This is a genomic window from Klebsiella sp. AqSCr (assembly GCF_008452795.1).
Taxonomy (GTDB): Bacteria; Pseudomonadota; Gammaproteobacteria; order Enterobacterales; family Enterobacteriaceae; genus Klebsiella; species Klebsiella pneumoniae.
The window spans coordinates 2,646,292-2,703,962 of the sequence record NZ_MJDM01000005.1 but is presented as its reverse complement, the minus strand read 5'-3'; the positions used below and the strand labels follow the sequence as shown (position 1 = coordinate 2,703,962).

Genomic DNA, 57,671 nt, shown 5'->3' with positions numbered 1-57,671 from the left:
AGGGCCCACCGTCTCCCTGCGCGGAATCGACAACCGTAGCTATTATTGGGTAAGGGAGGATGGCGATTATCACAACTGGACCGGGTGCGGTAATACGCTCAATCTTAGCCACCCCGGCGTGGTGGAGTGGGCGCGCCAGTGTTTGCGCTTTTGGGTGGATGAGTGCCATGTCGACGGCTTTCGCTTCGACCTCGCCTCAGTGATGGGGCGGACGCCGGAATTCCGCCAGGATGCGCCGCTGTTCGAGGCTATCCGCCGCGACAGCGTGCTGTCGCAGGTGAAACTGATTGCGGAACCTTGGGATATCGGCCCGGGCGGCTATCAGGTGGGTAATTTCCCACCGCTGTTCGCTGAATGGAATGACCATTTTCGCGATAGCGCCCGACGCTTCTGGCTACAGCAAAATGTCTCCCTGGGGGATTTTGCCCAACGTTTCGCGGCCTCCAGCGATCTCTTTGCCCGCGATGGCAAGCCGCCATCGGCGACGGTCAACCTGGTGACGGCCCACGATGGCTTCACGCTGCGCGACTGCGTTTGTTTCAATCAGAAACACAATGAGGCAAACGGGGAGGAGAATCGCGATGGGACTAACAATAACTACAGCAACAATCATGGTATAGAAGGATTAGAAGCGAATTTTGCGGTGATTGAACGGCGGCGCGCCAGCGCGCATGCGCTGCTGACGACGCTGCTGCTGGCTCAGGGGACGCCAATGCTGCTGGCGGGCGATGAACAGGGCCACAGCCAGCACGGTAACAATAATGCTTACTGCCAGGACAACGCCCTGACGTGGCTGGACTGGCGCCAGGCGAACCCGGGATTAACCGCCTTTACCGCGGCGCTGATCCACCTGCGGCGTCGTATTCCGGCGCTCACCCGCAACCGCTGGTGGCAGGAGGGGGATGGCAACGTCCGCTGGCTTAATCGCAACGCCCAGCCCCTGACTGCCGCGGAGTGGCAGCAGGGGGCCGCGTGTATGCAGATCCAGTTGTCGGATCGCTGGCTGCTCACGCTGAACGCCACCGCAGAGGTGGTCGATATGGTTTTACCCGAGGGGGAATGGCGCGCCGTTCCTCCATTCGCCGGAGAGGATAATCCGGTCATCATGGCTGTCTGGCATGGGCCCGCGCACGGAGTGTGCGTATTTCAAAGGTCGTAAGCCCTGAAGCTTTCGGTTGGACCCGTGGCGGCGGCGCGGCGGGATGAGCTGGAAAGCGGGGGTGTAAAAAGGAGTTAATCATGGTTAGGCTTGAAAAAAACGATCCGCTGATGCTGGCGCGTCAATTACCCATCAAATCCGTGGCGTTGATCCTCGCGGGCGGGCGTGGCACCCGGCTGAAGGATCTCACCATTAAGCGTGCGAAACCTGCCGTTCACTTTGGCGGCAAGTTCCGTATTATCGATTTCGCATTATCTAACTGCATTAACTCAGGGATCCGCCGCATCGGCGTTATTACCCAGTATCAGTCGCACACGCTGGTGCAGCACATCCAGCGCGGCTGGTCGTTCTTCAGCGAAGAGATGAACGAGTTTGTCGATCTGCTGCCGGCTCAGCAGCGCGTGCATGGCGAAAATTGGTATCGCGGCACGGCGGATGCGGTGACGCAGAACCTGGATATCATCAGCCGCTACAAGGCCGAGTACGTGGTGATCCTCGCGGGCGACCATATTTATAAGCAGGACTACTCGCGCATGCTGATCGACCATGTCGAAAAAGGGGCGCGTTGCACCGTGGCCTGCATGCCGGTGCCCATTGAAGAGGCATCCGCCTTCGGCGTCATGGCGGTCGACGAAAACGAAAAAATCATTGAGTTTGTCGAGAAACCCGCCAACCCGCCGGCGATGCCGACCGACCCGACCAAATCGCTGGCCAGCATGGGCATTTATGTCTTTGACGCCGCCTATCTTTATGAGCTGCTGGAAGAAGACGATCGCAACGAGAACTCCAGCCACGATTTCGGTAAAGACATCATTCCGAAGATCACCGAAGCTGGCATGGCTTATGCACATCCTTTCCCGCTCTCCTGCGTGCAGTCCGACCCGAACGCCGAACCTTACTGGCGCGACGTGGGGACGCTGGAAGCCTACTGGAAGGCTAACCTCGATCTGGCGTCAGTCACGCCGGAGCTGGATATGTACGACCAGAACTGGCCGATCCGCACCCATATGGAATCGCTGCCGCCGGCGAAGTTCGTGCAGGACCGCTCCGGTAGCCACGGCATGACCCTGAACTCGCTGGTTTCCGGGGGGTGCATTATCTCCGGGTCGGTGGTGGTGCAGTCGGTGCTGTTCCCGCGCGTGCGGGTGAATTCGTTCTGTAACATTGATTCGGCAGTCTTGTTGCCAGATGTCTGGGTGGGGCGCTCATGCCGCCTGCGTCGCTGCGTGATTGACCGCGCCTGTGTTATCCCGGAAGGAATGGTGATTGGTGAGAATGCGGAAGAGGATGCACGCCGCTTCTATCGCTCAGAGGAAGGTATCGTGCTGGTGACCCGCGACATGCTGCGGAAATTAGGGCACAAACAGGAGCGCTAATGCAGGTCTTACATGTATGTTCTGAGATGTTCCCGCTGTTAAAGACGGGCGGTCTGGCGGACGTCATCGGCGCACTGCCGGCGGCGCAAATCGCGGAGGGTATCGATACGCGCGTGCTGTTGCCGGCGTTTCCCGATATCCGTCGCGGCGTGGTGGATGCCCAGGTGGTGACCCGCCGGGATACCTTCGCCGGGCGGATCACGCTGCTGTACGGCCACTTTAACGGCGTGGGGATCTACCTGATAGACGCCCCGCATCTCTATGACCGTCCGGGGAGCCCTTACCACGATACCAACCAGCACGCTTATCCCGACAACGTCCTGCGCTTTGCGCTGCTGGGCTGGGTGGGAAGTGAAATGGCCAGCGGACTGGATCCGTTCTGGCGCCCGGATGTGGTGCATGCCCATGACTGGCACGCCGGCCTGACGCCGGCCTACCTGGCGGCGCGCGGACGCCCGGCTAAATCGGTGTTTACCGTGCACAACCTGGCGTACCAGGGGATGTTTTACTCCTGGCATATGAATGACATTGAGCTGCCGTGGTCGTTCTATAACATGCATGGCCTCGAGTTTAACGGGCAGATCTCGTTTCTCAAGGCCGGCCTCTACTACGCCGACCATATTACGGCGGTGAGCCCGACCTACGCGCGCGAGATCACCGAGCCGCAGTACGCCTACGGCATGGAGGGGCTGCTGCGCCAGCGCCATCATGAAGGTCGGCTGTCGGGAATTCTCAACGGCGTTGACGACGGTATCTGGAGCCCGCAAAACGATCTGCTGCTGCCGATGCGCTACGATCGCGACACGCTGGAGGAGAAGGCGGAGAACAAGCGTCAGCTGCAGATTGCCATGGGCCTGAAGGTCGATGATAAAGCGCCGTTGTTTGCCGTCGTCAGCCGTCTTACCAGCCAGAAAGGGCTGGACCTGGTGCTTGAAGCGCTGCCGGGTCTGCTTGAGCAGGGCGGCCAGCTGGCGCTACTGGGCGCCGGCGATCCGGTGCTGCAGGAAGGTTTCCTCGCCGCCGCCGCCGAACACCCGGGCAAAGTGGGTGTGCAGATTGGCTACCATGAGGCCTTCTCCCACCGCATTATGGGCGGCGCCGACGTCATTCTGGTCCCGAGCCGCTTTGAACCCTGCGGCCTGACCCAGCTGTATGGTCTGAAGTACGGGACGCTGCCGCTGGTGCGCCGCACCGGCGGTCTGGCGGACACCGTCGCTGACAGTTCGCTGGAGAATCTGGCCGATGGTCTGGCGACAGGGTTTGTCTTTGAGGACAGCAATGCGCTGTCATTGCTGCGCGCTATCCGTCGCGCCTTTGTCCTCTGGTCGCGCCCGTCGCTCTGGCGCTACGTGCAGCGTCAGGCGATGAATATGGATTTTAGCTGGCAGGTTGCCGCGAACTCCTATCGCGAACTTTATCAACGCTTGATGTAACCACTGGAGTCATTGTTATGAATGTACCCTTTAGCTATGCATCACCGACGCTGAGCGTTGAGGCGTTAAAGCATTCTATTGCCTATAAACTGATGTTTATCATCGGTAAAGATCCGGCCATCGCCAACAAGCATGAATGGCTTAACGCCACGCTGTTTGCCGTTCGCGATCGCATGGTGGAGCGCTGGCTGCGCTCCAACCGCGCGCAGCTCTCCCAGGAAGTGCGCCAGGTGTACTATCTGTCGATGGAGTTTCTGATCGGCCGCACCCTCTCGAATGCGCTGCTGTCGCTGGGCATTTATGACGATGTGAGCAGCGCGCTGGCGGAGATGGGGCTCGATCTCGAAGAGCTGATCGATGAAGAGAATGACCCCGGGCTTGGCAACGGCGGTCTGGGCCGCCTGGCGGCTTGCTTCCTTGACTCCCTGGCGGCGCTGGGTCTGCCGGGACGCGGTTACGGCATCCGCTACGACTACGGGATGTTTAAACAGAATATTGTCGATGGCCGGCAAAAAGAGTCTCCTGACTACTGGCTGGAGTACGGTAACCCGTGGGAGTTTGAGCGCCACAACACCCGCTATAAAGTGCGCTTCGGCGGCCGCATTCAGCAGGAAGGAAAGAAAACCCGCTGGATTGAGACGGAGGAGATCATTGCGGAAGCCTACGACCAGATCATCCCCGGCTTTGACACCGACGCCACCAACACGCTGCGTCTGTGGAGCGCGCAGGCCAGTAGCGAAATTAACCTCGGTAAATTCAACCAGGGCGACTACTTCGCCGCGGTAGAGGATAAAAACCACTCCGAAAACGTCTCCCGCGTGCTCTATCCGGACGACTCGACCTACTCCGGCCGCGAGCTGCGCCTGCGCCAGGAGTATTTCCTCGTGTCGGCCACGGTGCAGGATATCCTGAGTCGCCATTACATGTTGCATAAAACCTATGACAACCTGGCGGACAAGATTGCCATTCACCTGAATGACACCCACCCGGTGCTGTCGATACCGGAGCTGATGCGTCTGCTTATTGACGAACATAAGTTCAGCTGGGACGAGGCGTTCGAGGTGACCTGCCAGGTCTTCTCCTATACCAACCACACCCTGATGAGCGAAGCGCTCGAGACCTGGCCGGTGGATATGCTGGGTAAAATTCTGCCGCGCCATCTGCAGATTATCTTCGAGATTAACGACTATTTCCTCAAGACCTTGCAGGAGCAGTATCCGAACGATACCGACCTCCTCAGCCGCACCTCGATTATCGACGAGTCTAACGGCCGCCGTGTGCGGATGGCCTGGCTGGCGGTAGTGGTCAGCCACAAGGTCAACGGGGTGTCCGAGCTGCATTCCCGACTGATGGTGGAGTCACTGTTTGCCGAATTCGCCAAAATCTTCCCAATGCGCTTTATCAACGTGACCAACGGTGTGACGCCGCGCCGCTGGCTGGCGCTGGCCAACCCGCCGCTGTCGAAAGTGCTGGATGAGCATATCGGCCGCACCTGGCGGACCGATCTGAGTCAGCTTGATGAGCTGAAACAGCATATCGACTACCCGATGGTCAATCAGGCGGTGCGTCAGGCCAAGTTTGAGAACAAACAGCGGCTGGCCAGCTATATTGCTCAACAGCTCAATGTGGTGGTCAATCCGAAGGCGCTGTTTGATGTGCAGATCAAACGTATCCATGAATACAAACGCCAGCTAATGAATGTGCTGCACGTCATCACCCGCTATAACCGGATCAAGGCCGATCCGCAGGCCGAGTGGGTACCGCGGGTGAATATTTTCGCCGGTAAGGCGGCCTCGGCCTACTACATGGCCAAGCACATTATTCACCTGATCAACGATGTGGCGGCGGTGATTAATAACGATCCGCAGATTGGCGACAAGCTGAAGGTCGTCTTTATCCCCAACTACAGCGTTAGTCTGGCGCAGCTGATCATTCCGGCGGCAGACCTGTCGGAACAGATCTCCCTCGCAGGCACTGAAGCTTCCGGCACCAGTAATATGAAGTTTGCCCTTAACGGCGCGCTGACTATCGGCACCCTTGATGGGGCAAACGTGGAGATGCAGGAGCACGTGGGCGAAGAGAATATCTTTATCTTCGGCAACACCGCGGAAGAGGTGGAGGAGCTACGTCGCAGCGGCTATAAACCACGCGAATATTACGAGCAGGATGAAGAGCTCCACCAGGCGCTGACGCAGATCGGTACCGGCGTCTTCAGCCCGGCAGAACCGGGGCGCTACCGCGACCTGCTGGATTCGCTGATTAACTTTGGCGACCACTACCAGGTTCTGGCGGACTATCGTAGCTATGTGGACTGCCAGGATCGCGTCGACGAGCTGTATCAAAACCCGGAAGAGTGGGCCTATAAGGCGATGTTGAATATTGCCAACATGGGCTACTTCTCTTCTGACCGGACGATCCAGGAGTACGCGAAATATATCTGGCATATCGACCCGGTAAGGCTGTAAGCCAGTCAATGCAACACCACACAACACAACGGGGCCATTTGGCCCCGTTGTGTTGTGTGGCGAACGTTTTATTCGGAAAAGTGCCGGGGAGGATTCAGGCTATTGCGGGAATATACTATTGACGTGAATTCGCCAGCAGTACGATAAATGCTCAATAAGTTTACGTTCATAGCCTATGTGGGATGTAGAAACGACGGATACGTTTGATACCTGGTTCGAATTACAAAGTAGAGCTTTAAAAGAGGATATGTTGGCCACGATGCTCATCCTGTCTGAGTTTGCTCCGCAGCTTGGGCGCCCGTATGTTGATACGGTGAAAGATTCAACGTTTCAGAATATGAAAGAACTGCGGGTTCAGCATCATGGGCTCCCCATCCGCGCCTTTTTTGCTTTTGATCCTCTGCGGAAAGCTATCGTTTTATGTGCGGGCGATAAGGATGGCATGAATGAGAAACGTTTTTACAAAGAGATGATTACTCTGGCTGACAGAGAATTCAGCCAACACCTGACTAAGGAGCGATAATGGCCACGCTAAAAGAACTCATGGCGAAACAGAGTCCTGATAGCCAGCAGCGTATTGCAGCGAAAGCGGCAGAGATACGCCAGTCTGTCGCTTTAAACTTGCTTCGAGAAGAGTTGCAAATGTCGCAAACAGAGATGGCTGCGGCTATGGGGGTAAAGCAGCCAACGATCGCTAAAATGGAACAGGCAGATAACGACCCTCGGCTTTCGACCCTAAAACGCTACATTGCGGCATTGGGGGGAGAACTCAGTATAAATGTCACATTGCCGACTGGAAAAAAAGTCTCGTTTAATTTGTGAACAGGTATCCGGGCCAAGCGCAAGCCATAGCCCGGGTATTTCTCTCCTGGCGCCACGCGATGTCAGGACGCTAACGACAGTTCAGACTTTCCCGCATGCTGCGCCAGCCATTCGCTGATGCGCGCCTGCTGCTCGGCAGTCAGCCACATACCCTGTTTGGTTCGACGCCAGATGGCGTCATCCAGGCTGCGCACCCACTCGTGCTCAACCAGATATTTCAGCTCGGCTTCATAAAACTCGTGGCCGAAATCTTCCCCGAGATCGCTCAGGGCGCTGGCTTCCTTCAGGATCCACTCGCTGTTGCTCCCGTAGGTGCGGGCATAATGGCGGGCCAGTGATTCACTGATGAACGGGAAGCGACGGCGCAGTTTTGCCGCGTAGTCGTCGCGGTCGCCGCCGATATCGCCGCCGGGGAGCACCGCGGTTTTGGTCCATGCCGGGCCGATCCCTTTGTAATAGGGGGTCAGTTTTTCCAGTGCATGCTCGGCCAGTTTGCGATAGGTGGTCAGCTTGCCGCCGAAGACGGACAGCAGCGGCGCCTGACCGTTCTCATCGTGAATATCCAGGGTATAGTCGCGGGTAATGGCCTGCGGCGAATCCGACTCGTCGTCGCACAGCGGACGGACGCCGGAGTAGGTCCAGACGATATCGTCCCGGCTGAGGGTCTTTTTAAAGTGCGCGTTATAGACGTTCAGCAGATAGTTGATCTCTTTATCATCAATGGCCACCGCTTTCGGATCGCCCTTATACTCGACGTCCGTCGTGCCGATGATAGAGAACTCATCCATCCACGGAATAACAAACACTATGCGTTTATCTTCGTTCTGCAGAATATAAGCCTGTTTCCGGGTATGCACCCGCGGCACCACGATGTGGCTGCCCTTGATCAGACGGATGCCGTAAGGCGAGCGCAGATGCATCCCTTCGTCGAAGAACTGTTTGACCCATGGGCCGGTGGCATTGACCAGGCCGCGCGCCTTCCAGGTAAACTTCTCACCGCTATCAATATCTTCCGCTTCCACCACCCACAGGCCATTCTCACGTTTCGCCGAGATAGCGCGGGTGCGGGTACGCACTTCGCCGCCTTTGCGGACGACCATCTGCGCGTTGGCCAGCACCAGGCGGGCATCGTCGACCCAGCAGTCGGAATATTCGAAACCGCGCACAATTTCCGGTTTAAGTACCGATTCTGCGCCAAAACGCAACCCGGTGGATCCCGGGAGGCTGGTGCGTTTGCCCAGATGATCGTACATAAACAAGCCGATACGGATCATCCATGCCGGGCGCAGATGCGGGCGATGCGGTAGGCGAAAGCGCATCGGGAAGGCGATATGCGGGGCCATTTTTAACAGCACTTCACGCTCGGCCAGCGCTTCGCTGACCAGACGGAACTCATAGTGTTCGAGGTAGCGTAGCCCGCCGTGGATCAGTTTGGAACTGGCGCTGGAGGTGGCGCAGGCGAGATCGCGCGCTTCCAGCATCAGTACGGATAAACCACGCCCGGCGGCATCTGCCGCGATACCGGCACCGTTGATGCCTCCGCCTATCACAATCAGATCTTTGGTTTCCACGTTCTTACCCTCTCACACTTTCGTTTAAGCTCATAAATGCTCGATATCGCTCACTATAGCAAACAAACGCGCTTTTGGTAACATCAAAAAAACATTTTGAAGTGATGGGTGTAACATATTGGCGTTTCTTTACCGCCTGACGGTACACTACAGGGTAAAATTGGGTCGGCCATCGCCCGTCATGACGAGAAAGAGAAGAGAATCATGGAACAGTTTGAATGCATCAATGTTGAAGAAGCGCACCAGAAACTGCATCAGCAGACGGCGGTACTGGTCGATATCCGCGATCCGCAAAGCTATGCGATGGGTCATACGCCGGGCGCGTTTCATCTGACCAACGATACGCTGGGCGCGTTTATGCGTGACAACGACTTTGACACGGCGGTGATGGTGATGTGCTATCACGGCAACAGCAGCAAGGGCGCCGCGCAATATCTGCTGCAGCAGGGGTTTGATAAGGTCTATAGCGTTGACGGCGGGTTCGACGCCTGGCATCGCCATTTCCCGGCGGAAGTGGCGCGCGGGACGTTTTAACGACTGGCAGGTATACTATCCCCCTTTGTGTGGAATAAGCGATTCGCTGCATGTTAATGATTACCTCTTTTGCCAACCCGCGGGTGGCCCAGGCGTTTGTCGATTATATGGCGACGCAGGGGATTATCCTGACCATCCAGCAGCATACCCAGAGCGACGTCTGGCTGGCTGATGAGAGTCAGGCCGGGCGCGTCAGGGCTGAGCTGGCGCGTTTTCTCGAAAACCCGGCGGACCCGCGCTATCTGGCGGCGAGCTGGCAGTCCGGACAGACCAATAGCGGGTTGCGCTATCAGCGCTTTCCTTTCTTTGCCACGCTGCGGCATAACGCCGGTCCGTTCACCTGGGCGATTCTGCTGATCTGCATCGCGGTGTTCATCCTGCAAAATCTGCTGGGCGATCAGCCGGTGATGATTTGTCTGGCCTGGCCCTACGATCCTTCGCTGCAGTTCGAAGCCTGGCGCTATTTCAGCCATGCTTTCATGCATTTCTCGCTGATGCATATTCTCTTCAACCTGCTATGGTGGTGGTATCTTGGCGGCGCGGTGGAAAAGCGCATCGGCAGCGGCAAGCTGGTGGTGATCACCGTCATCAGCGCTCTGCTGAGCGGCTTCGTGCAGCACCAGTTTAGCGGCCCGTGGTTTGGTGGCTTGTCGGGCGTGGTCTACGCGCTGATGGGCTACGTCTGGCTGCGGGGCGAGCGCGATCCGCAGAGCGGTATTTATCTGCAGCGCGGGTTGATACTCTTCTCTTTAGTATGGTTAATTGCTGGCTGGTTTGATGTTTTCGGCATGGCGATCGCCAACGGCGCGCACGTGGCTGGTCTGGCGACCGGCCTGACGATGGCGTTTGTTGATACCTTACATGGGCGAAAACGCGCATAAAGACTTACCGACAGGGGTCGGGTAGGCGACATTTTTCCAGGGATATTTCATGAAACAAACACAACGTCATGACGCCATTATCGAGCTGGTAAAAAAACAGGGTTACGTCAGCACGGAAGAGCTGGTTGAGCAGTTCGCGGTAAGCCCGCAGACCATCCGCCGCGACCTGAACGATTTAGCCGAACAGAAAATGATCCTCCGCCATCACGGCGGCGCGGCGCTGCCCTCCAGCTCGGTCAACACCTCCTGGCACGATCGCAAAGCGACCCAGACTGCGGAGAAAGAGCGTATCGCCCGGCGGGTGGCCAGCGAGATCCCGGACGGGGCGACGCTGTTTATTGATATCGGCACCACGCCGGAAGCGGTGGCGCACGCCCTGCTCGATCACAACGATCTGCGGATTGTGACCAATAACCTTAACGTCGCCAACACGCTGATGGTGAAAGAGGACTTCCGCATTATTCTCGCCGGCGGCGAACTGCGTAGCCGGGACGGCGGGATCATCGGGGAAGCCACCCTCGACTTTATCTCGCAGTTCCGCCTCGACTTCGGCATTCTCGGCATCAGCGGCGTAGACAGCGATGGCTCGCTGCTGGAGTTTGATTATCATGAAGTGCGCACCAAGCGGGCGATCATTGAGAATTCACGCCACGTGATGCTGGTGGTGGACCATACCAAGTTTGGCCGTAACGCGATGGTCAACATGGGCAGCATAAGTATGGTCGATGCGGTCTATACCGACGTGCTGCCGCCGGCCGGCGTGCTGAAGGTGATCACTGATAACAACCTTCAGCTGGAGCTGTGCTAAACGGCAACGGCGTCGTCAGACGCCGTATCCCATCATCTTAAGTAACTGCTGGGCATGCTGTACCGCGTCCTGCCGGTGGGCGACGCCCAGTTTCTGATACAGGTTGCGAATGTGGGTCTTGATGGTGGTGGCCGCCACGTCAAGCTCGCCGGCAATCTGCTCGTTGCTGTAACCGGAATAGATTAAGCCAAGCACCTGCCACTCGCGCTGGGTCAGCGGGCTGGTGCGGATAAGCTCCGGCACCTCCGGATGATTCAGCAGTCGCTCGACGAACCCTTCGTCAAAGTGGGCGAATTTGTGGCGATGATGCTGGTTGATGTCGCGCAGAATACGCTGGGCGCGATGCTGCTCCAGCTCCGGCAACGTGTTCAACTGGATCAGCTGGCGCAGCTGCTGGGCCATCGCCTCGCCTTCAATCACAAAGTGGTTGATAAAACCGGTGCGGTTGGCGAGCGTCAGGGCTTCCAGCAGGGCTTTCTGCGCTTCGCTCTTGCGTCCTGACTGCCAGTACAGCTGGTTGAGCAGCAGCAGGTTGCGGTTGAGATCGCTCATCAAACGCAGCGAACGCGCATTTTCGTTCAGCTCTTCCAGCACCATTTCCGCCGGTTCGAAGTCGCCCAGCAGGATCTGCGCCCGGGCAATGTTGCGCCACTGGCTCTGCAGGAAGTGGTTGTTGGCGAACTCCGGCTTTGGCGTCTGGCGCAGCCAGTTGGCCGCCGCGGTTTTATCACCGGTCATCTGCCAGTAGATCACTCGCACCTTATCGGCGTTGGAGACCCAGTCGCTGTGATAGTGACCATTACCGAGCAGGTTTTCCAGCCGGTTCAGGTGGCTGCGGGCATTATCCAGATCGCCGCGCGCCAGTGAGCACTGGACCATCAGCGCCAGGCACTGCAGCTGCTGCTGCGGCTGATAGGTGGATAGCACGTCCATCCCCTGGCGGGCGCAAGCTTCAGCCTCGTCGAGGCGCGCCCATGCCCACAGCAGCTGAGAACGGATGCGCAGCAGGAACTCATGCATCGGCAACTGCTCAAGATGCTGTTCGCGTACCAGCTGGAAGGCTTTCTCCTGGCTCTCCCAGGCGGCCTGCAGGAAGCCCTGGGCGAAGAGGATTTCGCTTTGCTGAATGATGCTCCACAGGGCGTAATGCCATACGTCATGACGGCGGGCCATCTGTTCGGTCTGCTGCATCACGGCGAGGGATTTGGTCAGCTTTCCCTTACAATGGAGAACTTCGCCATGCACCGATGTGGCGACGATGCGGCTGTAATAGTTGGCCAGCGGCAGCTCTTCCAGGGCCACCATTGACAGACGTTCCGCCTCGTCCTGGTCGCCATCGTTAATCGCCACCTGCGCGCGCAGCGCGTTGAAGTCGCCATGCATCGCGGTGTCCATTTCCACACTCATCTCCTGCTCGGCGCGCGCCAGCAGAGTATTGACTTCGCTGTAGCGATGCTGGCTCTGCATCAGCCAGGCCTGGAGCAGGATCAGGCGCGGATTTTCCAGCAGATTGGACCATGGCAGCGCCGCCAGCGACTGCTCCAGTAGCCCCAGCTCGCTATGGTTAAACATGCCCCAGGCATGATTGAGCAAGATATCGCGCAGCATTTTGGCATCGCCGGCCGCCAGCGCATGGTGGATGGCCTCGCTGGGGAAACCTTGCGCCATCCAGCTTTCCGCGGCGGCGCGGTGGATCTCCGGTAGTTCAACCGCCAGCTCCCACTGACAGCGCTGGCGCAGGAAGCTGCCAAACAGCGGGTGATAGCGGAACCATTCGCCGGAATCATCCATCCGCTGCAGGAACAGCCCCTGGCGTTCGATCTCCTCCAGCTGCATCTGGCCATTCTCTTCGCCGGTGACGCGCACGATTAACGCGTCGTTCATTGAGCGCAGCAGAGAACTCTTCAGCAAAAAGTTGCGCGTGCGGGCGTCAACGTTATCCAGCACTTCATCCACCAGATAATCCGACAGATGGCTGGCGTTAATCCCGGCGAGGCGGCGGGCGGAGTGTTGGGCGGAGGAGTTATTCTGGCGGGCGGAGAGGGCGATGAGTTGTAGCGCGGTGGCCCACCCGGCGACATCGTCGCACAGCCGGCTACTGTCGTCGGCTTCGATAGGCGATGTCAGACGACAGTCGAAAAATTGTTTCGCCTCCTGGTGGGTAAAGGCCAGCTGCTGACTGCCAATCTCCAGAAGCTGATCGCGGACGCGCAGATTGGCAATGCCCAGCTGCGGCAGGTTACGCGACAGGACCACCAGGGTCATATTCTCCGGCTGATGGCGCAGGAAAAAGCGCATCGCGTCATGGATCACCGGATTATTGATCAGATGGTAATCATCAATGACGAGATACAGCGGGCGCTGCCAGTCGGCAAGTTCAATAAACAGCTGCGCAAAAAGAGAGGAGAGACTGGCGTACTGGCGTTTTTGCACCATCGCTTCACTGGCCGCGCAGTGGTTGCCGGTAGCCTGCTGAATCGCCGCGATCAGATAGCTGGCAAAACGCTCCTGCTGGTTGTCGCCTTCGTCCAGCGAAAACCACCCAAGATCGTTTTTACCCGGGGCCCACTGAGAAATGAGCGTTGTCTTACCGTACCCGGCAGGACTGGTGATCAGCACGAGACGATAATTGTTCGCGCCGGAAAGTTTCGCCAGTAAGCGCTCACGAACCACAGTGTGTTCAAGGCGGACCGGACGACTTAATTTGGACGGAATCAACATAGTTCTACATTTCGCTGTGCAAGAGAGAGGTTGCGATTTTTTTTGCGCTTCGTAATTAATATCTAATAAGGTCGGTGATTATGAAATTTATTGCAAGTTATGTCCGAAGTTTATGCTCTTGAATTTGCTCTATGTCACAAATTTTGACATTGGCTGAGAATGGGAAAAAATCGCAGGCAGGACTGGTCGGCCGCGGTTTTCAGGCGGTAGCTGGCGGAGTGTGGGTGGATTTATTTTACGCTAAGAGTAGTTGTTTGTTTTTATTAAATTATTGTCAGCGATTTCTTAGAAGTAATCTTTTTTGCGGGTCAATGCGATGAAAGGTGCTTATTTCTTCAGGGGCCTCTATTTATTTTGTTAATAACGTGGCGAGGAACTGGAAGATTTTTTACGCGTATTGGCCTGTAACAAATTTTTAGCTACCGGAGGTAACCTCTCAATTGTCATATCGCGGTGATTTTTACAGCATATTTTTGCCTTCTCGCCCACACTATAGTGTTCAGGATCACACTTTTCGCTCATCCCCGCCACTCCTCCCTGTCTAATCCCCGTCAGGATGAGGACGATGAATCGGGAGGTCGGCACACTAGCGCCATCGTTTTAGTAAAGGACCCGGATCTCATTATGTCACAGACTACATTTAACAAAGCTCAGTTTCAGGCTGCACTGACGCGTCAGTGGCAGCATTTTGGTTTACAGTCCGCTTCCGAGATGACACAGCGTCAATGGTGGCGCGCAGTCAGCGGAGCGTTGGCGGAACTCCTGGCGGCGCAGCCGGTAGCGAAACCGGCGCAAGGACAGCGTCACGTTAACTACATCTCAATGGAGTTTCTGATTGGTCGTCTGACCGGCAACAACCTGCTCAACCTGGGCTGGTACGAGGGCGTCAGCGACGCGCTGAAAGGCTACGATGTCAACCTCACCGATCTGCTGGAAGAAGAGACTGACCCGGCGCTGGGTAACGGTGGCCTGGGACGTCTGGCAGCCTGCTTCCTCGACTCCATGGCGACGGTGGGGCAGTCGGCGACCGGTTACGGTCTCAACTACCAGTATGGCCTGTTCCGCCAGTCATTTGACGATGGCCAGCAGATGGAAGCCCCTGACGACTGGGGGCGCAGCAGCTACCCGTGGTTCCGTCATAACGAAGCGCTGGATGTCCAGGTAGGTATCGGCGGGAAAGTCAGCAAAAACGGCGAATGGCAGCCGGCGTTCGTCATTACCGGCGAAGCCTGGGACCTGCCGGTGCTTGGCTATCGCAACAACGTCGCCCAGCCGCTGCGTCTGTGGCAGGCCAAACACGCTCATCCGTTCAACCTGACCAAATTCAACGATGGCGATTTCCTGCGCGCCGAGCAGCAGGGCATCGACGCGGAAAAACTGACCAAGGTGCTGTACCCGAACGACAACCATCAGGCCGGTAAAAAACTGCGCCTGATGCAGCAGTACTTCCAGTGCGCCTGCTCAGTGGCCGATATCCTGCGCCGTCATCATCTGGCAGGCCGCAAGCTGGCCGAACTGGCGGATTACGAAGTGATCCAGCTGAACGATACGCACCCGACCATCGCCATCCCGGAGCTGCTGCGCGTGCTGATCGACGAGCACCAGCTGAGCTGGGACGACGCCTGGGCGATCACCAGCAAAACCTTTGCTTACACCAACCACACCCTGATGCCGGAAGCGTTGGAATGCTGGGATGAGAAGCTGGTAAAAGCGCTGCTGCCGCGCCATATGCAGATCATTAAAGAGATCAACGACCGCTTTAAACAGCTGGTGGACAAAACCTGGCCGGGCGATAAGCAGGTCTGGGCGAAGCTGGCGGTGGTGCATGACAAACAGGTTCGGATGGCCAACATGTGCGTGGTGGGCGGCTTTGCTGTCAACGGCGTGGCGGCGCTGCACTCGGATCTGGTGGTAAAAGATCTGTTCCCGGAATATAACCAGCTGTGGCCGAACAAATTCCATAACGTGACCAACGGCATCACGCCGCGCCGCTGGATCAAGCAGTGCAACCCGGCGCTGGCCTCGCTGCTGGATGAGACGCTGAAAAAAGAGTGGGCCAATGACCTCGACCAGCTGATCAACCTGGAAAAATATGCTGACGATGCGGCGTTCCGTCAGACTTATCGCGATATCAAGCAGGCCAACAAAGTTCATCTGGCTGAGTTTGTGAAGCAGCGTACCGGGATTGAGATCAACCCGCAGGCGATCTTCGATATCCAGATCAAACGTCTGCACGAGTATAAGCGTCAGCACCTTAACCTGCTGCATATCCTTGCGCTGTACAAAGAGATCCGCGAAAACCCGCAGTCCGACCGCGTACCGCGCGTCTTCCTGTTCGGCGCGAAAGCGGCGCCGGGCTACTATCTGGCGAAAAACATTATTTTTGCCATCAATAAGGTAGCGGAAGCGATCAACAACGACCCGAAAGTCGGCGATAAGCTGAAGGTGGTCTTCCTGCCGGACTATTGTGTATCGGCAGCAGAAAAACTGATCCCGGCGGCGGATATCTCCGAGCAGATCTCCACCGCGGGTAAAGAAGCCTCTGGCACCGGCAACATGAAGCTGGCGCTGAACGGCGCGCTGACCGTCGGGACGCTGGATGGCGCTAACGTGGAAATCGCTGAGCAGGTGGGCGAGGAGAACATCTTTATCTTCGGCCACACGGTTGAAGAGGTGAAAGCCCTGAAAGCGAAAGGCTACGATCCGCTGAAATGGCGTAAAAAAGACAAGCTGCTCGATGCGGTGCTTAAGGAGCTGGAGAACGGCACCTACAGCAACGGCGACAAGCATGCCTTCGATCAGATGCTGCACAGCCTGCTGCAGGGCGGCGATCCGTACCTGGTGCTGGCCGATTTCGAAGCCTACGTAGCGGCGCAAAAACGGGTAGATGAGCTGTATCGCGACGAGGAGGCCTGGACCCGCGCGGCTATCCTCAACACCGCGCGCTGCGGCATGTTCAGCTCCGACCGCTCGATCCGCGATTATCAGCAACGTATCTGGCAGGCGAAACGCTAAAGGAAGGCCTATGGAGAGTAAACGCCTCGATAATGCCGCGCTGGCGGCGGGCATCAGCCCCAGCTATATCAACGCGCACGGCAAGCCGCAGTCTATCGCGGCTGTCACCAAACAGCGCCTGCTGGATGCGATGCATCGCTCTACCGCCGCCACGAAAGTGGCGGTTAACCCGCTGCCGAACGTGAAAATTTTCACTCACGGCAAAAAAATGTCGCTGCCGGTGGCAGGACGCGGTGAGTATCAGTGGATCCTGACTACTGAGGACGGTAAGCAGTATCAAGGGAAAACCCGCGGCGGCGAGACGCTGCCGCTGCCGGCCAAACTGCCGGAGGGGTACCACTCCCTGACCCTCACCCAGGAGGGGGAGCGCTGGCACTGCCGGACTATCGTCGCGCCAGCCCGCTGCTATGAGCCGCAGCCGCTGAAAGAGGGGAAAAAGCTGTGGGGCACCTGCGTGCAGCTGTATACCCTGCGCTCAGAGAAAAACTGGGGGATCGGCGATTTTGGCGATCTGCGGGCCATGCTGCCGGAAATCGCCCGCCGGGGCGGGTCGTTTATTGGCCTTAACCCGATTCATGCCCTCTATCCGGCGAACCCGGAGAGCGCCAGCCCCTATAGCCCGTCTTCACGTCGCTGGCTGAACGTTATTTATATCGACGTCAACGCGGTTGAAGATTTCCAGCGTAGCGAAGAGGCGCAGGCGTGGTGGCAGTCTCCGGCAACGCAGCAGGCACTGCAGGCGGCGCGGGAAACGGACGATGTGGATTATACCGCCGTCACTACGCTGAAAATGACCGCGCTGCGTATGGCGTGGAAACAATTCTCTCGTCGTGAAGATGAGCAGATGGCAGCGTTCCGCGAGTTTGTTCTGCGCGAAGGGGAAAGCCTCTACTGGCAGGCGGCTTTCGATGCGCTGCACGCCTGGCAGGTACAACAGGACCCGCTGCGCTGGGGCTGGCCGGCCTGGCCGAAGGCCTTTCAGGATATCGACAGCCCGGAGGTGAAAGCCTTCTGCGTCGAGCATGAGGATGACGTCAGTTTCTATCTCTGGCTGCAGTGGCTGGCCTGGAGTCAGTTTGCCGCCTGCTGGGAAACCAGCCAGCGTGACGGCATGCCGATCGGCCTCTACCGCGACCTGGCGGTGGGCGTCGCCGAGGGCGGGTCGGAAACCTGGTGCGATCGTGAACTGTACTGCCTGAAAGCATCCGTAGGCGCGCCGCCGGATATTCTGGGCCCGCTGGGACAGAACTGGGGCCTGCCGCCGATGGATCCGCATATCATTGCCGCCCGCGCCTATGAGCCGTTTATCGACCTGCTGCGCGCTAATATGCAGAACTGCGGCGCGCTGCGCATCGATCACGTGATGTCTGTGCTGCGTCTGTGGTGGATCCCGTATGGTGAAACCGCCGACCATGGCGCTTACGTTCAGTATCCGGTCGACGATCTGCTGTCGCTTCTGGCGCTGGAAAGCCAGCGTCATCGCTGCATGGTGATCGGTGAAGATCTGGGCACGGTACCGGTGGAGATCGTCAGCAAGTTACGCAACAGCGGCGTCTATTCTTATAAGGTGCTCTATTTTGAGAGTGATGCAGAGAAAACGTTCCGCGCGCCGGCGCTGTACCCGGAGCAATCAATGGCTGTGGCGACGACGCACGACCTGCCCACTCTCCGCGGCTACTGGGAAAGCGGCGATCTGACGTTAGGTAAAGCGCTGGGCCTCTATCCTGATGAGGTGGTGCTGCGCGGACTGTACCAGGACCGCGAGCTGGCGAAACAAGGGCTGCTGGACGCACTGCATAAGTACGGCTGTCTGCCCAAGCGCGCCGGCCATAAGGCCTCGCTGATGAGCATGACGGGGATCCTCAACCGGGGGATGCAGCGTTATATTGCCGACAGCAACAGCGCCCTGCTGGGCCTGCAGCCGGAAGACTGGCTGGAGATGGCGACGCCGGTTAACATTCCGGGCACCAGCACCGAGTACCCGAACTGGCGCCGGAAGCTGTCCGTCACCCTGGAGCAGATGTTTGCCGATGAACGGGTCAATAAGCTGATTAAGGATCTGGATAAACGGCGCAAGGCGGCGAGCAAGAAAGCCGCCTCCTGATAACTTCCTGCCGCGCGCTCCTCTGCGCGGCGAAGAGCATGTCCGATAAAAAAGGCCGGCCCGCTTCACGCGGACCGGCCTTTTTCTGTGGCGGGAGTGACCTTACACCACCATCCCCAGCAGCAGACAGCCCACCAGGCCGCAGACTGAGATAATGGTTTCCAGCACCGACCAGGACTTGATGGTCTCGCCGATGGTCAGGTTAAAGTACTCTTTGAACAGCCAGAAGCCCGGATCGTTGACGTGGGAGAAGATAACGCTGCCGGAGCCAACGGCGATAACCATCAGCTCCGGGCTGACGCCGGTGGTGGCGATCAGCGGCGCGGCAATCCCGCCCGCGGTGATGGCGGCTACGGTCGCCGAACCCAGCGCGATACGCAGCACCGCGGCGATAGACCACGCCATAAACAGCGGAGACATGTTCGATTCGTGCATGATAGAGGCGATGTATTTATCCATGCCGCTATCCACCAGCACCTGCTTGAAGGCGCCGCCGCCGCCGATGATCAACAGCATCATGGCGATGATTTTGATCGAAGAGGTCAGGGTATCGTTGATCTGCTCCATGGAGCGGCCGCGGTTCAAACCGAAGGTGAACAGGGCAATCAGTACCGCAATCAGGGTGGCCATCACCGGGTCGCCGAAGAACTCGGCAATTGGCAGGAAGGCGTGGCCTTTCGGCAGGATCATCTCAGCCACGGCGCGCATCGCCATCAGGATCACCGGAACCAGCGAGGTCCAGACGCTGACGCCAAAGCCTGGCATCTCTTCTTCAGTGAACACTTTCGGGTTATGCAGGCCTTCCGGGATCGGCTTATCTATCCCTTTCAGGAAGCGCGCAAACACCGGTCCCGCCAGGATAACCGTCGGGATAGCCAGAATGGTGCCGTAGAGCAGCGTTTTGCCCATATCGGCATGGAAGATGGTGGCGATCGCGGTCGGACCCGGATGCGGCGGCAGGAAGCCGTGGGTGACGGAGAGCGCGGCTGCCATCGGTACGCCGACGTACAGCAACGGAATACGGGCCGAGGCGGCGATGGTGAACACCAGCGGCAGCATCAGCACGAAGCCCACTTCATAGAACAGGGCGAAGCCAACGGTGAAGCCGGTCAGGACCACCGCCCACTGAATATGCTTCTTACCGAACTTATTGATAAGCGTGGTGGCGATACGCTGGGCGCCGCCGCAGTCTGCCAGCAGCTTACCGAGCATAGCGCCGAAGCCCATGATCAGCGCGAGGCTGCCAAGGGTGCCGCCAACGCCGTTTTTGATGGAGACGATCACTTTATCCAGTGGCATACCCTGCATTAATCCGACGGCGAGCGCCACCAGAACCAGCGCAATGAAGCCGTTCATTTTGAAACGGATCATTAACAGCAACAACAGGGCAACCCCGATAGCAACGATGACTAATGGCATGATTTACCTGGCCTTAATTTGTTATGGGTAACGTCAAAGTTCGAACCTGTAGAGCATCCGCTCCGTCAGGGAGCAAAATAGTCTGGCACCGTAAACGCTTGCATTATCCTTACCCAGAGAAAGGATAGCTGGCTATTTTTTTGCCGGTGGCGCCTGAAATGGATGATACGGGTAACATGTGAGGATTGAGAATCACCTGACGGGGGAAAATGTTAAATATGAGACTTAAGTCATACTCTTTCCCCGGTTTTTGCCGGTCGTTTAGCGAGAGATGTTGCGCGGTAACACAGAATGGATCACGGCGATCCGGCGGCAGGCTGCCGCCGGAGGAAGGGTTTAGTAGTAGGAGTGCTCGCCGCGCTGGTGCTCGGTCAGATCGCGAACCCCTTTCAGCTCCGGAAACTCGTTCAGCAGCTGTTTTTCAATACCTTCTTTCAGGGTCACGTCGACCATCGAGCAGCCGTTGCATCCGCCGCCGAACTGCAGGATAGCCAGACCGTCGTCGGTGATCTCCATCAGCGATACGCGGCCGCCGTGGCCTGCCAGCTGCGGGTTAATCTGCGACTGCAGCAGGTACTCGACGCGCTCCATCAGCGGGGCATCGTCAGAGACTTTGCGCATTTTGGCGTTCGGCGCTTTCAGCGTCAGCTGCGAGCCGAGCTGGTCAGTGACGAAATCAATTTCAGCGTCTTCCAGATAGGGCGCGCTGAGCTCATCGACATAGGCGGTCAGCTGTTCAAATTTCAGCGCCGTGTCGGTGTCTTCCACCGCATCCGGTGGGCAGTAAGATACGCCGCACTCAGCGTTTGGGGTGCCGGGATTAATCACAAATACGCGAATTTGCGTCCCTTCTTCCTGATTTGCCAGCAGTTTGGCAAAGTGCGCTTGTGCAGCATCGGAAATACGGATCATAGCGTTGGCCTAATAGTTGACTATTTTACTGGGTTATAATACGCCCATCAGCGGGGGTCTACAAGGTACGGCACAAACACCATACCTGAACCGTCGCGGCGCCGTTTCGCAAAAGCAGGCGGGATATCTCAGCGACGGTGCTGCCGGTCGTGACGACATCATCCACCAGAGCGATATGGAGTCCCTGCACGGCAAATTCAAGCTGAAAGGCATTTTTCAGGTTCTGCCTGCGCTGGCGGGCATTGAGCGAATGTTGGACGGCGCCGGCTCGCTGGCGAGTCAGGCCTTCGCGATGCCAGACGCATCCTCGCCAGCGGGCTAACGGTCGGCACAGTTCGTCGCACTGATTATAACCCCGGCGCCAGCGACGGCGATGCCATAGCGGCACGCCGACCAGAGCGTCTACTGGCGGCAAATCGTCACGCTGCAGAAGGCGCTGCAGCAGCAGACGCGCGAGGGCGGGGCCTAGCTCCGGGCGATGGTGAAATTTCAGCTGCTGCACCAGACCGCTCAGCGGCGGGCGATAGTCATTGACCGCCACCAGCCGATGCCAGGGAGGCGGCTTTTGCAGGCAGCGGCCGCAGGGGTGACGGGATGCCGCCGCCGGCAGGCCGCACTGCGGGCAGAGCGGGGGACAGGCGAGCAGGGCGCGGCTGCAGCGGGAGCAGATCCCCCAGCGGGCGACTGCCAGCGGCATTTGGCATAGCCAGCATAAGCTGTGTGCTGTTAGCATATTTGGCCTTCTGTCCAGTAAAAAGAGAACGGTAACGGATGAACGACATCTGGTGGCAAACAATCGGCGAAGGAGATTGTCATCTTGTGCTGCTGCACGGCTGGGGGCTGAACGCTCAGGTATGGGATTGCATCACGCCGCAGCTGGCTTCGCATTTTACCCTCCACCTGGTGGATCTGCCGGGCTATGGCCGCAGCGGCGGGTTTGGGGCGATGTCGCTGGAGGCGATGGCGCAGCGGGTGCTGGAGCAGGCCCCTCCACAGGCGGTGTGGCTGGGCTGGAGCCTGGGCGGGCTGGTGGCCAGCCAGGTCGCGATTATGCGTCCGGAACGCGTGCAGGCGCTGGTGACGGTTGCCTCTTCCCCCTGTTTCGCGGCTCGTGACGACTGGCCCGGCATCAAGCCCGAGGTGCTGGCCGGATTTCAGCAGCAGCTGAGCGACGATTTCCAGCGCACCGTCGAGCGATTCCTCGCCCTGCAAACCATGGGCACAGAGAGCGCGCGTCAGGATGCGCGGGCGTTAAAGCAGGCGGTGCTCTCGCTGCCGATGCCTTCCGCCGAGGCGCTGAATGGCGGACTGGAGATCCTCAGAACCGTCGATCTGCGTCAGGCGCTTGTCAGGCTGCCGATGCCGTTTCTGCGGCTGTATGGCCGGCTGGATGGACTGGTGCCGCGCAAGATCGTCCCGTTGCTGGATGACCTGTGGCCGGAAAGCGAGTCAATCCTCTTCGATAAGGCCGCGCATGCGCCGTTTGTTTCCCATCCCGCGGCCTTCTGCGAGCCGCTGCTGGCGCTGAAGAGGCGGCTGGGGGAATTTTTTTTGCCGCGCCATGGTAAAAGGGCCATTCCTAGCAATACTTAGGTTGTTACGGTGGTTGATTATTTCAATCCGCCACCGTGACCTACAATAACAACCTTATGGAGAGTAGAGGCTATGAAACTTGTTACAGGAATGGTTGCATCTCTGGTGATAGGCACCCTCTCTTTCGGCGCATTCGCCGCGAAAGAGATCCAAAAAGAAGACGTGGCGAAGATGAATCTGACCAAGGTCGGTAGCATTACGACCTCCAGGACGACGTCGCCGATGGATGCCCGACGCGATCTGTCGAAAAAAGCCGATGAGCTGGGTGGGAAATACTTTGTGGTGATTGCCGGGCAGAAAAACGAAAAAACCGTACACGCGAACGCTGACGTTTATAAATAATCCAGTCATAAGAAAACGGGCCTGCTGGCCCGTTTTTCATAGCTGTCTTACTCGTTTTACCTCGTTGCGCGACCAGGCCTGACTCCTTTCATCGCAGCGCCCACCACTCCTGCCGGCACGCCGCTTTCCCTTCAGGGCAACTTTTACAGCTGCCGGAGAGGCAGCCCTCGCTCGTTTCGCTGATCCGGACCACCTTACCCATGGCTTCCATGCGCTCAAGCATGGCGTCAATCAGCGGCTGAGGCGTCTGCAGGCGAGCACTGAGCTGTTTCGCCTCCATGCGGCCCTGCAGGGCCAGCATATCGCGGACTTCCATTAACGACGCCACAGTCCCTCCTTAGTGGCAATCGCCAGCCGGGCTGGAACAGCAGGAGGCCGGCGTTTTTCGCGTGGCCAGCAGCGAGACGTCCACCCGGCTGCGCGCCCGGCGCAACAGGCCGAAGAGCACCACGTTGAACAACACTACCGCCAGGATACACACCAGACTGTAGCGCGGGTGATCGCTAAAGCTAACGGTCTGGTAATAGAGCGTCGAGAGCGAATAGGCGATATTCAGCCCCCACAGGATGGAGAAGGTCATCCAGCCGCGGCTTGATTCGCGGGCGATGGCGCCCATCACCGAGATGCAGGGAATATAGAGCAGGACGAAGATCAGGTAGCTGTATGCCGCCGCTGCGCTGCCAAATTTACTGCCCATCACCCCCATGGCGCCGGTGGCCATTTCGCCATCGCCTTTGCTGGCTTCGATGGGGTTGGCCAGGACGCTGAGGCTGAAGGTGTCTTTCAGTCCCTGCCATGTCTCATCGACGGCGGCGAGCAGTTCTTCGCCGAGACTGAAGGTCTGCGGATTGAATTCCTCATTCTGGATATCTTCGGCGGTATAGAGGGTGTTCAGCGTACCCACTACCACCTCTTTCGCCATCGCGCCGGTAAACAGGCCGACGGTGGCCTGCCAGTTATCTTCATGCACGCCGATCGGTTTAAACACCGGCGTAATGACCCGGCTCACCGAGGCCAGCGCGGAGTCGTTGATGTTGTCGACGACCTTACCGCTCAGTGAGAAGCTGTTCAGCGCGCTGAGGAAGATGCTGACGATGACGATCACCTTCCCGGCGCGCAGCACAAAGCCTTTCAGGCGCTGCCAGGTCTGGATAATCAGGCTCTTGATATGCGGGACGTGGTACACCGGCAGCTCCATCACGAACGGCGAGGCTTCGCCGCGCATAATGGTGTGCTTCAACATCAGGCCGGTGAGGATGGCCATCACAATGCCCAGCACATAGAGCGAGAAGACCGCCAGCGCGCCGTTCTGACCAAAGAAGGCGGCCGCGAAGACGGCGAAGATCGCCAGCCGCGCGCCGCAGGACATAAACGGCGCCATCATAATGGTCATCAGACGCTCGCGCGGCGCGTCAAGGGTGCGGGCGCCCATCACCGACGGCACGTTGCAGCCAAAACCGACAATCAGCGGGACGAAGGATTTCCCCGGCAGGCCGAGGGCTTGCATCAGGCGATCCATCACAAAGGCGGCGCGCGCCATGTAGCCGGAGTCCTCAAGGAAGGAGAGAAACAGATACATCATGCCGATCTGCGGCACCAGCGGCAGCACGGTGTTGATACCGCCGCCGATCCCCTGGGCGAGGAACACGGTCAGCCAGTCCGGGAAGTGCAGGGTGTAACCCAGCCATTGAATGCCATGCACAAAGATCGCGACCGAGCCGGCATCGAAAATCGGCTGCAGCGCGCCGCCGATGTTGATCGCCAGCAGGAACATCAAGTACATGACAAAGAGAAAAATCGGCAACCCGAGGAAGCGGTTGAGGATCACTTTGTCCATCGCGGCGGTGAAGCGGCTTGGTTCGGCGGTCAGGGTATTGCTGACGGCGTCGCAAATGGCGGCGATGGTCTGATAGCGCGCGTCAGCGATGTGCAGCGCCGGGTCGTCGATCTCGTCGCTGAGATTCGCCAGGGCGATATCCAGTTTATCGGCGGCGTCGCCGGCATAGGCCCGGCTGTAGATATCGCCCTCCAGCATCTGCAGACCCAGCCAGCGCCGCTGCCGGGGCGGGATCTGCGCTGACATCTGCTGCGCCAGCAGGTCAGCTTCGCGCAGCAGCGGCTGCGGATAGTGGACCAGCTCAAGATCGCTGTTCGCCTGATGACGGTCGAGGGCGATCTTCAGCGCTTCGATCCCCCGTCCGCGAGTCGATACCAGCGGAATTACCGGGCAACCGAGACGGGCGGCGAGGGCGTCGATATCGATCCGCACCTGCTGCTTTTCGGCGATATCCAGCATGTTCAGCGCGACGACGCAGGGGATCCCCAGCTCGAGCAGCTGCAGCGTCAGATAGAGGTTGCGCTCGAGGTTGGAGGCATCGACCACGTTAATCAGCATGTCGGCGTCGCCGCTCAGGATGTAGTGGCAGGCAATCTGCTCGTCCAGCGAGGTCTGCGAGGAGATGGTGGTCAGGGAGTAGGTTCCCGGGAGGTCGACCAGCGTGACCTGGTGGTCAGTGGTGGCGAAAATCCCCTCTTTACGCTCAACGGTCACCCCAGCCCAGTTGCCCACGCGCTGGCGAGCGCCGGTCAGCTGATTAAATAAGGTGGTCTTGCCGGAATTAGGATTACCAATTAAACCAACGGTTAATTTTTGCATATTTCAGACTCTTGTGCCGGGCCAGCCGTTATTGTGCAACCGCTTCCAGTTCGATTAAGGCGAGATCTTTTTTGCGTAATACCAGACTGACGCGTCGGGTTTCAATATGAACAGGATCGCCGAGCGGCGCCACGCGAACCACATGAAAAGAGGAACCGGGCAGCATGCCGAGGGAGAGCAGTTTCTGACGGTATGCTGGGCTAATATCGCGAGAAAAACCGGTAATTTTCCACGCACTATCAGGTGTGAATTGCATAGGGCCTACTTGTCTATCGCTAACCGAAGAAGAATTTTCCGGACGCCTGGAGGCAGTTGCGCCGGGGACCGTAGCCAACGAAAAAAGAAAAAAACGTTCTGTAATCGATGATAATGAGAATGGTTTTTATCATCAATACATATGATGCGCTGCAGGCTATTTTTAAAGTGAAAATCACCTTTTTATTGATATGCCGCAAAGTCAGCCTGTAATCAAAAATGCGCGAAATATTATTTCGGCGATCTAATGTTTAATTAAGGTTTCTGAAGTTAACGAAATGAAAATATTAATTTCGCTGCCTTTCAGGCATGGAATAAAAGCAGGTTATCAGAAACAACTGAACCTGTTTTGTGTGTGATGGCGATGGCCTGGTCATGAAAAAAAACTGCCCCTGAAAAAGGGGCAGGGAGAGTTTAGCGTTTTTTACCCATCGCTGCGGCGAGGGCATCCATCATCGCGCTGTTGCCGGCAGGCTGCGCCTCGCGACCGCGGGGTTTGGCGGCTTTCGCGGCCGGGCGATTTCCCTGCGGGCGCTCCTGACCACCGCCGCGGCGGGCGTTGCTGTCGCCCGGCTGCTCGTCGAGACGCATGGTCAGGGCGATACGCTTACGCGGCAGATCGACTTCCATCACTTTGACCTTGACGATGTCGCCCGCTTTCACCACGGTGTGCGGATCCTCAACAAACCGGTCAGAAAGCGACGAAATGTGTACCAGTCCGTCCTGATGAACGCCGATATCAACAAACGCGCCGAAGTTGGTGACGTTGGTGACGGCACCTTCCAGAATCATTCCCGGCAGCAGGTCATTCATGGTCTCCACACCATCGGCGAACTTCGCGGTCTTAAACTCCGGACGCGGATCGCGGCCCGGTTTTTCCAGCTCTTTGATAATGTCGGTGACCGTCGGGACGCCAAACTTCTCATCGGTGAAGTCCACTGCCTTCAGGTGGCGCAGCGCACTGCTATTGCCCATCAGATCTTTTAGCGCCTGCTGGGTGGCGGCCAGAATACGTTCGACCACCGGGTAAGCTTCCGGGTGAACGGTGGAGGCATCCAGCGGGTTGTCGCCGTGGTTGATACGCAGGAAGCCCGCGCACTGTTCAAAGGCTTTCGGCCCCAGACGGCTGACTTTCAGCAGCTGCTGGCGGTTCTGGAACTGACCATTCTCGTCGCGCCAGGCGACGATGTTCTGCGCCATCATGCGGGTCAGGCCGGCGACGCGGGTCAGCAGCGGAACGGAGGCGGTGTTCAGGTCAACGCCGACGGCGTTCACACAGTCTTCCACCACCGCGTCCAGCTTACGCGCCAGCTGGGTCTGGCTGACGTCGTGCTGATACTGGCCGACGCCAATGGATTTCGGGTCGATTTTCACCAGCTCGGCCAGGGGATCCTGCAGACGGCGGGCGATGGAGACCGCGCCGCGCAGCGACACGTCGAGGTCCGGAAACTCCTGCGCCGCCAGCTCGGAGGCGGAGTAAACGGAAGCCCCGGCTTCGCTGACGATCACCTTCTGGGCGGTGACCTTCGGGAACTGCTTCTGCACGTCGAGGAAGAAACGCTCGGTTTCACGCGAGGCGGTACCGTTGCCGATGGCCACCAGCTCAACGTTGTACTTCTCACACAGCGCGGCGACGGCGACGGCCGCTTTGGCGGCCTGGCCGGTGTGGGGATAGATGGTATCGGTGGCGACCAGTTTACCGGTGGCGTCGACGACGGCCACTTTCACCCCGGTGCGCAGGCCCGGATCGAGTCCCATGGTGGCGCGCAGCCCGGCGGGCGCGGCCATCAGCAGATCGTGCAGGTTGCGGGCGAAGACGTTGATTGCCTCGTCCTCCGCGCGTTCGCGCACGGTGCCCATCAGCTCGGTTTCGAGATGCATCAGGACTTTGATCCGCCAGGTCCAGCTGACGACGCCTTTACGCCAGCTGTCCGCCGGGGCGTTATTCAGGCGCAGGCCCAGGTGGTCGATAATAATTTGCTCGCCGTGGCTCTCTTTCGGCGGCTCGTCAAACTGCGGGTCAGCGTTTAAAGAGAGCTGCAGGACGCCTTCGTTGCGACCGCGGAACATCGCCAGCGCGCGATGCGACGGCACGGTGGCGATCGGTTCATGGTGATCGAAGTAGTCGCGGAATTTAGCACCTTCCTCTTCTTTACCGCTGACGACGGTGGAGACCAGGTGGGCGTTTTTCCACAGATAGTCACGGACCTTCGCCAGCAGCGCGGCGTCTTCGGCAAACCGCTCCATCAGAATATAGCGCGCGCCGTCCAGGGCCGCTTTGCTGTCGGCTACGCCCTTATCGGCATCAATATATTTTGCGGCCTCCGCTTCCGGATCGTGGGCCGGTTCGTTCCACAGCAGGTCAGCCAGCGGTTCGAGCCCGGCTTCGATAGCGATCTGCCCGCGTGTACGGCGCTTCGGCTTGTACGGCAGGTAGAGATCTTCCAGTTCGGTTTTGCTGAGCGTGGTGTTGATGGCTTTTTCCAGCGCGTCGGTCAGTTTGCCCTGTTCAGCGATGGATTTGAGGATCGCCTGACGACGGTCTTCGAGTTCGCGCAGATAGCCGAGGCGAGTTTCCAGATTACGCAGCTGCGTGTCATCCAGACCGCCGGTGACTTCTTTACGATAACGTGCAATAAACGGCACGGTGTTCCCTTCATCAAGCAGGCGAACGGCAGCTTCTACCTGTTCGGCTCTGGCCTGAAGTTCACCCGCAATAATGCGGCAGAGCGAATCATTCATCATGGCTTTTAATTCATCTTTAGGGTCAAAAAACAGGGACTAGTTATACGGACTGACGGCAAAAAATACCAGCCGCGCCGGGCGTCTCTCGGAAAGTTCTTGTCTATTTAACGTATTCGATCTCGTTGACATACCAGCTGGCTTCGCCCGCCGGCGTGTTGACGATGGCCAGATCGCCAACCTCTTTTTTTAACAGTGCGCGCGCCATCGGCGAGTCGATGGAGATATAGTCTTTGCGGCCAAAAATTTCATCGTAACCGACGATGCGAAAGCGCTTGATATCGCCTTCATCGTTTTCAATCTCTACCCAGGCGCCGAAGAAGACTTTACCTTCCTGTTGCGGCGAGTAATCGACGATTTTCAACTGTTCCAGACATTTGGTCAGATAGCGGACCCGGCGATCGATCTCCCGCAGGCGCTTTTTGTTGTACTGGTAGTCCGCGTTCTCGCTGCGGTCGCCGAGGCTGGCGGCCCAGGTCACCTTTTTGGTTACTTCCGGACGCTCCTGGCGCCACAGGTAGTCCATCTCCTGCTTCAGTTTTTCATATCCCTCGCGGGTGATCAGCGGCGTTTTCATCGTGAGTTCAACCTTCTGACTGTCTGTCGTTGCGCACAATTTGTAGCGCGTAATAATACCGACAGGATAAATACTGTGTCTTATGATTAAATGTATACTTAACCTGCTGTTAAATATGCTTTGTAACAATTTAGCCTGGAATATATACCAGATTTAGCTGGTGAGCGCGCCGGGCTTTTTTGAGAATACGCACTGACTATTGCAGTGAACCTTTGGGAGTACAAACAATGCAAGAGAATTATAAGATTCTGGTTGTGGATGACGACATGCGCCTGCGTGCGCTGCTCGAGCGTTATCTGACCGAGCAGGGCTTCCAGGTTCGTAGCGTGGCGAACGCCGAACAGATGGATCGTCTGTTAACCCGTGAATCCTTCCACCTGATGGTGCTGGATCTGATGCTGCCGGGCGAAGATGGTCTCTCTATCTGCCGTCGTCTGCGCAGCCAGAGTAACCCGATGCCGATCATTATGGTGACGGCGAAAGGCGAAGAGGTCGATCGGATCGTGGGTCTGGAGATCGGTGCTGACGACTATATTCCGAAGCCGTTTAACCCGCGCGAACTGCTGGCCCGCATCCGGGCGGTGCTGCGCCGCCAGGCGAACGAGCTGCCGGGCGCGCCGTCGCAGGAAGAGGCGGTTATCGCCTTTGGTAAATTCAAACTGAACCTGGGTACCCGCGAGATGTTCCGTGAAGACGAGCCGATGCCGTTGACCAGCGGCGAATTCGCGGTCCTGAAGGCGCTGGTGAGCCATCCCCGTGAGCCGCTGTCGCGCGATAAGCTGATGAACCTCGCCCGCGGCCGCGAATACTCTGCGATGGAGCGCTCCATCGACGTACAGATCTCCCGCCTGCGCCGCATGGTGGAAGAGGACCCGGCGCATCCGCGCTACATCCAGACCGTCTGGGGTCTGGGCTACGTCTTCGTCCCGGACGGTTCTAAGGCATGAAACGCGTGCGCTTTTCGCCGCGCAGCTCCTTTGCTCGCACACTGCTCCTGATCGTCACCTTGCTGTTCGTCAGCCTGGTGACGACCTATCTGGTGGTACTGAATTTCGCGATCCTGCCGAGTCTCCAGCAGTTTAATAAAGTGTTAGCCTACGAAGTGCGTATGCTGATGACCGACAAACTGCAGCTGGAGGATGGCACCCAGCTGGTGGTGCCCCCGGCGTTTCGTCGTGAAATTTATCGCGAGCTGGGGATTTCGCTCTATTCCAATGAAGCGGCGGAAGACGCAGGCCTGCGCTGGGCGCAGCATTATGAATTCTTAAGTCAGCAGATGGCCCATCAGCTTGGTGGCCCCACAGAGGTGCGGGTAGAGGTCAATAAAAGCTCCCCTGTGGTGTGGCTGAAGACCTGGCTGTCGCCCAATATCTGGGTGCGGGTGCCGCTGACCGAGATCCATCAGGGCGACTTCTCGCCGCTGTTCCGCTATACCCTGGCGATCATGCTGCTGGCGATAGGCGGCGCCTGGCTGTTTATTCGTATTCAGAACCGCCCGTTGGTGGATCTGGAGCACGCGGCGCTGCAGGTCGGGCGCGGTATTATTCCGCCGCCGCTGCGCGAGTATGGCGCCTCCGAAGTGCGTTCGGTGACGCGCGCCTTTAACCATATGGCGGCGGGCGTGAAGCAGCTGGCTGATGACCGTACGCTGCTGATGGCCGGGGTCAGTCATGATTTACGAACCCCGCTGACCCGCATTCGTCTGGCCACCGAGATGATGGGCGAGCAGGACGGCTATCTCGCGGAGTCGATCAACAAAGATATCGAAGAGTGCAACGCCATCATCGAGCAGTTTATCGACTATCTGCGCACCGGGCAGGAGATGCCGATGGAGCTGGCGGATCTGAATGCGGTGCTGGGGGAAGTGATCGCTGCGGAGAGCGGCTATGAGCGGGAAATCGCCACCGCCCTGCAGGCCGGCGAAATTCCGGTACGTATGCACCCGCTGTCTATCAAGCGCGCGCTGGCGAATATGGTGGTCAACGCGGCCCGCTATGGCAATGGCTGGATCAAGGTCAGCAGCGGCAGCGAAGCGAGCCGGGCCTGGTTCCAGGTAGAAGATGACGGACCGGGGATTAAACCTGAGCAGCGGGAGCACCTGTTTCAGCCGTTTGTACGCGGCGACAGCGCCCGCAGCACCAGCGGCACCGGGCTGGGGTTGGCGATTGTTCAGCGTATTATCGACAATCACAACGGCCGGCTGGAGATTGGCTCCAGCGAACGCGGCGGGTTACTGATCCGCGCCTGGCTGCCGGTGCACCGGATGCTGGCGCCGATGAAACCCGCCAGGGAGAGCTGATCGCGCCCGCGGTTAGCTGCTCAGGATGTTGCACAATAAAAAGCCGGGCAAGCCCGGCTTTTTCACCTTTGCGCCCGTTAGCGCTGCGGTCCTGCCGCCACCAGCGCGGCGCCCGCTGGCGTATCGGTATACTTCTCAAAATTCTCAATAAACAGCTTCGCCAGCTGGTCGGCTTTTTCCTGCCACTGCTCCGGGGAACCATAGGTGCTGCGCGGATCGAGGATGTGGGTATCCACGCCCGGGAGCGCCGTCGGGATCTGCAGGTTAAACATCGGCAGGGTAAAGGTCTCCGCGTTGTCCAGCGAGCCATTGAGGATGGCGTCGATGATCGCGCGGGTATCTTTAATCGAGATGCGCTTGCCGGTGCCGTTCCAGCCGGTATTGACCAGATAAGCCTGCGCGCCAGCCGCCTGCATGCGTTTGACCAGCACTTCGGCGTACTGCGTCGGGTGCAGCGACAGGAAGGCGGCGCCGAAGCAGGCGGAGAAGGTTGGCGTGGGTTCGGTTACGCCGCGCTCGGTGCCGGCCAGTTTGGCGGTAAACCCGGACAGGAAATGGTACTGCGTCTGGTCGGCGGTCAGGCGGGAGACCGGCGGCAGGACGCCGAACGCATCGGCCGTCAGGAAGATCACTTTGGTAGCGTGACCCGCTTTAGACACCGGCTTAACAATGTTGTCGATGTGGTCGATGGGGTAGGAGACGCGGGTATTTTCGGTCTTTGAACCGTCATCGAAATCGACCGTGCCGTCGGCGCGTACCACCACGTTTTCCAGCAGGGCGTTGCGGCGGATGGCGTGATAGATATCCGGCTCGGCCGCTTCAGAGAGCTTGATGGTCTTGGCGTAGCAGCCCCCTTCGAAGTTAAACACGCCGTCGTCATCCCAGCCATGTTCGTCATCGCCAATCAGGCGGCGTTTCGGGTCGGTGGAGAGGGTGGTTTTGCCGGTGCCTGAGAGGCCGAAGAAAATGGCGACATCGCCTTTCTCGCCGACGTTGGCTGAGCAGTGCATGGAGGCGATGCCCTTCAGCGGCAGCAGGTAGTTCATGATCGAGAACATCCCTTTCTTCATCTCGCCGCCGTACCAGGTGCCGCCGATCAACTGAATGCGCTCGGTGAGGTTGAAGGCGACGAAGTTTTCCGAATTGAGGCCCTGCTCTTTCCACTGCGGATTGGTGCATTTCGCGCCGTTCATCACGATGAAGTCGGGCTCGAATTCAGCCAGCTCTTCATCGCTCGGACGGATGAACATGTTTTTAACGAAGTGCGCCTGCCAGGCCACTTCGGTAATGAAACGTACGCTGAGACGGGTATCGGCGTTGGCGCCGCAGAAAGCGTCGACGATAAACAGGCGTTTACCGGACAGTTGCTGGGTCACCAGCCCTTTCAGATGCTGCCAGGTTTCCTGCGAAAGCGGCTTGTTGTCGTTTTTACCTTTGCCTTTATCGGACCACCAGACGGTGTCGCGGGTGGTGTCGTCGCGCACGAGATACTTATCTTTCGGAGAACGACCGGTAAAAATGCCCGTGTCGACGGCGATAGCACCCAGAGTGGTTAATACGCCACGTTCGTAGCCTTCCAGGTTCGGGTCGAGCTCTTCCTGAAACAACATGTCGTAGCTGGGGTTGTGGACGATATCCTGGACGTCATTGATACCATAAGCCTTGAGATCCTGCGGGGTTAAACCATGATTAACGCGCATGTCACTGCTCCTTAGCCAAGATGTACTGCTGTAAATTGTAGGGTTAATTGCCGGGTATTGACCGCGACCAGGCTCATAGATTTACGTATCTCGACATTCCTCAGAATGACGATAAAAACGGTGACTCCTGTCACGAAGTGGAGTGGATTATCTCAGGAAATGGGCGGATGGTGGGGTTAGATGTTTCTCAATGGTTAAAAAGTAATTAAAAAAACTGCCGAAATGTGAATGTAATCGCTTTCCTGAAATTAAATTACGTAACTCTTTCAGGGAAAATCGATTCAACTCGCGAATAAATTAAAAGTCAGGCACAACGCGACAAACAACATTGCCGCCCTGTGCCTGAGAAAGATGCGGGGATTAATGAACCTGCGGATCGGCCGGAGAGGCGTTATTACGGATCTCGGCGATGTCCATGGCATTGAAGATATAGTGGTTACCGCAGTAGTCGCAGTGCATATCAATTTCGCCTTCGTCGGCGAGGATGCTATCAATCTCTTCATCCGGCAGCGTCTTCAGCGCGCCGGCGCAGCGTTCGCGGGAGCAGGTGCACTTGAACTCCACGCTCTGCGGGTCGTAGACCGTGACTTCTTCTTCATGGTACAGACGCCACAGCACATCATTTGCCGGCAGGGTGAACAGCTCTTCCGCCTTAATGGTCTCGGTAAGCGTCGCCAGGTGCTCGAAGTCGGCAGTCTGGGCATCCTGCGCCGGCATCACCTGCAGCAGCATCCCGCCCGCCATCGGCTGGCCTTCATGATCGCCGGTGCGGATGATAAGGCGCGTCGGCAGCTGCTCTGAACGCTGGAAATAATCTTCCAGGCAGGCGGCCAGCGTATCGCCTTCCAGACCGACCACGCCCTGATAGCGCTCACCTTCTTCCGGAGAGATGGTAATGACCAGGTAGCCGTTGCCGACCATCGTTTTCAGATCCGCATCGTCCGCAATCTCGCCCTGCACGCGCGCGACGCCGCGCAGCTGCTGCTGGTTATTGCCGTTGATCACCGCCAGCTGTAAAGGGCCATCCCCCTGCAGCTGTACGGTAATGTCGCCGGCAAACTTCAGCGTCGCGGTCAGCAGACTGGTGGCGACCAACAGCTCCGCCAGCACCGTTTTGACCGGTTGGGGATAGGTGTGATTCACCAGAATCTGTTCCAGGGTTTCCGACACCGTCACCAGCTCGCCGCGCACGGCATAGTTTTCAAACAGATAACGATGTAATTGATCGTGTTGAGTCATAATCATCTCTCTTTCTGGCGCGAGTTATTCACTCTCGCCGTGTTTAAATCTCATCAGGTCGCGGCGCTCTTTCTTGTCCGGACGTCTGTCAGGGTGCGGCATGGTCAGGGCGTTCATTTTGCGCGCCAGGGCCATTTTTTCACGCTTCTCGATACTCTCCGCCGTCTCTTCATACAGGTTGACGGCTTCGCTTGCCGGGCGGCGCTGTTCGGTAATGCCGATAATGCGCACCGTCCGCTCGTCGTTGCCCTGGCGCAGCGTCAGCATGGCGTCGAGTTCGACGATTTTTCCGGGTTTGCTACGTTGTCCGTTGTAATGCACCTTGCCGCCTTCAATCATTTCCCGCGCCAGCGCGCGGGTTTTGTAAAAGCGGGCGGCCCAAAGCCATTTGTCCAGTCTGACGGTTTCGGTGGGCTTCTCTTTCATCGCCTCTCCTTCGGGGTAAGCGAAGGGATCAGTCGTCGGTAATCATTCAGCCCCGGATGGCGCAGATACTGCTTTTCCGCCAGTCCGGAGTCAGGATTGGTAATACCCAGGCAGTAACGAATGCCAAACTCCCTCGCGGCATCCAGTATCGCCTCGCTGTCGTCGACAAACAGCGTTTTGTGCGCCTCAAGGCCAGTTTCCTCCGCCACGGCGCGCCACAGACGCTGATCCTCTTTCGGATAACCAAATGTGTGGGTGGAAAGTAATAAATCAAGGTGCGCGTCCAGGCCGGTGTGTTTGAGCTTCACCGCCAGATTGTGGGGATGGGCATTGGTCAACAGAATGCGTCGCTTACCGCAGGCCTTGAGCGCATCAAGGAACGGCACGGTATCCTCGCGCAGCGTGGCGCGCGGACCTTGTTCGCTGGTCATCGCACAAATATCCAAACCCAGGCGCTCGCTCCAGTAATCCAGACAGTACCAGTTTAGCGTATGCTGCACGGCGTGATACTCCTGGCGCATGGCGTCTTTCGCCTCCTGCAAATTGAGGCCGCGGGCGGCCCCCCAGGTTTCAGGCACCAGCGTTTGCCAGAAGTAGTTGTCGAAGGCGAGGTCCAGGAGCGTGCCGTCCATATCCAGCAGAACGGTATCGACCTCCTGCCAGGCGATATCAAAGTGCATGATGACTCTCCAGCGAGCGGAAAATGGGCGACAGGGTATCACACCCTGTCGCCGGGAAAATTAATCTTGCGAGTCAGATGAGGGGAGCAAAACCGGATTAAGGCAGCTTTCGTAATATTTCTGAATCTCTTCCATACGCTGACGATGGCGTTGATAACGACGCAGGGCCTGCACGGCGTGGTAAGCCATGCACCCCACCATTGACAGCAGCAGCAGGGTGATGCCCAGATAACGCCACAGGCCGCTGCGGTCGGGGATGCGATGCAGGTTGATATGCTGCGTGCCGTTGGCGTCAGTAAACAGGTTGGTAACGATACCTTCGGCATGGAAGGGGGTATGCATGAGCATACCGGCCAGCCGCCGCAGTTCGCCCCACTGCTCATGGGCCGGATAATCATACAGACTCACCGCCGGCCACGGCTGATTGACCAGTACGCTGCCCTCATCGCTGGCGATAAGAAAACCGCCGGGAGCCGGGCTGTTCAGCGCCTGCGCGGCCCGCGAGGTTTCGCGTATCACAAAGGGCGCGGTTGAGGTGGTCACCAGATTCTCCAGCGACTCGGCGCTGACCGGCCGCAGCAGCACGTTCACGCCATCCAGCTTGCCGGCGGTGGCGCGCTTGGTTAACGTTTCCCAGTTACGGGTATTGCCAAGATTGACCAACGCATTCTTCAGCCGCAGGCAATCATCCTTTGCCGAGCAGAGATCGTTAGTTTTCTGCACGATATCGCCGAAATCATCCAGTAGCACCATGCCTGATTTCTGAATGGCGGAGCGTAGGGCAGGGCTGACGCGGGAATCATCGTCGGTTTCCGGGTGCAGCTGGCGCTGGACGGACTGCATCAGGGCGGTCGCTTTGCTGACAATGTCAGACTCCGGCAGCGGCAGAGGAGGGGCGTCGTTCCACACAATCTGTGAACAATCGAAAGGCAGGAACGGCGAATCCTCTTTGGCGGACCAACTGCCCGGCGTGCGGATATTACACATCCCGGTACCGGTCAGGCGCAGCGTATCGCCAATGCGCACATGGGCTTTTTCCAGCTGGCTGACGGTAGTGGCTTCAATCGTTTGCGCGCCCTTCAGCCACGACAGGGTGAACTTAAACGGCATATTCAACGGTACGCTGGCCCACAGCATAATCACCACCACCAGGGCGCCGGCGGCGATAATCGCGCTGCGTAGCCAGTACTGCAGCGGGAAGTTTTTCACTTCATCATGAAGCGACAGGTAGCGTCCCTGACGGGCCACGTGGCGGTTGAGATAGATATCAATATCGGTCTGCTGCCCCAGGTCCTGGGCAATCCAGGGTTGCCAGTGGCGCGGATAGATGAGATCGATAATGCCCAGCGAGATGTTATTGATTTGCTCCTGATCGTTTTCGCCAAACAATCCCCAGCGCTTAGGGACGCCCCGCAGGCAATGGATTTCGCGCAGCGCGGCGCGACGCGGCGGGGCATAAATCCCCCACAGTCCGGCGGCGAGCAGCAACAAACCTGCGGCGACCAGCCAGGGGGTAAAGACAGCTGGCCCAATCAGGCTGAAATAAAAGAACAGAAAGGAGGCGACGATCAGGATCGCTTCGCGCAGCCCGTCCGGGCGATTCAGAGCGTGTTCTTCAGGCGTTTCCCGACGGATCTGCCGCAACTCTACCTGCTCGCTCTCTTCGCCGCGAATGGAGGCCTGGGTGGCCGAAGCGCGTTCCAGGGCGTAGCTTTGCGCTTCCTGGCGATAGTCGCTCAGGCTATGACCGTTAAGGGTGATAACCAGCGGCAGGCTGTCGGTGGGGATCAGCTCGACGCTGTTTTCATCGTTGATATGCTGTTCCCAGAACGGCGGCAGATGAACTTCAACCGAATCGAGGAAATAGCGCCATTTATTCGGCGCGTCGGTGGTGATCCCGTAGCGGGTGATGGCGCGTGTCACCGCATAGACGGTATCACTCTGTTCGTTCAGCGCCAGAGCGACAGGCGCGCTGGTCGCACCGGACGCCGGCACCTGCTGGGCGTGGCTCAACTCGGCAACATACTTCTCAATAGCCTGGCGCTCATCCGCAGGAAGCTGCCGCGTGGTAGCGTCGCTAAAGGCGTGCAGTAGGGGGAGTCGGCGGCGTCTGGCGTGAGCGCGATACCACCATCCGATGAGCAATACGCAGATTAGCAGAGCTGTAAGGAATATCAGAAAGGTGCCCATGCCCATCCCATCAAAGTTATTTTTTTCTTACGAAATCGTCGGTGAACGTGAAGACTAACGTCAAGCTGCAGTGTTAGCGGCGCACCTGCTTACAGGGTAGTGAATATGTCATGCAGCAGCGCACAAGCTTACCAAAAACGTTAAAGCGCAGAAATCGGTAAATTCTCAAAGCGAATTCAAGCTATTGACTTTTTTATCTTTATTACTTTTCCCCCTGCAGGGAAAAGGTTACAACTCTGTAAATAAGTAGCAATTTGGATTGCCGAAAGCGTGTTGCGTATCGCACAATGACTGCTTAATCACAGCATAGACCGATGACAATGAGCAAATCATTACAAAAACCCACCATTCTCAATGTTGAAACTGTCGCCCGTTCGCGCCTCTTTAATGTCGAAAGCGTCGATCTGGAGTTCAGCAACGGTGTGCGTCGCGTTTATGAACGTATGCGGCCTTCCACCCGTGAAGCGGTGATGATTGTGCCGATTGTGGATGATCACATTATTTTGATTCGTGAGTATGCCGTGGGGACGGAGTCCTACGAGCTGGGCTTCTCCAAAGGGCTGATTGATCCAGGTGAAACCGTGGATGAAGCGGCCAATCGCGAGCTGAAAGAAGAGGTTGGCTATGGCGCCAATAAGCTGACGTTTTTGAAGAAGCTCAGTATGGCCCCCTCCTACTTCTCCAGCAAAATGAATATCATGGTGGCGGAAGATCTCTATCCGGAGTCACTGCCGGGCGATGAACCTGAGCCGCTACCGCAGGTGCGCTGGCCGCTGGCGCAGCTGATGTCGCTGCTGGATGAAGAAGATTTTAACGAGGCCCGTAACGTCAGCGCGTTGTTTTTAGTGCGGGAATGGCTGCAGGCCCAGGGCCGACTCTGAACGAGCGTCCACGCTAAGCAGCAATAAAAAAGCGCCCGCAGGCGCTTTTTTTGTCAGAACAATTCGTGGGTTTCACCGCCGCCGTCAGTCAGGGTGGTGCCCACCTCACGGACTGCCTGCTGGGTGGGCTGGGTTCCTTCAATAAAGTACTCCGCCCGGCTATTGCCCCCATTCGCCAACTGACCGGTGCTGCGGTCGATATTCACCGTGACGATACCCGGCGGCGGAGTTAACGGTTCTTCCGGAACGCCTTCCAGCACGCTCTTCATAAAGCTGTCCCAGGCCGGCTGGGCGCTTTTGGCACCGCCTTCATAGCCAGAGATCTGATCTTTAATCGCTCCGGAGGCGGTGGTCCGGCCAAGATCGCGACGATGATCGTCAAAGCCGATCCAAACCGAGGTCACCACGCCCGGTCCGTAGCCTGAGAACCAGGCGTCCTTCGAGCTGTTGGTGGTCCCGGTTTTCCCACCGATGTCATGCCGCTGCAGATCGCGTCCGGCGCGCCAGCCGGTGCCCATCCAGCCCGGCTCGCCAAAGATGTTGCTGTTCAGCGCGCTCTTGATCAGGAAGGCCAGCGGTGTGTTAATCACATGCGGCGCGTATTCCTGTGCGCCGCTCTGCGCGACCAGCGACTGGTTGGCCTGCTCCAGCTGCGGCTGCGGCGGCACGTTGCCATTCTGCGGTTCCGCGGAGGTGGCGACATCTTCCACATCCTTGTTTTCCAGCACGTTGGATTTTGGCGTATCGCCGTAAATTACCGGTAAATCACACTGCGGACAGGCAATTTTCGGACGCTCCTCGAAGAGGACCCCGCCCTGATCGTTCTCAATCTTACTGATAAAGAAAGGATTGACCAGGAAGCCGCCGTTGGCCATCACCGAATAACCGCGAGCGACCTGCAGGGGCGTAAAGGAGGCTGAGCCCAGCGCCAACGATTCCGTGTGGACAATGTTCTGCGCCGGGAAGCCAAAGCGCTGCAGATACTCGGCGGCGTAGTCTACGCCCATGGCGCGCATAGCGCGCACCATCACCACGTTTTTCGACTGCCCCAGGCCCTGGCGTAAACGAATCGGACCGGCATACTGCGGCGGCGAGTTCTTCGGCCGCCAGTCGGAACCTGCGCCCGCATCCCAGCGCGAGATCGGCACATCGTTGAGCATACTTGCCAGCGTTAAGCCTTTATCCATCGCGGCGGTATAGAGGAACGGTTTAATGTTGGAGCCGACCTGGCGCAGCGCCTGGGTGGCGCGGTTGAATTTGCTCTGGTTAAAGTCAAACCCGCCGACAAGGGCAATAATCGCGCCGTTTTGCGGGTTAATGGAGACCAGCGCTGAGTTGACGTCCGGGAGCTGGGACAGCCACCAGCTGTCACCCACCTTGCGTACCCAGATCTGCTGCCCGGCCTGCACAACGTCGTTGACTTTACGCGGGGTCGCCCCTTGCTGCGTATCAGAGATAAAGCGACGGGCCCAGCGCACGCCCTCCATCGTCAGCGAAACGGAGTCGCCGTTAGCCAACAGCGCGACAGCCTCCTGGGCATTCGCGGAGGTGACCACCGCCGGGAAAAGCGGACCGTAGCCAGACTGACGCTTCAGCGAATCGACGATCTTCTTCGTCTCCCACGGCGTTTCGCCGACTTTCCACAGTACGCTGGCCGGGCCGCGGTAGCCGTGACGCATATCGTAATCCAGCACGTTATTGCGCACCGCCTGCTGGGCCGCCTGCTGGTTTTTACGGGTAATGGTGGTGTAGACCCGATAACCATCTTCGTAGGCCTGCTCGCCGTAGCGATTCACCATCTCCTGGCGCACCATTTCACTCAGGTAAGGGGCGGAGAAGGCGATTTTCGGCGCGTGATAGCTGGCGTCGATGGGTTCGCTGCGCGCCTCATCGTATTGCGCCTGGGTGATGTATCCTTCGCTCAGCATACGCGACAGCACCACGTTGCGACGGGCGGTCGCGCGATCCATCGAATAGAGCGGGTTAAAAGTGGAAGGCGCTTTCGGCAGACCGGCAATCACCGCCATCTCACTCAGGGTCAGTTGGTCGATAGGTTTGCCAAAATAGACCTGCGCCGCGGCGCCGACGCCATAGGCGCGGTAGCCGAGGTAGATCTTGTTCAGATACAGCTCAAGGATTTCATCTTTATTCAGCAACTGCTCGATGCGGATGGCCAGAAAGGCCTCTTTAATCTTACGCATCAACGTCTTCTCGGGGCTGAGAAAGAAGTTACGCGCTAACTGCTGGGTGATGGTGCTGGCGCCCTGGGAGGCGTGGCCTGAAAACATCGCCACGCTGGCGGCGCGGAAAATACCTACCGGATCGACGCCATGGTGCTCATAGAAGCGGCTGTCTTCGGTGGCGATAAACGCTTTCACCAGCTCGGGGGGAATTTGCTGCAACGTCACAGGGATACGGCGCTTTTCGCCGTACTGCGCAATAAGCTCACCGTCGGCGCTATAGACCTGCATCGGGATCTGCAAACGCACATCCTTCAGGGTTGCGACGTCGGGGAGTTGCGGCTCTATGTATTTGTAGAGGCCAAAAATCGAGCCTGCTCCCAGCAGTACGCAACAGACTGCAAGGATCAATAGATACTTTACGAACTTCACCGGTGTTTTCCCATTTAGTTTTATTTGGGCAGTTTATAAACAAACGCGCGGTAGTATAAAGGCAAGCCAGGTGCATTGATATAGCCGGGCAGTTTTGCCGGATAAGGAGATCGTAAGCATGGCTTTCAGAAACTGGCGGCTTGGAATGCATATCCAACAGGATAGCATTGCCATTGTCGCGCTATTGCATGAACGTTCACACTGGGCGCTGCGCCGCTGGTGGCGTATCCCATTGCCGCCGGGGCTGGTACGTCAGGGAATGGTGGCGGACGTCAGCGCACTCGGTTCGCGGCTGGCCGCCTGGCGGCGGGAGCTACCGGCGCAGCATCAGGTTAGTATCGCCTTTCCCGCGGTGCACACACTGCAAAAGCGTCTTCCGTATCCCCAGTTCGCCCTGCGGGAGCGGGAACAGGCGACGTGGGTAGCCAGCGCCATGAGCCAGCAGCTGGCAATGCCTGCCTCCGCGCTATGTATTGATTATGCGCCTACCTCGCGGGATGACGGCTGGCAGGTTACGGCGGCGCAGCGGCTGGATATCAATGTTCTGCGGGAGCTGGCAGGGCGGCTGCGGCTGCGGGTGGCGGCCATCGTACCGGATGCCAGTGCGCTCGGCGCCTTTTTCCCCTGGATGACTGCGGCAGACCAGGGCCTGGCGTGGCGGGATGAAAAGCACTGGCTGTGGGCGACCCGTGAGGCCTGGGGCAGCGACGCCTGCGCTGATGTCGGGTCCTTAAGCCAGCTGGCGGGGCAGCTTCAGATTCCGCTGCGCCTGTGTATTGACGCGGGCGATGAGGCCAGTCGCTTTGATGTCTGGCAAGTGATTCACCGTCGGCAGCCCCCGCTGCCAGCCGATGGCGATCGTTACGCCATTGCCCTTGGGCTGGCGCTGGGAGGCGGGCGGCATGACGCATGTCGTTAATCTTCTTCCCTGGCGCGACCTGCGTCGCCGCCAGCGCCTGCGCTACGTCCTGTTGTTAACCATCGGCATTGTGCTGCTGGGCGGGATGGGCCTGCTGGTGAGCCGAACGGCGCGTCTGCAGCGCGACTTCCTGGCGACGCTTCACACGACGGCCGACGCGCAGCTGCTCGCCTCGCTTAAGCAGCGCGAGCAGGCGATGCGTGAGGCGTGGCAGCAGCATCAACGGCAGCGCCAGCAGTACCAGCGCAGATCGGCGATCGCCGCCTGGCAACCCAGGCTGCAGGCGCTGGCGGCAGATCTGCCCGCGCAGGCGTGGCTGACGCGGCTGGAGTACCAGGGCGTACTCCTCACGCTGGACGGCCTGGCCCTTAACCTGCAGGCGCTAACCAGCGTGGAGGCTGCACTGACTCGCGTCGCGGGATTCGCGCCGGCAAAAGCCGGCGGGACCCAGCGCGACGCCGAGGGGCGTTGGCAGTTCAGTTTTTCCCTGACGGGAGCGCGCGCTGATGCGGATTAACCTTCGGGGCGCCTGGACGGGGCTGCCGATCCTGATCGCAATGGGGCTGTCGGGAGGCGGCGTGGCGCTCTGGCGCGATCTGCGCCCGCCGCAGGCGGCGGTAACCCGTGATGCGGCGTTGCAAACGCAGTGGCGGCGGATCATGGCGCTGCGCATCCCCGGCGAGGAAAATCCCGGGGCGCGCATCGACACGCAGTCATTTTCGCCCATAGCCATTCCGCTCTCCGGAGCGAAGCTTATCGCCTGGCGTCCGCAGGGAAGCGGCGGCGAGATGGAGCTGACCCTGTCCTGGTCAACGGTACCCGCGCTTTTTTCCTGGCTGGCGCGCTGCGGGATGAATCCGCGTTCGTTTTCGCTGGGCCGTGAGGCGCAGACGCTCCGCCTGCGACTGCTGCTGGAGGCGGAAGATGAGCGGTAAACGCTGGATCTTCCTGTGGCTACCGCTGTCGCTGCTGGCGGCCGAGCGTGACCCTTTCCAGCCGGTTGAGGATCCCTGCCGCACGGCGCAGCTTTCGCAATGGCGCTATGGCGGGGCGGTTGGGGATGAGGCTGGCTGGACGGGGTTTCTGCAGGATGGGAACGGAAAGTGGCGACGGGTACGCATGGATGAGCAATTGCCCACGGGCTGGCGGGTGAGCCGGCTGACGGCCGGTGAGCTGGACATCGTCACGTCTTCGGGATGTGAACCGCCAGCGTGGCGCTGGCAACGTGAAGGGAAACAACATGATGCGATGGATAAGCCTGCTGCTTCTGCTGCTGCCGCTGGCGGTGGCCCCCGCCGCCCGCAATGATAAACCGGTTTCGCTGGTGATTGACGATGCGCCAGTGGCCCAGGTGCTGCAAGCCCTGGCCGAAATGAACCATAAGAACCTCGTCGTCGCGCCGGACGTCAGCGGCACGCTCTCCCTGCGTCTGCAGAAGGTTCCCTGGAGCCAGGCGCTGCGGGCGGTAGCGGATAGCGCGGGTCTCTCTTTGCAACAGCAGGGGACGGTCATCTACGCGCACACTCAGGCCTGGCAAAAGGCAAATCAGGCGCAGCGTGAAGCCGAACAGGAGAAACGCCTGCAGAACCTGCCCCTGCAGGCGGAGAGCGTGACCCTGCACTTTGCCGACGCTGAGGAGCTGGCTAAAAGCGGCGGAAAGCTGCTCAGCGCCAGGGGACACCTGATGGCGGACAAACGGACTAATCGGCTGCTGATCCGCGATGATGCCCGGCACCTGCCGGCGTTGAAGGCCTGGGCGCAGGAGATGGATCTGCCGGTCGGCCAGGTGGAGCTGGCCGCCCATATCGTGTCGATGAGCGAAACCAGCCTTCGTGAGCTGGGGGTGAAGTGGCGGCTTGCGGAAGCCGGAAGCCCGCCAGGCTCCGGGCAAATCACCACCCTAAGCAGCGATGTATCGGTAAACGATGCCAGCACCCGCGCAGGGTTTAACGTCGGCAAGATCAACGGTCGCTTGCTTGAGCTGGAGCTATCCGCGCTGGAGCGCAAGCAGCAGGTCGAAATTATTGCCAGCCCGCGTTTATTGGCCTCCCACATGCAGCCTGCCAGCATCAAGCAGGGAAGCGAGATCCCCTATCAGGTTTCCAGTGGCGAAAGCGGCGCCACTTCGGTGGAGTTCAAAGAGGCGGTGCTGGGCATGGAGGTCACGCCGACGGTGCTGCAGCAGGGAAGAGTGCGGCTTAAGCTGCGAATAAGCGAGAATACGCCAGGCCAGGTGCTGAAGCAGGAAAACGGCGAAGCGCTGGCCATCGATAAGCAGGAGATAGAGACCCTGGTGGAAGTTCGCAGCGGCGAGACTTTAGCGTTGGGCGGCATCTTTTCGCAGAAAAACAAAACCGCCCGCGACAGCGTCCCGCTGCTTGGCGATATCCCGGTACTGGGACGTCTGTTCCGTCGTGACGGGAAAGATAATGAACGTCGCGAACTGGTTGTCTTTATTACGCCACGGATTCTGGCAGTACGTTAAGCAGGTTTTTCATGCTAAACACGTTTCAGGTGTTTGACGTGAGGACGGATTTAGCATACAAGGGGTACCGATTTGAGAGTCGGGTACGACATCAATCCTCCCTTTATTGTCCGGCGATTTTATTCAGTTGCCAAACCAGCCGGAGTATTGAGATAATTTTTAGTCTGACTCTCGCTCTATTGCATATGAGGTTTCAGTTCATGCCCTGCGGCGCTGGGTGTCTGCGAAGCGGGTTTATCATTAACGAATAGTCTTAGTAGTACCGAAAAAATGGCAGAGAAACGCAATATCTTTCTGGTTGGGCCTATGGGTGCCGGCAAAAGCACTATTGGGCGCCAGTTAGCCCAACAGCTCAACATGGAATTTTACGATTCTGATCAAGAGATTGAGAAACGCACTGGCGCTGATGTGGGCTGGGTCTTCGATGTTGAAGGCGAAGAAGGCTTCCGCGACCGTGAAGAGAAAATTATCAATGAGTTGACGGAAAAACAGGGGATTGTGCTGGCGACTGGCGGCGGCTCTGTAAAATCCCGTGAAACGCGTAACCGTCTCTCCGCCCGCGGCGTGGTGGTCTACCTGGAAACTACGATCGAGAAGCAGTTGGCCCGTACGCAGCGCGATAAAAAGCGTCCTTTGCTACAAGTCGATGCGCCGCCTCGTGAAGTGCTGGAAGCGCTGGCTGACGAGCGTAACCCGCTGTATGAAGAGATCGCCGATGTGACTATCCGCACAGACGATCAGAGTGCGAAAGTCGTCGCGAACCAGATTATTCATATGCTGGAAAGCAACTGATTCTGGCTTAATAAAAGTGCGTCAGAGTAATAGTCATTGAGGTGGATGTCGCGTTATGGAGAGGCTTACTGTTACCCTCGGGGAACGTAGTTACCCGATTACCATCGCGGCTGGTTTGTTTAACGATCCAGCTTCCTTCCTGCCACTCAAGTCGGGCGACCAGGCTATGCTGGTCACCAACGAAACGCTGGCGCCGCTTTATCTGGATACCGTCCGCTCTGCGCTGGAGCAGTCAGGGGTCAACGTTGACAGCGTCATTCTGCCAGACGGCGAGCAATACAAAAGCCTGGCGGTGATGGATACCGTGTTTACTGCGCTGTTGCAAAAACCACATGGCCGCGACACCACTCTGGTGGCGCTTGGCGGGGGGGTGATCGGTGATTTAACCGGTTTCGCCGCGGCAAGCTATCAGCGCGGCGTGCGTTTCATCCAGGTCCCTACCACCCTGTTGTCGCAGGTCGACTCGTCGGTCGGCGGCAAAACCGCAGTGAACCACCCTCTCGGCAAAAACATGATTGGCGCCTTCTGGCAGCCGGTTTCCGTGGTAGTTGATCTTAACTGTCTGAAAACTCTGCCGAAGCGCGAGCTCGCTTCCGGACTGGCTGAGGTCATCAAGTACGGGGTGATCCTGGATGGTGAATTCTTCAGCTGGCTGGAAAACAACATTGATGCGCTGCTGGCGCTGGACGATACCGCCATGGCGTACTGCATTCGCCGCTGCTGTGAACTGAAAGCGGAGGTTGTGGCAGCCGACGAGCGTGAAACCGGGTTACGTGCTTTACTCAATCTTGGACATACTTTCGGCCATGCTATCGAAGCGGAAATGGGCTACGGTAACTGGCTGCATGGCGAAGCGGTGGCGGCAGGTATGGTGATGGCGGCACGCACGTCCGAACGGCTGGGGCAGTTTCGCGCGCAGGATACTCAGCGCATTATCGAGCTGCTCAAGCGTGCAGGCTTACCGGTACGCGGCCCGCAGGAAATGAGTGCGCAGGCGTATTTGCCCCATATGATGCGCGATAAAAAGGTACTGGCTGGCGAAATGCGGCTGGTGCTCCCGCTCGCAATAGGAAGCAGCGAGCTGCGCGGCGGAGTGCCGCACGATGTGGTTCTTGGCGCGATTGCTGATACTCAGCAGGCGCAACAATAAGAAGGTCTGGCCGCGTTCGCGCGGCGTTATCATTTCGGGTGATGTGCAATAATCGTGAGCATAAGCCTTTTAGTGGGGTGTTAAATGGATGATTTCAAACCAGAAGACGATATGAAAGCCGATCGCAACGATCGTCGTGCTGGTCGTTCCCGTCAGTCTTCCGAGCGTGATGCCGATCCGCAGATCAATTTTGACGATGTTGATCTTGATGCCGATGAAGGCCGTCCGACGCGCGCTGGTAAGGCCCGTCGCGAGCGTGAAGAGGAAGAGTTCGAAGAAGAACTGGATGCGCAAGACGAGGAGATGCTCGAAGAGCAGCCTGTAGAGCGTCGTCCGCGCAAGCGTAAAAAAGCGCCGGCCAAACCGGCCTCCCGCCAGTACATCATGATGGGTGTGGGGATTCTGGTGCTGCTGCTGTTGATCGTGGGTATCGGTTCCGCACTGAAATCGCCATCATCTTCCAGCCAGCAGACCGCTTCCGGCGAGAAGAGCATTAATCTGTCTGACGACCAGTCCGCCAGCATGCCTGCTGCCGGCCAGGATCAGACTGCCGCTGCTAACAGCACCTCACAGCAGGACGTAACGGTACCGCCTATTGCCGCGAACCCGACGCAGGGCCAGGCAGCGGCTGCGCCGCAGGGCCAGCAGCGTATCGAAGTTCAGGGCGATCTGAACAATGCGTTGACCCAGCAGCAGGGCCAACTGGACGGCGCCGTGGCTAACTCGACGCTGCCGACTGAACCGGCTACCGTCGCGCCAATCCGGAATGGCGCCAATGGCACCGCGGCGCCGCGCCAGGCGACCGAGCGTCAGACAGCAGCGACCCCGCGTCCGGCTGAACGTAAGCATACCGTTATCGAAGCGAAGCCGCAGCCGAAGCCACAGGCCGTGGCGAAAACGCCGGTAGAATCGAAGCCGGTCCAGCCGAAGCATGTTGAAAGCACGGCGACCACCGCTCCGGCGAAAACGTCCGTCAGCGAAAGCAAACCGGTGGCCACCGCTCAGAGCAAGCCGACCACGACGACCGCAGCGCCAGCGGCAACGGCAGCTGCGGCAGCGCCGGCAGCGAAGAGCGGGAAGACGGCAGGTGACGTCAGCTCAATGAAAACTGCGCCGTCGGGTCACTATACTCTGCAGCTCAGCAGCTCCTCTAACTACGACAACCTCAACAACTGGGCGAAGAAAGAGAAGCTGGATAAATATGTTGTCTATGAAACGTCGCGTAACGGCCAACCATGGTACGTGCTGGTGAGCGGTATCTATGCATCGAAAGATGAAGCGAAACGTGCTGTCACCTCGCTGCCGGCGGACGTGCAGGCGAAAAATCCATGGGCAAAACCGCTGCATCAGGTTCAGGCTGACCTGAAATAATGCCGTGGGGTAGTCTTAAGCGCAGGATGCTGTCGGAGCTTTCTCCACAGCCGGAGAACGTGTAATTAGTTAGGCAGCATGAAAAAGAATCGCGCTTTTCTGAAGTGGGCAGGGGGAAAGTTCCCCCTGCTTGACGATATTAAAAAGCATTTGCCGGAAGGCGAGTGCTTGATCGAGCCCTTTGTGGGCGCCGGGTCGGTATTTCTTAATACCGACTTTTCTCGTTATATCCTCGCGGATATCAACAGTGACTTAATCGGCCTGTACAACATCGTCAAACTGCGCACCGACGAATACGTCGCCGCCGCCCGTGAGATGTTTACCCCGGAAAATAACGTCGCTGAGCGCTACTACCTGTATCGTGATGAATTTAACCAAAGCCAGGATCCGCTGCGTCGCGCGGTGCTGTTCCTGTATTTGAACCGTCACGGCTACAACGGCCTGTGCCGCTACAATCTGCGCGGCGAGTTCAATGTGCCGTTTGGCCGTTATAAAAAGCCCTATTTCCCCGAAGCTGAGCTCTATCATTTCGCCGAGAAGGCGCAAAACGCCGAGTTTTACTGCGAATCTTACGAAGAGTGCATGCAACGTGCGGATAGCCGCACAGTGGTGTATTGCGATCCGCCCTATGCGCCGCTAACGGCGACGGCGAACTTTACCGCCTACCACACCAACAGTTTCAACCTGGAACAACAGGTACTGCTGGCGCAAAAGGCGGAATCGCTGATGAAAAAGCGCATCCCGGTGCTGATTTCCAACCACCGCACGCCGCTGACGCAGGAATGGTATAAAAACGCGGCAGAAACGCATATTGTGAAGGTGCGGCGCAGCATCAGCAGCAACGGTGGTACGCGTAAAAAGGTGGACGAGCTATTAGCGCTCTACCGTCCGCCTAAGACCAAATAAATTTCAAGGAGATGCGGATGAAGCAGTATTTGATTGCCCCTTCGATTCTGTCGGCTGATTTTGCCCGTCTGGGTGAGGATACCGCGAAGGCGCTGGCGGCGGGTGCGGATGTCGTGCACTTCGACGTTATGGACAACCACTACGTGCCAAACCTGACGATTGGCCCGATGGTGCTGAAGTCACTGCGTAATTACGGTATTACCGCGCCAATCGACGTTCACCTGATGGTGAAGCCGGTCGACCGCATCATTCCTGATTTTGCCGAAGCCGGCGCCAGCATTATCACCTTCCATCCGGAAGCCTCCGAACACGTCGATCGCAGCCTGCAGCTTATCAAAGAGCACGGCTGTAAAGCGGGCCTGGTGTTTAACCCGGCGACGCCGCTGAGCTACCTCGATTACGTGATGGATAAGCTGGACGTGATCCTGCTGATGTCGGTTAACCCGGGCTTTGGCGGCCAGTCCTTTATTCCCCAGACGCTGGATAAACTGCGTGAAGTGCGCCAGCGCATCGATGCGTCCGGCTACGACATCCGCCTGGAAGTGGATGGCGGCGTGAAAGCCAGCAATATCGGCGAAATCGCCGCGGCGGGTGCGGATATGTTTGTTGCCGGTTCGGCGATCTTCGGTCAGCCGGACTACAAGCAAGTCATTGATCAAATGCGTAGTGAATTAGCGAAGGTGAGTCATGGATAAATTACAGGCGATCCGCGGCATCGCATTTGATCTCGACGGCACGCTGGTGGACAGCGCGCCGGGTCTAACCTCGGCGGTTGATAACGCCCTGTACGCCCTGGAGCTGCCGGTGGCGGGAGAAGAACGCGTTATCACCTGGATCGGTAACGGCGCCGATGTCCTGATGGAGCGGGCGCTGACCTGGGCTCGTCAGGAGCGAGCAACGTTACGTGCGGCGATGGGTAAGCCTTCCGTCGACGATCATGATATTCCGCAAGACGAGCAGCTGCGCATTTTGCGTAAACTGTTTGACCGCTATTACGCCGAAGCGGCGGAAGAGGGCAGTTTCCTGTTCCCGGCGGTGGCCGATACGCTCGGCGCGCTGCATGCCAAAGGCCTGCCGCTGGCGCTGGTTACCAATAAGCCGACGCCGTTTGTCGCCCCGCTGTTGGACGCGCTCGATATTGCGAAATATTTTACCGTGGTGATTGGCGGCGATGACGTGCAGAATAAAAAGCCGCATCCGGAACCGCTGCTGCTGGTGGCGGAAAAGCTCTCTCTGGCTCCAGCCGAGCTGCTGTTTGTCGGCGATTCGCGCAATGATATTCAGGCGGCCAAAGCGGCAGGCTGCTGCTCTGTTGGTCTGACCTACGGTTATAACTATGGTGAACCGCTTGCGCTGAGCGAGCCGGACTATCTCTTCGACCAGTTTAACGAACTCTTACCCGCTCTCGGGTTACCGCACAGTGAAACTCAGGAATTGAAACATGACTAAGCCCATCGTTTTTAGTGGCGCACAGCCCTCAGGTGAACTGACCATTGGCAACTATATGGGTGCGCTGCGTCAGTGGGTAAACATGCAGGACGATTACCACTGCATCTATTGCATCGTGGACCAGCACGCCATCACCGTGCGCCAGGATCCGCAGCAGCTGCGCAAGGCGACGCTGGACACCCTGGCGCTGTATCTGGCCTGCGGCATCGACCCGCAGAAAAGCACTATCTTCGTGCAGTCGCACGTGCCGGAACATGCCCAGCTAGGCTGGGCGCTGAACTGCTACACCTATTTCGGCGAACTGAGCCGCATGACTCAGTTTAAAGACAAGTCAGCGCGCTACGCGGAGAACATCAACGCCGGTCTGTTTGATTATCCGGTACTGATGGCCGCTGACATTCTGCTGTACCAGACCAACCAGGTTCCGGTGGGCGAAGATCAGAAACAGCACCTTGAGCTAAGCCGCGATATCGCCCAGCGTTTTAACGCCATCTACGGCGATATTTTTAAAGTGCCTGAGCCGTTTATCCCTAAATCCGGCGCGCGCGTGATGTCGCTGCTGGAGCCGACGAAAAAGATGTCCAAGTCCGACGACAATCGCAACAACGTCATCGGCCTGCTGGAAGATCCGAAATCGGTGGTCAAGAAGATTAAACGTGCGGTCACCGACTCCGACGAGCCGCCGGTAGTGCGTTACGATCTGAAAGAGAAAGCGGGCGTCTCCAACCTGCTGGATATCCTCTCCGCGGTTACCGGGAAAACTATTCCTGAGCTGGAACAGCATTTTGAAGGCAAAATGTATGGCCACCTGAAAGGCGAAGTCGCCGAAGCGGTATCGGGCATGCTGATTGACCTGCAGGAGCGCTATCACCGTTTCCGTAACGACGAAGCGTTTCTCAATCAGGTGATGAAAGACGGTGCGGAAAAGGCCAGCGCGCGGGCTTCTCAAACCCTGAAAGCGGTATACGAAGCGATTGGCTTTGTCGCCAAGCCGTAAGCGACGCAACAGCTAAAAGGGCGGGATGCTATCCCGCCCTTTTTTATGCCTGTCACTTTATGGGAGGCAAGGTTAATGGTTCGAAAACCAGTTCAGTTTATCCCGCAGACCGACCACGCGGCCGACGATGATCAGCGCCGGGCTGGCCATCTGCTGCGCCAGAATATCCAGTTGTCCTAAGGTGCCGCTGACCACTTTTTGCGTCACAGCGGTGCCGTTCTCGACGATGGCGGCGGGCATATCTTCAGCCATGCCGTGAGCGATAAGCTTCTCGCGGATCGCCGGCGCCTGGTTCAGACCCATGTAGAACACCAGGGTTTGCTTCTCCACCGCCAGGTTCGCCCAGTCCAGCTCGCCGCCGGTTTTCAGGTGGCCAGTGACCAGGCGGACGCCCTGCGCGAAATCGCGGTGGGTCAAGGGGATCCCCGAATAAGCGGAGCAGCCGGAGGCGGCGGTAATGCCAGGCACAACGGAGAAGGGGATGCCCGCCTCGCAAAGCGTCTCCAGCTCTTCCCCTCCGCGGCCAAAGATAAAGGGATCGCCGCCTTTCAGCCGGACCACGCGTCTTCCTTTTTGCGCTTCGCGCAGCAGGATCTGGTTGATCTCCTCCTGCGGGACGCAGTGGTAGCCTGAGCGCTTGCCGACGAATACCCGATCGGCATCGCGGCGCACCAGATTCATGATGTCATCGGAGACCAGCCGATCATAGACCACCACGTCAGCCTGCTGGATCTGCTGCAGGCCTTTGAGCGTGAGCAGCCCGGCGTCACCGGGGCCGGCGCCAACCAGCACCACCTCGCCGCGATGCTCCAACGGCTCCGTCAGCAACTGCTCAGTGGTATCCGCGACTGCCTGCCGATCGTCATTAGCCAGCGACTGCGCCAGACGGTCGTTAACAAACAGCTTCTCCCAGAAGCGGCGACGCTCGCCTACGGTGGCAAACTGCTGCTTAACCCGCGCGCGCAGATGGCCGGCATAGCGGGCCAGCTGGCCGAGATGCAGGGGCAGAATTGACTCCAGTTTCTCGCGCAGCAGGCGCGCCAGAACCGGTGATGTCCCGCCCGAGGAGACGGCGACCATCAGCGGCGAGCGATCGATGATCGACGGCATGATAAAGCTGGCCTGGCGCGGGGCATCCACCACGTTACAGAAGATACGCCGCGCTTCGGCCGCCTCGCTAACCTGCTGGTTGACCGTCTCATCATCAGTAGCGGCGATGGCCAGCCAGCAGTTATCCAGCAGCGAGGGGATAAACTCCCCCTGCACCAGAGTTAGCATCTGTGAATCAGCCCACACCTGAAACTGGGGCGTGAAGTCGAGCGCATTGACCGTGACGTTAGCGCCAGCATCCAGCAGCAGACGGGCTTTGCGTTCGGCGACATCCCCGCCGCCAACCAGTAAACAATCGCGCTGGCGCAACTGGCAGAATATGGGTAAGTGATCCACAGAATAACCTCATAAAAATAAGGGGTAGAAAACGAGTGGTCGTAGAATAGCAGCAAAGGTAATACAAAACATGCGACATATCCCGCACTCATGCGCTGTCGGTCAGAACTGTTACTTATATCTCCCCCCGTGGCCGGGGGGAGGGAGAAGGACTTACGCTTTAAGCTGAACGTGTCCGTCTTTCACGCGAGCGTCGAAGCGGGCGATAGAGTGGCTGGCATCTTCCATGCACAGGCCGTCGCTTAGACGGAAGCGCTGTTTTTTCAGCGGGCTGGCGACCCATAGCGCGCCGTCATGCTCGGCGATAATCCCGCGAGACAGTACGCTGGCGTTGAAGAACGGATCAATGTTGCTGATGGCGAATACTCTGTCGTCATGGTAGGGACGGAAGATCGCCACCTGCTGCTGACCGAGCAGGGCGCAGACGCCGGTGGCCGGCAGGATGTCGTCGATGCTGCAGATATTTACCCACTGGCTCATGCTTTTTCCTCCACCAGAGTAACCGGGATACGCTCATACGGCGTGGCCGGGCGGTGCTGGTCACGTTCCGGCACCACCTGAACGTTCGGGTCGCGCTGGTCGCTGTTGATAAAGTGTTTGAAGCGGGTCTGCGCCGCCGGGTTGTTGACGGTCTCGGTCCACTCGCAGGCGAAGGCGGCGCGCAGGCGAGCCAGTTCTTCTTCCAGATGGTCGTTCAGACCGAGCTTGTCATCGATGATGACGCTGCGCAGATAGTCGATACCGCCTTCCATATTGTCCAGCCACGGGGCAGTGCGGGTCAGCTTATCGGCGGTGCGGATGTAGAACATCATAAAGCGGTCGAGATATTTGATGAGCGTATCGCGATCGAGGTCCGCGGCCAGTAGATCGGCGTGACGCGGTTTCATCCCGCCGTTACCGCACACGTACAGGTTCCAGCCTTTCTCGGTGGCGATGATCCCAACGTCTTTACCCTGCGCTTCCGCGCATTCACGGGTGCAGCCGGAGACGCCGAACTTCATTTTGTGCGGGGTGCGGATGCCTTTATAGCGGTTTTCCAGTTCTACGCCGAAGCCGACGCTGTCGCCAACGCCGTAGCGGCACCAGGTGCTGCCGACGCAGGTTTTCGCCATTCGCAGCGCTTTGGCGTAGGCGTGGCCGGTTTCGAATCCCGCTTCAATCAGCTGCCGCCAGATCTCCGGCAGGTCGTCTTTCTGCGCGCCAAACAGGCCGATGCGCTGAGAGCCGGTGATTTTGGTGTACAGATTGAATTCACGCGCGATGCGGCCCACGGCGACCAGCCCTTCCGGCGTGATTTCGCCGCCAGCTGAGCGCGGGATCACCGAATAGGTACCATCTTTCTGAATGTTGGCGAGGAAGTTGTCGTTGCTGTCCTGCAGCGGCGTGTGCTGCGGCTTGAGGATGTACTCATTCCAGCAGGAGGCCAGCAGGGAACCGACGGTCGGCTTACAGACTTCACAGCCGTAGCCCTGACCGTGTTTTTCCAGCAGCTCGTCGAAGGTTTTAATGCCTTCCACGCGGATCAGGTGGAACAGCTCCTGACGGGAGTAGGCGAAGTGTTCGCACAGATTGTTGTTGACCTCGATGCCCTGTTTCGCCAGCTCGGCGTTGAGCACCTGAGTGACCAGCGGAATACAGCCCCCGCAGCCGGTCCCGGCTTTGGTTTCCGCTTTCAGCGCCGCCACGGTGTGGCAGCCTTTGTTGATAGCGGCGATCAGGTCGCCTTTGCTGACGTCAAAGCAGGAGCAGATCTGCGCGCTGTCCGGCAGTTTATCGACGCCGATGGACGGCTTGCCGCTGCCGGCGTGGGCCGGGAGGATCAGCGAATCCGGGTTTTCCGGCAGCTCGATGGCGTTGAGCACCAGCTGCAGCAGATTGCCGTAGTCGCTGGTATCGCCGACCAGCACCGCGCCGAGCAGCGTTTTGTTGTCGGCGCTGACGATCAGGCGCTTATAAACTTCTTTGCTTTCGTCGAGATAGACGTAGCTACGGGCGCCCGGCGTGCGGCCGTGGGCATCGCCGATCCCGCCCACGTCCACACCCAACAGCTTCAGCTTGGCGCTGAGGTCGGCGCCGGTGAAGCTATTTTCACTGCCGAGGAGATGGTCGACGGCCACCTGGGCCATTTTATAGCCGGGGGCGACCAGACCGTAGACGCGGTTGTTCCAGCTGGCGCATTCCCCGATGGCATAGATATCCGGATCGGAGGTCTGGCAGCTATCGTTGACCATGATGCCGCCGCGCTGGGCGACCGCCAGCCCGCACTGGGTGGCCAGCTTATCGCGCGGGCGGATCCCGGTTGAGAAGACGATGAAATCGACCTGCAGCTCGCTACCGTCGGCGAAGTGCATGGTTTTGCGCGCCTCGGTGCCCTGCTGAACAATCTCTTTGGTGTTTTTGCTGGTGTGAACTTTCACGCCCATGCTTTCGATTTTGCGCCGCAACTGCTCGCCGCCCATCTGGTCGAGCTGTTCGGCCATCAGCATCGGCGCGAATTCGATAACATGGGTTTCCACGCCGAGGTTTTTCAACGCGCCGGCCGCTTCCAGGCCGAGCAGGCCGCCGCCGACTACCGCGCCGCGTTTGCTGCGGCGGGCGCAGGATTCGATGGCGTTAAGATCTTCAATAGTGCGATAGACGAAGCAATCCTGGGTTTCCGCGCCTTTAATCGGCGGGATCCACGGGTATGAGCCGGTCGCCATAATCAGCTTGTCGTAGAACACGGTACGCCCGGCGCTGGAGTGGATCACTTTCTCCTGGCGGTTGATGGTGATCGCCCGTTCGCCGACCAGCACCTTGACGCCGTGTTTCTCATAGAAACCTTCGCGTACCAGCGACAGTTCTTCCGCAGTGTGATGGGAGAAATAAGACGACAGGTGGACGCGGTCGTAGGCGATACGCGGTTCTTCACAGAACACGGTAATGTCGAACTGTCCGGCAGGCGCCTTATCGAGAAGCTCTTCGATAAAGCGATGGCCAACCATGCCGTTACCGATAATAGCGATTCTGACTTTGCTCATTTTTGCCTCGATTTCTTTTCTATTACCGCCTACCTTAACGATTCAGCCATCAGGCTTATTGATGCAAATCAATGACAACTTCACCTACCACTTAATGGGTATGCGTTTGATTTGTCAGTATTTTTATAAGTCATGGAAAACGCTGACTTTTCCTTTTTGCTGATTTTGTGTACAAGAATTGGGTAAGCCGCGATTGGGGTTAGACAGAAAACAAGCCGTATTGAATAGAGAGGGTGATATGACAGCAGCGCCGCTTTGGTTGATTCAGAACGTACGCCTGGCAGACCGCGACGGCCTGTGGCAAATAGCCATTGATAAGGGCCGCTTTGGCGCGATCACGCCGATGGGGGAGGCGCACGATGAAAGCTATGAGGTATTGAACGCTCGCGGCGGGCTAGCGATCCCGCCTTTTATCGAGCCGCATATCCATCTGGATACCACCCAGACGGCCGGCGAGCCGAACTGGAATCAGTCCGGTACTCTGTTCGAGGGGATTGAGCGCTGGGCGGAGCGGAAAGCGCTGCTCAGCCATGAGGACGTCAAAGCCCGGGCGTGGAAAACCCTGAAGTGGCAGATCGCCAATGGCGTGCAGTTTGTCCGCACTCATGTCGATGTTTCCGATCCCACGTTAACGGCGCTGAAGGCGATGCTGGAGGTCAAACAGGAGGTGGCGCCATGGGTCGAGTTACAGATTGTCGCTTTTCCACAGGAGGGGATCCTCTCTTACCCCAACGGCGAGGCGCTGCTGGAGGAGGCCCTCAAGCTGGGGGCGGACGTCGTCGGGGCGATCCCGCATTTTGAGTTCACCCGTGAATATGGTGTGGAATCGCTGCATATCGCCTTCCGTCTGGCGCAGCAATATGACCGCCCACTGGATATTCACTGCGATGAAATTGACGATGAGCAGTCGCGCTTTGTTGAAACCGTTGCCGCGCTGGCGCTGAAAGCGGGGATAGGGCCGCGGGTAACGGCCAGCCATACCACCGCTATGCACTCCTATAATGGCGCTTATACCTCGCGTCTGTTCCGCTTGCTTAAGCTCTCCGGCATCAACTTTGTCGCCAATCCGCTGGTGAATATTCATCTGCAGGGCCGGTTTGACGACTACCCGAAGCGACGGGGCATTACCCGGGTGAAGGAGCTGTTGGCGGCGGGGATCAACGTTTGCTTTGGTCATGATGACGTCTTTGACCCGTGGTACCCGCTGGGGACCGGCAATATGCTGCAGGTCCTGCATATGGGGCTCCATGTTTGCCAGCTGATGGGCTACCAGCAGATCAACGACGGCCTGCAGCTTATCACCGACAACAGCGCCCGTACGTTTGGCCTCGAGGATTACGGCATTGTCAGCGGCAACCCGGCTAACCTGATCATTCTCCCGGCGGAGAATGGCTTTGAGGCCGTCCGCTGCCAGGTGCCGGTGCGCTGGTCAATTCGCCAGGGAAGGGTGATCGCGACCACCCAGCCGGCGCAAAGCTGGATCCAAACTGACCGCGGTGGCGAGGAGCTTTCTTTTATGAGGAACAGCCCCCTTGCGGATGCAAAGGGGCCGAAGGCTTAGTGAGACGCCGCCTGAGCGTTGTTCTGGCGATGACGGGAGACGAAGCCGAGGATAAAGCACATTACGAATACCACGGCATAGAGGCCGTTAGCGGTGTGCAGCGCGGCCAGGGGACCGCTGGCCGCCACAATCGGGCCGGTGACCACGAAAGTGAGCATGGTGC

49 protein-coding genes (2 of these 49 only partly in view) are annotated in these 57,671 nt (G+C 58.2%); 29 read left to right on the top strand and 20 right to left on the bottom strand.

What is annotated here, in order from left to right:
- From glgX to BHE81_RS17335, 6 genes are all read left to right on the top strand, one after another.
- Nucleotides 1-1,159: the 3' portion of a glycogen debranching protein GlgX gene (glgX, locus tag BHE81_RS17360; RefSeq protein ID WP_023342583.1), read on the top strand. It extends 818 nt beyond the left edge of the window; the window shows 1,159 of its 1,977 coding nt (coding positions 819-1,977); its start codon lies beyond the left edge, outside the window; the stop codon is at nucleotides 1,157-1,159.
- A gap of 80 nt (nucleotides 1,160-1,239) precedes the next feature.
- Entirely contained in the window at nucleotides 1,240-2,535 is a 1,296-nt protein-coding gene (gene glgC / locus BHE81_RS17355) for a glucose-1-phosphate adenylyltransferase (protein WP_002920566.1), read from the top strand.
- Nucleotides 2,535-3,968, top strand: a complete 1,434-nt coding sequence (gene glgA / locus BHE81_RS17350) for a glycogen synthase GlgA (protein ID WP_002920564.1) — start codon at nucleotides 2,535-2,537, stop codon at nucleotides 3,966-3,968. The genes glgC and glgA overlap by 1 nt, the downstream gene beginning before the upstream one ends.
- A 17-nt stretch (nucleotides 3,969-3,985) precedes the next feature.
- Nucleotides 3,986-6,433, top strand: a complete 2,448-nt coding sequence (gene glgP / locus BHE81_RS17345; protein WP_002920561.1) for a glycogen phosphorylase — start codon at nucleotides 3,986-3,988, stop codon at nucleotides 6,431-6,433.
- Between the two features lie 175 nt (nucleotides 6,434-6,608).
- Nucleotides 6,609-6,956, top strand: a complete 348-nt coding sequence (locus BHE81_RS17340; RefSeq protein WP_016529833.1) for a type II toxin-antitoxin system RelE/ParE family toxin — start codon at nucleotides 6,609-6,611, stop codon at nucleotides 6,954-6,956.
- Nucleotides 6,956-7,255 carry a helix-turn-helix domain-containing protein gene (locus BHE81_RS17335; RefSeq protein ID WP_002920557.1) on the top strand — a complete coding sequence of 100 codons (300 nt, stop codon included), beginning with the start codon at nucleotides 6,956-6,958 and terminating at the stop codon, nucleotides 7,253-7,255. Before BHE81_RS17340 ends, BHE81_RS17335 begins: the two co-directional genes overlap by 1 nt.
- 62 nt (nucleotides 7,256-7,317) lie before the next feature.
- On the opposite strand, the gene glpD is transcribed toward BHE81_RS17335, so the two are convergent.
- The gene (gene glpD / locus BHE81_RS17330) at nucleotides 7,318-8,826 is read right to left on the bottom strand and encodes a glycerol-3-phosphate dehydrogenase (RefSeq protein WP_023301456.1); all 1,509 of its coding nucleotides are present in this window, start codon (nucleotides 8,824-8,826) and stop codon (nucleotides 7,318-7,320) included.
- A gap of 204 nt (nucleotides 8,827-9,030) precedes the next feature.
- Between glpD and glpE the strand changes: the two genes are divergently transcribed.
- Genes glpE through BHE81_RS17315 form a run of 3 tightly spaced genes read left to right on the top strand, consistent with a single transcriptional unit; the run spans nucleotide 9,031 to nucleotide 11,049 of the window.
- Entirely contained in the window at nucleotides 9,031-9,360 is a 330-nt protein-coding gene (gene glpE, locus BHE81_RS17325; protein ID WP_002920552.1) for a thiosulfate sulfurtransferase GlpE, read from the top strand.
- A gap of 50 nt (nucleotides 9,361-9,410) precedes the next feature.
- Complete coding sequence (gene glpG, locus BHE81_RS17320) at nucleotides 9,411-10,241, top strand: rhomboid family intramembrane serine protease GlpG (protein WP_024622927.1); 831 nt, start codon at nucleotides 9,411-9,413, stop codon at nucleotides 10,239-10,241.
- 49 nt (nucleotides 10,242-10,290) lie between these two features.
- Nucleotides 10,291-11,049 (top strand): DeoR/GlpR family transcriptional regulator, encoded by a 759-nt coding sequence (locus BHE81_RS17315; protein WP_002920548.1) that lies wholly within the window; start codon nucleotides 10,291-10,293, stop codon nucleotides 11,047-11,049.
- Between the two features lie 15 nt (nucleotides 11,050-11,064).
- Here the strand turns inward: BHE81_RS17315 and malT are convergent, their stop codons facing one another.
- Complete coding sequence (gene malT / locus BHE81_RS17310) at nucleotides 11,065-13,770, bottom strand: HTH-type transcriptional regulator MalT (RefSeq protein WP_149888815.1); 2,706 nt, start codon at nucleotides 13,768-13,770, stop codon at nucleotides 11,065-11,067.
- Between the two features lie 624 nt (nucleotides 13,771-14,394).
- Here malT and malP point away from each other — a divergent pair.
- Entirely contained in the window at nucleotides 14,395-16,785 is a 2,391-nt protein-coding gene (gene malP, locus BHE81_RS17305; protein WP_004151407.1) for a maltodextrin phosphorylase, read from the top strand.
- A 10-nt stretch (nucleotides 16,786-16,795) separates the two neighbouring features.
- Complete coding sequence (malQ, locus tag BHE81_RS17300; RefSeq protein ID WP_004185965.1) at nucleotides 16,796-18,889, top strand: 4-alpha-glucanotransferase; 2,094 nt, start codon at nucleotides 16,796-16,798, stop codon at nucleotides 18,887-18,889.
- A gap of 102 nt (nucleotides 18,890-18,991) precedes the next feature.
- On the opposite strand, the gene gntT is transcribed toward malQ, so the two are convergent.
- From gntT to gntX, 3 genes are all read right to left on the bottom strand, one after another.
- A complete protein-coding gene (gntT, locus tag BHE81_RS17295; RefSeq protein ID WP_002920542.1) occupies nucleotides 18,992-20,308 on the bottom strand; it encodes a gluconate transporter in 1,317 nt (438 codons plus the stop codon).
- Between the two features lie 336 nt (nucleotides 20,309-20,644).
- Nucleotides 20,645-21,220, bottom strand: a complete 576-nt coding sequence (gene nfuA, locus BHE81_RS17290; RefSeq protein WP_002920540.1) for a Fe-S biogenesis protein NfuA — start codon at nucleotides 21,218-21,220, stop codon at nucleotides 20,645-20,647.
- A 58-nt stretch (nucleotides 21,221-21,278) separates the two neighbouring features.
- On the bottom strand, nucleotides 21,279-21,953 hold the full coding sequence (gene gntX, locus BHE81_RS17285; RefSeq protein WP_004185961.1) for a DNA utilization protein GntX: 675 nt from the start codon (nucleotides 21,951-21,953) through the stop codon (nucleotides 21,279-21,281).
- 38 nt (nucleotides 21,954-21,991) lie between these two features.
- Between gntX and bioH the strand changes: the two genes are divergently transcribed.
- Together bioH and BHE81_RS17275 are read left to right on the top strand one after the other, a co-directional pair.
- The gene (bioH, locus tag BHE81_RS17280; protein ID WP_149888814.1) at nucleotides 21,992-22,813 is read left to right on the top strand and encodes a pimeloyl-ACP methyl ester esterase BioH; all 822 of its coding nucleotides are present in this window, start codon (nucleotides 21,992-21,994) and stop codon (nucleotides 22,811-22,813) included.
- A 72-nt stretch (nucleotides 22,814-22,885) separates the two neighbouring features.
- Nucleotides 22,886-23,155, top strand: coding sequence for a YdgH/BhsA/McbA-like domain containing protein (locus BHE81_RS17275; RefSeq protein WP_002920510.1), 270 nt, complete (start codon nucleotides 22,886-22,888; stop codon nucleotides 23,153-23,155).
- Nucleotides 23,156-23,243: 88 nt separating this feature from the next.
- Here the strand turns inward: BHE81_RS17275 and feoC are convergent, their stop codons facing one another.
- From feoC to greB, 5 genes are all read right to left on the bottom strand, one after another.
- The gene (gene feoC / locus BHE81_RS17270) at nucleotides 23,244-23,483 is read right to left on the bottom strand and encodes a [Fe-S]-dependent transcriptional repressor FeoC (protein ID WP_002920509.1); all 240 of its coding nucleotides are present in this window, start codon (nucleotides 23,481-23,483) and stop codon (nucleotides 23,244-23,246) included.
- Nucleotides 23,484-23,492: 9 nt separating this feature from the next.
- Complete coding sequence (gene feoB / locus BHE81_RS17265) at nucleotides 23,493-25,811, bottom strand: Fe(2+) transporter permease subunit FeoB (RefSeq protein WP_014906839.1); 2,319 nt, start codon at nucleotides 25,809-25,811, stop codon at nucleotides 23,493-23,495.
- Nucleotides 25,812-25,839: 28 nt separating this feature from the next.
- On the bottom strand, nucleotides 25,840-26,067 hold the full coding sequence (gene feoA / locus BHE81_RS17260) for a ferrous iron transporter A (protein ID WP_002920506.1): 228 nt from the start codon (nucleotides 26,065-26,067) through the stop codon (nucleotides 25,840-25,842).
- Nucleotides 26,068-26,480: 413 nt separating this feature from the next.
- A complete protein-coding gene (locus BHE81_RS17255; protein WP_004150056.1) occupies nucleotides 26,481-28,811 on the bottom strand; it encodes a Tex family protein in 2,331 nt (776 codons plus the stop codon).
- A gap of 100 nt (nucleotides 28,812-28,911) precedes the next feature.
- On the bottom strand, nucleotides 28,912-29,385 hold the full coding sequence (greB, locus tag BHE81_RS17250; protein ID WP_002920503.1) for a transcription elongation factor GreB: 474 nt from the start codon (nucleotides 29,383-29,385) through the stop codon (nucleotides 28,912-28,914).
- A 227-nt stretch (nucleotides 29,386-29,612) separates the two neighbouring features.
- Between greB and ompR the strand changes: the two genes are divergently transcribed.
- Nucleotides 29,613-30,332 (top strand): two-component system response regulator OmpR, encoded by a 720-nt coding sequence (gene ompR, locus BHE81_RS17245; RefSeq protein WP_001157751.1) that lies wholly within the window; start codon nucleotides 29,613-29,615, stop codon nucleotides 30,330-30,332.
- Complete coding sequence (envZ, locus tag BHE81_RS17240) at nucleotides 30,329-31,684, top strand: two-component system sensor histidine kinase EnvZ (protein WP_002920333.1); 1,356 nt, start codon at nucleotides 30,329-30,331, stop codon at nucleotides 31,682-31,684. The genes ompR and envZ overlap by 4 nt, the downstream gene beginning before the upstream one ends.
- Before the next feature lie 77 nt (nucleotides 31,685-31,761).
- On the opposite strand, the gene pckA is transcribed toward envZ, so the two are convergent.
- From pckA to BHE81_RS17215, 5 genes are all read right to left on the bottom strand, one after another.
- A complete protein-coding gene (pckA, locus tag BHE81_RS17235; RefSeq protein ID WP_002920331.1) occupies nucleotides 31,762-33,384 on the bottom strand; it encodes a phosphoenolpyruvate carboxykinase (ATP) in 1,623 nt (540 codons plus the stop codon).
- A gap of 360 nt (nucleotides 33,385-33,744) precedes the next feature.
- Nucleotides 33,745-34,629 (bottom strand): Hsp33 family molecular chaperone HslO, encoded by an 885-nt coding sequence (gene hslO, locus BHE81_RS17230; RefSeq protein ID WP_072145334.1) that lies wholly within the window; start codon nucleotides 34,627-34,629, stop codon nucleotides 33,745-33,747.
- 18 nt (nucleotides 34,630-34,647) lie between these two features.
- The gene (hslR, locus tag BHE81_RS17225) at nucleotides 34,648-35,049 is read right to left on the bottom strand and encodes a ribosome-associated heat shock protein Hsp15 (protein ID WP_002920326.1); all 402 of its coding nucleotides are present in this window, start codon (nucleotides 35,047-35,049) and stop codon (nucleotides 34,648-34,650) included.
- A complete protein-coding gene (yrfG, locus tag BHE81_RS17220) occupies nucleotides 35,046-35,729 on the bottom strand; it encodes a GMP/IMP nucleotidase (protein WP_004181456.1) in 684 nt (227 codons plus the stop codon). Before yrfG ends, hslR begins: the two co-directional genes overlap by 4 nt.
- Nucleotides 35,730-35,789: 60 nt before the next feature.
- A complete protein-coding gene (locus BHE81_RS17215) occupies nucleotides 35,790-37,919 on the bottom strand; it encodes an intracellular growth attenuator family protein (protein WP_004174025.1) in 2,130 nt (709 codons plus the stop codon).
- A 320-nt stretch (nucleotides 37,920-38,239) separates the two neighbouring features.
- Between BHE81_RS17215 and nudE the strand changes: the two genes are divergently transcribed.
- Complete coding sequence (nudE, locus tag BHE81_RS17210) at nucleotides 38,240-38,800, top strand: ADP compounds hydrolase NudE (RefSeq protein WP_002920321.1); 561 nt, start codon at nucleotides 38,240-38,242, stop codon at nucleotides 38,798-38,800.
- 53 nt (nucleotides 38,801-38,853) lie between these two features.
- Here nudE and mrcA read toward each other — a convergent pair whose 3' ends face one another.
- Nucleotides 38,854-41,412, bottom strand: coding sequence for a peptidoglycan glycosyltransferase/peptidoglycan DD-transpeptidase MrcA (gene mrcA / locus BHE81_RS17205; RefSeq protein ID WP_004185951.1), 2,559 nt, complete (start codon nucleotides 41,410-41,412; stop codon nucleotides 38,854-38,856).
- Between the two features lie 118 nt (nucleotides 41,413-41,530).
- Between mrcA and BHE81_RS17200 the strand changes: the two genes are divergently transcribed.
- The 12 genes from BHE81_RS17200 to trpS all read left to right on the top strand — a co-directional run bounded on the left by BHE81_RS17200 (nucleotide 41,531) and on the right by trpS (nucleotide 51,481).
- Nucleotides 41,531-42,331: a pilus assembly protein gene (locus BHE81_RS17200; protein ID WP_149888813.1), complete on the top strand. Its 801-nt coding sequence runs from the start codon at nucleotides 41,531-41,533 to the stop codon at nucleotides 42,329-42,331.
- Nucleotides 42,315-42,848, top strand: coding sequence for a PilN domain-containing protein (locus tag BHE81_RS17195; protein ID WP_032428423.1), 534 nt, complete (start codon nucleotides 42,315-42,317; stop codon nucleotides 42,846-42,848). Before BHE81_RS17200 ends, BHE81_RS17195 begins: the two co-directional genes overlap by 17 nt.
- A complete protein-coding gene (locus tag BHE81_RS17190; protein WP_004174029.1) occupies nucleotides 42,838-43,266 on the top strand; it encodes a hypothetical protein in 429 nt (142 codons plus the stop codon). Before BHE81_RS17195 ends, BHE81_RS17190 begins: the two co-directional genes overlap by 11 nt.
- Complete coding sequence (locus tag BHE81_RS17185; protein ID WP_002920279.1) at nucleotides 43,256-43,639, top strand: HofP DNA utilization family protein; 384 nt, start codon at nucleotides 43,256-43,258, stop codon at nucleotides 43,637-43,639. Before BHE81_RS17190 ends, BHE81_RS17185 begins: the two co-directional genes overlap by 11 nt.
- A complete protein-coding gene (gene hofQ / locus BHE81_RS17180) occupies nucleotides 43,572-44,816 on the top strand; it encodes a DNA uptake porin HofQ (RefSeq protein ID WP_021440817.1) in 1,245 nt (414 codons plus the stop codon). The genes BHE81_RS17185 and hofQ overlap by 68 nt, the downstream gene beginning before the upstream one ends.
- 270 nt (nucleotides 44,817-45,086) lie before the next feature.
- Nucleotides 45,087-45,608 (top strand): shikimate kinase AroK, encoded by a 522-nt coding sequence (aroK, locus tag BHE81_RS17175; RefSeq protein ID WP_002920267.1) that lies wholly within the window; start codon nucleotides 45,087-45,089, stop codon nucleotides 45,606-45,608.
- Nucleotides 45,609-45,663: 55 nt separating this feature from the next.
- Entirely contained in the window at nucleotides 45,664-46,758 is a 1,095-nt protein-coding gene (gene aroB / locus BHE81_RS17170; RefSeq protein ID WP_004150047.1) for a 3-dehydroquinate synthase, read from the top strand.
- 84 nt (nucleotides 46,759-46,842) lie between these two features.
- Nucleotides 46,843-48,129 carry a cell division protein DamX gene (gene damX, locus BHE81_RS17165; RefSeq protein WP_021440816.1) on the top strand — a complete coding sequence of 429 codons (1,287 nt, stop codon included), beginning with the start codon at nucleotides 46,843-46,845 and terminating at the stop codon, nucleotides 48,127-48,129.
- Nucleotides 48,130-48,207: 78 nt separating this feature from the next.
- The gene (dam, locus tag BHE81_RS17160; RefSeq protein ID WP_002920260.1) at nucleotides 48,208-49,035 is read left to right on the top strand and encodes an adenine-specific DNA-methyltransferase; all 828 of its coding nucleotides are present in this window, start codon (nucleotides 48,208-48,210) and stop codon (nucleotides 49,033-49,035) included.
- Between the two features lie 17 nt (nucleotides 49,036-49,052).
- Nucleotides 49,053-49,730 (top strand): ribulose-phosphate 3-epimerase, encoded by a 678-nt coding sequence (gene rpe, locus BHE81_RS17155; protein WP_002920259.1) that lies wholly within the window; start codon nucleotides 49,053-49,055, stop codon nucleotides 49,728-49,730.
- Entirely contained in the window at nucleotides 49,723-50,484 is a 762-nt protein-coding gene (gene gph / locus BHE81_RS17150) for a phosphoglycolate phosphatase (RefSeq protein WP_004188345.1), read from the top strand. The genes rpe and gph overlap by 8 nt, the downstream gene beginning before the upstream one ends.
- Nucleotides 50,477-51,481, top strand: a complete 1,005-nt coding sequence (gene trpS, locus BHE81_RS17145) for a tryptophan--tRNA ligase (RefSeq protein WP_002920253.1) — start codon at nucleotides 50,477-50,479, stop codon at nucleotides 51,479-51,481. The genes gph and trpS overlap by 8 nt, the downstream gene beginning before the upstream one ends.
- A 72-nt stretch (nucleotides 51,482-51,553) precedes the next feature.
- On the opposite strand, the gene cysG is transcribed toward trpS, so the two are convergent.
- The 3 genes from cysG to nirB form a co-directional block, all read right to left on the bottom strand.
- Nucleotides 51,554-52,927: a siroheme synthase CysG gene (gene cysG, locus BHE81_RS17140; RefSeq protein WP_002920252.1), complete on the bottom strand. Its 1,374-nt coding sequence runs from the start codon at nucleotides 52,925-52,927 to the stop codon at nucleotides 51,554-51,556.
- A gap of 153 nt (nucleotides 52,928-53,080) precedes the next feature.
- Complete coding sequence (nirD, locus tag BHE81_RS17135) at nucleotides 53,081-53,407, bottom strand: nitrite reductase small subunit NirD (RefSeq protein WP_002920249.1); 327 nt, start codon at nucleotides 53,405-53,407, stop codon at nucleotides 53,081-53,083.
- Nucleotides 53,404-55,947 carry a nitrite reductase large subunit NirB gene (gene nirB / locus BHE81_RS17130; RefSeq protein ID WP_002920243.1) on the bottom strand — a complete coding sequence of 848 codons (2,544 nt, stop codon included), beginning with the start codon at nucleotides 55,945-55,947 and terminating at the stop codon, nucleotides 53,404-53,406. The genes nirD and nirB overlap by 4 nt, the downstream gene beginning before the upstream one ends.
- A 238-nt stretch (nucleotides 55,948-56,185) precedes the next feature.
- Here nirB and BHE81_RS17125 point away from each other — a divergent pair, with 238 nt between their 5' ends.
- The gene (locus BHE81_RS17125) at nucleotides 56,186-57,508 is read left to right on the top strand and encodes a cytosine deaminase (RefSeq protein ID WP_004174045.1); all 1,323 of its coding nucleotides are present in this window, start codon (nucleotides 56,186-56,188) and stop codon (nucleotides 57,506-57,508) included.
- Here the strand turns inward: BHE81_RS17125 and tsgA are convergent.
- Nucleotides 57,505-57,671, bottom strand: partial view of an MFS transporter TsgA gene (gene tsgA, locus BHE81_RS17120; RefSeq protein ID WP_110246643.1) — the 3' portion only. The gene runs 1,021 nt beyond the window's last position; only the last 167 of its 1,188 coding nucleotides appear in the window; its start codon lies off the right edge, out of view; the stop codon is at nucleotides 57,505-57,507. The two genes, BHE81_RS17125 and tsgA, sit on opposite strands and share 4 nt — an antisense overlap.

Coding starts and splice junctions, on each gene's coding strand:
- feoB (WP_014906839.1), bottom strand. CDS start 25,811: ATGCAAAAATTAACCGTTGGTTTAATTGGTAATCCTAATTCCGGCAAG.
- gph (WP_004188345.1), top strand. CDS start 49,723: ATGGATAAATTACAGGCGATCCGCGGCATCGCATTTGATCTCGACGGC.
- BHE81_RS17125 (WP_004174045.1), top strand. CDS start 56,186: ATGACAGCAGCGCCGCTTTGGTTGATTCAGAACGTACGCCTGGCAGAC.
- hslR (WP_002920326.1), bottom strand. CDS start 35,049: ATGAAAGAGAAGCCCACCGAAACCGTCAGACTGGACAAATGGCTTTGG.
- BHE81_RS17185 (WP_002920279.1), top strand. CDS start 43,256: ATGAGCGGTAAACGCTGGATCTTCCTGTGGCTACCGCTGTCGCTGCTG.
- aroK (WP_002920267.1), top strand. CDS start 45,087: ATGGCAGAGAAACGCAATATCTTTCTGGTTGGGCCTATGGGTGCCGGC.
- BHE81_RS17335 (WP_002920557.1), top strand. CDS start 6,956: ATGGCCACGCTAAAAGAACTCATGGCGAAACAGAGTCCTGATAGCCAG.
- malP (WP_004151407.1), top strand. CDS start 14,395: ATGTCACAGACTACATTTAACAAAGCTCAGTTTCAGGCTGCACTGACG.
- BHE81_RS17195 (WP_032428423.1), top strand. CDS start 42,315: ATGACGCATGTCGTTAATCTTCTTCCCTGGCGCGACCTGCGTCGCCGC.
- BHE81_RS17275 (WP_002920510.1), top strand. CDS start 22,886: ATGAAACTTGTTACAGGAATGGTTGCATCTCTGGTGATAGGCACCCTC.
- BHE81_RS17255 (WP_004150056.1), bottom strand. CDS start 28,811: ATGATGAATGATTCGCTCTGCCGCATTATTGCGGGTGAACTTCAGGCC.
- hofQ (WP_021440817.1), top strand. CDS start 43,572: ATGATGCGATGGATAAGCCTGCTGCTTCTGCTGCTGCCGCTGGCGGTG.
- nudE (WP_002920321.1), top strand. CDS start 38,240: ATGAGCAAATCATTACAAAAACCCACCATTCTCAATGTTGAAACTGTC.
- glpE (WP_002920552.1), top strand. CDS start 9,031: ATGGAACAGTTTGAATGCATCAATGTTGAAGAAGCGCACCAGAAACTG.
- nirD (WP_002920249.1), bottom strand. CDS start 53,407: ATGAGCCAGTGGGTAAATATCTGCAGCATCGACGACATCCTGCCGGCC.
- dam (WP_002920260.1), top strand. CDS start 48,208: ATGAAAAAGAATCGCGCTTTTCTGAAGTGGGCAGGGGGAAAGTTCCCC.
- BHE81_RS17190 (WP_004174029.1), top strand. CDS start 42,838: ATGCGGATTAACCTTCGGGGCGCCTGGACGGGGCTGCCGATCCTGATC.
- trpS (WP_002920253.1), top strand. CDS start 50,477: ATGACTAAGCCCATCGTTTTTAGTGGCGCACAGCCCTCAGGTGAACTG.
- nfuA (WP_002920540.1), bottom strand. CDS start 21,220: ATGATCCGTATTTCCGATGCTGCACAAGCGCACTTTGCCAAACTGCTG.
- bioH (WP_149888814.1), top strand. CDS start 21,992: ATGAACGACATCTGGTGGCAAACAATCGGCGAAGGAGATTGTCATCTT.
- ompR (WP_001157751.1), top strand. CDS start 29,613: ATGCAAGAGAATTATAAGATTCTGGTTGTGGATGACGACATGCGCCTG.
- nirB (WP_002920243.1), bottom strand. CDS start 55,947: ATGAGCAAAGTCAGAATCGCTATTATCGGTAACGGCATGGTTGGCCAT.
- yrfG (WP_004181456.1), bottom strand. CDS start 35,729: ATGCACTTTGATATCGCCTGGCAGGAGGTCGATACCGTTCTGCTGGAT.
- rpe (WP_002920259.1), top strand. CDS start 49,053: ATGAAGCAGTATTTGATTGCCCCTTCGATTCTGTCGGCTGATTTTGCC.
- BHE81_RS17340 (WP_016529833.1), top strand. CDS start 6,609: ATGTGGGATGTAGAAACGACGGATACGTTTGATACCTGGTTCGAATTA.
- malT (WP_149888815.1), bottom strand. CDS start 13,770: ATGTTGATTCCGTCCAAATTAAGTCGTCCGGTCCGCCTTGAACACACT.
- feoA (WP_002920506.1), bottom strand. CDS start 26,067: ATGCAATTCACACCTGATAGTGCGTGGAAAATTACCGGTTTTTCTCGC.
- BHE81_RS17200 (WP_149888813.1), top strand. CDS start 41,531: ATGGCTTTCAGAAACTGGCGGCTTGGAATGCATATCCAACAGGATAGC.
- hslO (WP_072145334.1), bottom strand. CDS start 34,629: ATGATTATGACTCAACACGATCAATTACATCGTTATCTGTTTGAAAAC.
- BHE81_RS17215 (WP_004174025.1), bottom strand. CDS start 37,919: ATGGGCACCTTTCTGATATTCCTTACAGCTCTGCTAATCTGCGTATTG.
- damX (WP_021440816.1), top strand. CDS start 46,843: ATGGATGATTTCAAACCAGAAGACGATATGAAAGCCGATCGCAACGAT.
- glgA (WP_002920564.1), top strand. CDS start 2,535: ATGCAGGTCTTACATGTATGTTCTGAGATGTTCCCGCTGTTAAAGACG.
- gntX (WP_004185961.1), bottom strand. CDS start 21,953: ATGCTAACAGCACACAGCTTATGCTGGCTATGCCAAATGCCGCTGGCA.
- pckA (WP_002920331.1), bottom strand. CDS start 33,384: ATGCGCGTTAATCATGGTTTAACCCCGCAGGATCTCAAGGCTTATGGT.
- envZ (WP_002920333.1), top strand. CDS start 30,329: ATGAAACGCGTGCGCTTTTCGCCGCGCAGCTCCTTTGCTCGCACACTG.
- BHE81_RS17315 (WP_002920548.1), top strand. CDS start 10,291: ATGAAACAAACACAACGTCATGACGCCATTATCGAGCTGGTAAAAAAA.
- glgC (WP_002920566.1), top strand. CDS start 1,240: ATGGTTAGGCTTGAAAAAAACGATCCGCTGATGCTGGCGCGTCAATTA.
- glpG (WP_024622927.1), top strand. CDS start 9,411: ATGTTAATGATTACCTCTTTTGCCAACCCGCGGGTGGCCCAGGCGTTT.
- aroB (WP_004150047.1), top strand. CDS start 45,664: ATGGAGAGGCTTACTGTTACCCTCGGGGAACGTAGTTACCCGATTACC.
- glgP (WP_002920561.1), top strand. CDS start 3,986: ATGAATGTACCCTTTAGCTATGCATCACCGACGCTGAGCGTTGAGGCG.
- gntT (WP_002920542.1), bottom strand. CDS start 20,308: ATGCCATTAGTCATCGTTGCTATCGGGGTTGCCCTGTTGTTGCTGTTA.
- malQ (WP_004185965.1), top strand. CDS start 16,796: ATGGAGAGTAAACGCCTCGATAATGCCGCGCTGGCGGCGGGCATCAGC.
- greB (WP_002920503.1), bottom strand. CDS start 29,385: ATGAAAACGCCGCTGATCACCCGCGAGGGATATGAAAAACTGAAGCAG.